Raw genomic sequence first — 56,442 nt, 5'->3', positions numbered from 1 at the left:
TCATCATGTTGACCGCCACCCAGGCTTCCAGCGCGCCGCAAGCGCCCAGGGTGTGGCCGGTAAAGCTTTTCAGTGCGCTGATCGGCGTCTTACCGCCGAATACCGCCGATGTCGCATGGCTTTCGGCGACATCGCCGTGACTGGTCGCCGTGCCGTGCGCACTGATGTATCCGATTGAGGATGCTTCAAGCTGCGCATCCTGCAAAGCCAGACGCATCGCAACCTGCATGCTGCCGCTGTCAGGCTGGGTGACATGCAGGCCGTCCGCATTGCAGCCGAAACCCGCCACTTCGGCATGAATACGGGCGCCGCGCGCCAAGGCATGTTCCAGCTCTTCCAGTATCAAAGTGCCTGCACCCTCGCCGATGACCAGACCGTCCCGGTCGCGATCGAAAGGCCGGGGACTCTTGTCAGGCGTGTCGTTGCGAAGACTGGTTGCAAACAAGGTATCGAATACGGCGGCCTGAATCGGCGAAAGCTCTTCCGCTCCTCCGGCCACCATCAGTTTTTGCCGGCCGAATTTTATCGCCTCATAGGCGTAGCCGATACCCTGGCTGCCCGAGGTGCAGGCGCTTGAGGTTGTATAAATCCTGCCGTTGATGCCGAAAAAAAGACTGATGTTAACCGGTGCGGTATGGCTCATCATCCTGATATACGAGGTGGCATTCAAACCGCCGGTGGCGTGGTTGAGCAGCATATTGCCGAACTCGGCGATCGCATCCGGGCTGCCCGATGAACTGCCGTAGGCAATGCCCATCTGCCCGCTGCTAAGGCAGGCGTCATCCAACAAACCGGCATCGATCAGTGCCAATTCGGTTGCGCGGGTTGCCATTAAGGCTACGCGTCCCATGCTGCGAACCTGCTTGCGCGAATAATGCTCAGGTCTAGTGAATTCGGCGGGTCCGCCCAAGCGGGTATTCAAGCCTTGATACTTGTCCCAGTCCGGCATGGTTTGGATGCCGGTAGAGTTGTTTTTAAGGCGCTCGGCAACTTGATTCCAGTCGTTACCTATCGGCGAAATCCCTGCCATGCCGGTCACCACCACGCGTTTCAACATAAGCCACCGTTGACGGAAATAACCTGCCGGGTCACATAGGCCGCATCTTCGGACATTAAAAAAGCCACGACGGCGGCGACTTCTTTGGGTCTGCCCACCCTGCGCGCCGGAATCATTTTCTTGATTTCATCGCTAGGCAACTCGCTGACCATATCGGTCTCGATCAGGCCCGGCGCGACGCAATTGACGGTGATGTCGCGCTTTGCCAATTCCAGCGCCAGCGCCTTGGTCGCACCGATAATACCGGCTTTTGCCGCACTGTAATTGACCTGGCCGCGGTTACCCATTAAACCGGAAACCGAAGACAAGGTAACGATACGCCCCGGCCTGCGCCGCCTGACCATCGGCATCACCACCGGCTGCAAGACATTGTAGAAACCGTCCAGATTGCTGTGTATCACACTGTCCCACTGTTCGCCGGTCAGCGACGGGAAAGCGTTATCGGCGGTGATGCCCGCGTTGCAGACCACACCGTAATAAGCGCCGTGGTTTTCAATATCCTGATTGATCTGTTCGCTGCATTGCTCGCGGTCGGCAATGTCGAACTGCAAAATCCGGGCGTCCCGGCCCAATCGTTCGACTTCGGCTTTGACTTCCTCGGCCTGCGCACGCTGGCTGCGGCAATGGATGACCAAATCAAAGCCCTGTTTAGCCAGATATAACGCAATGGCTTTGCCGATACCCCGGCTGGAGCCGGTTACTAAAACAGTTTTGTTCATTTTGTACTCGTGTGTTGTTTCAATACTTCATTCTCGTTCCTACGCGCTGCGCTCATTTTTAATTCCGGCTGGCGTTAGGCGGAAAACAAGCCACTATCCAGACCTTCCAGGTTTTAAAAACCTGGAAGGTCTAACTCGCAACGTTTTCGACAGATGACACATACTGGCTCATGCGTTGTTCAACGGAGGCTGATAAACATTCAGGTTAGCCGTAACTTCCACACCCTTCCCCTGAATCCGGCAATTAAAAACCCCTAAATTATCATCCTGCATGATTTTTTCCACCTTTATCGTCAACGCTGAACCAACCTTAAATGCGGCAACGTTACTGTGATAACGCCGGGTTCCCAACAAAAATCCCAGCCGTATCGGCTCACCGGCCTGTGTCGCCATCATGCCGGCATAGGCGGCTATCGTCTGGGCCATGTATTCAATACCGGCCCAGGCAGGGACGGATTCATCATCGCCCAACAAACCATCGGCGCGCACGACAAGTTCGGCCGTCAGGCCCTGATCGTCATAGTCGATAATACGATCCAGCAACACCATGCTGCCACTATGCGGGATCAGGTCGGCTACATCGTTCATGCCCGCCCCAACACAATAGACACATTATTGCCGCCAAACGCAAACGAATTGCTTTGGCAGGTGTTGATCCTGCGTCCCAACGCCCCGCCTTTTTTAACCAGATTCAGCGCCGGTAACGCTGGATCCGTCTCGTCATCGTTAATATTCGGTATCAGCGCGCCTTGCTGATCGGCACTGGTCAGCAACAGCCAACAAAAGGCCAACTCCAATGCGGCGGCAGCGCCCAGCGTATGCCCGGTCATGCCCTTGCTGGAACTCGCCGCCACCTTTGATCCGAATAACGTATTAACGGCCTTGCCTTCCATCGCATCGTTCAATAATGTCGCCGTTCCGTGCAGATTCAGGTAATCGATCTCGGCCGGTGTTTTGCCCGCATCGTCCAGTGCAATCCGCATGGCCCCGATCACGTCGGTTGCGTCCGGGTCCGGTGCGGCAAAATGATAGGCGTCGCTGCTTGCGCCTATGCCTTGCAATATGACCGGGCCGGGTTCCGTACTCAACACAAACAGGCTGGCCGCTTCGCCGATATTGATGCCGTCTCGGTGCAGGCCGAACGGCTTGCACAAGCCGCCGCTGATCGATTCCAGCGCGGCAAAACCGTTAACGGTCAAACCGCACAAGCTGTCCGCCCCGCCCACGATGACCGCATCGCATAAGCCCTGCCGGATTAAGCGCCGCGCCGACGCAAACGCCTTGCCGCTGGAAGAACAGGCCGTGGAAATCGTGTAGGCAGGGCCTTGCACGCCCAGGAAATCGGCCAGAAAATCCGCCCCTGCGCCCATTTGCTGCTGCTTGTAATGATACTCTTTTGGCAATGAGCCGTGATCCGCCAAATAATCCAAAGCCAGCTCGGTGTTGCGCACCCCCGACGTACTGGTACCCAGTACAATGCCGATGCGATCGGCACCGAACCGGGCAATCATGTCGCCGACCGTCTGTTCGATCTGGCTTAATGCCGCCAGCAGCAGGCGATTGTTCCGGCAGTTGTACATGCGGTAACGCTCCGCAATCTCAGGCAGCTCGGAACTCACAGCGCCGACCACACAGCGGGTCCCGAACTCGTCGCTTGCTGATAATCCCGACCGGTCACCGGCCAGCAGGCGCTTTAATACCTCGGCCTTGCTATTGCCGACCGCGCATAACAGGCCTAGATCATTCAGGTATAAGGTCATAACTTAGCGTTTTAATGTTCAAGCGGTAATTGTACTGAAAATTGACCAGTTCGACGGTTTTGGGCCACACAGGATCCGGTGATAAATAATTAACTTCGACTTGTTTTTTATTCCCGACCGTTAAAATTCGTTTGTTCTGAGCAGCTTCCAATCGCCATCCGGCCGGAAGTTTTTTTTGCAGCTCGGCTATCGGCCAATAAACCAGTTGCAGATCGGAAATGATAAATTCCGGGGCGACCGAGTCCGGCAATAATGGGCTTTTATCGGAGACCACAGTGTTGCCGTCGTAGCTCAAATTGAACAGGCTCAAGCCGTCGTTACTGAGTCCGGCCATCGCGATATGTTTCGCGTCCAGCTCCAGAACCGCCAACAGGGACTCCTGCCGATCGGCCCACACCGCGTTGATTTGCTGCACTATCCGTCTGGCCGGGCCTAAAGGTTGCGCGATCGGCATCAGCTCAGGTTTAGCGGTAACTGGCTCCGGCGGTATCAGCGCACAGCCGGACAGCCATAGTAAAAAAATACATATTCCGCTGGTTCCCAAGGCCCAGCTTGGGAACCCAGGTAACGAAGATCTCGGCAACCGCTCCTGCGTTGCTCTACCTCCTGCATCCATGCAAGTCGCTGCTTCGCGAGACAGGAAGCTGGAGCTCCCCGCACTGAATTCCCAAGCTGGAGCTTGGGAACTAGCACTCAAAATCCTTACCTGCATAACTCAACCAACGTGTCCAACCTCGGACGTGCATTTTTGACGTAAGGATTGTTTTCATCCCAGGCATAACCGGCCAGTATTGAACTGATCATCGCCTTCACTTCGGGTTGTTGTCTCGGGTGGAAGATCACATCCTGAAAACGGCCGTCATACCAGGCATCGACATACACCCGGAAGGTATTGACGCCGCGCTGCAAGGGTTCGGCGTAGTCCCGCTGCCAGTCGACCGCTTCATTGTTAAATTGCCTGACCAACATATCCGCAGCCAGGCTGGACGATTTCATCGCTATCGTCACGCCGGATGAAAACACCGGGTCCAGGAACTCGCCGGCATTGCCGAGCAGCGCATAGCCTTTGCCGTACAGGCTTTTTACATTGGCGGAATAACCGACGATGGTGTTGATTTTCTCATCGAACACAGCGTTTTGAAGCAATGCGGCCAGGCTGGGGTCTTGATTGATGATGTCCTTCAAGGCTTGGTCGTTATTGTCCCAGCCCTGAAGAAATTCCGGTTCCGCGACCACGCCGACGCTGCTGCGCCCGTTGCTGAACGGGATCAGCCAATACCAGACATCCTGATGCCCGGGATGCACCGTGATCCGAATCTTGTTTCTGTCGAATTGCCCTTCCCCGATCCTATCTTCAATATGCCCGAACAAGGCTTGCCTGACCGGAAACCCGGACGGCGATTCCAAATCCAGCAGCCTTGGCAGGATACGCCCGAAACCGCTGGCGTCCAGCACGAAGTCGGCACTGTAGGTCATGACCTCACCCTGACTGTTGCGCACCGTCAGCTTGGGCCTGTCGGCGGCGAAATCGGCCGCCAGCACTTCCATTTGCCACTGTATGTCAACGCCCATGCGCACGGCTTCATCGGCAAGCAGCTTGTCGAACCGGCCGCGCTGCACCTGAAACGTGGTGCCCATGCCGGGACTGAATTTGTCCTCGAAAGAAAACTCGGTTTGCAGGTCCCGGCAGACGAAAGACGCGCCGTTTTTATACTGGAACCCGGCGTTGACTAGCGCGTCCAGCATCCCGGCCTGCTTGATGAATTCCATGCATTGCGGCAGCAGGCTTTCGCCGATGCTGAAGCGCGGAAACAGCTGCCGCTCCAGAATGGTCACTTTAAAGCCCTGGTTTTGCAGCAATGCCCCGGCGATGCTGCCGGAAGGCCCGGCACCGATGATGATAATTTCGCCTTTGTTAGTGTTTGTCATGTTATTTTTATATTCCTTAAGCGATGCCCAATAAAAAATTTATCCTGCATATCGGGTTCTGTTATTTACCACGAAGACACGAAGTTTATGTTTGGTCTTCGTGTTCTTCGTGTCTTCGTGGTGAGTAAATCTCCTTAAGCCCAATCAATGGCGCGCACAGCAGCGCCGTTACAATACCGGCAGTTACGGTAAACCCGAACGCATGCACGATTTCGGTAGAACTTATCGCCAACAAGCCGAACGCCAGCAAGGTCGTCAATGCCGAAAGTGTAACCCCCAGCGAGGTGCTGGCGCGCCTGTCGCCCGCCATGAAAAAGAACAGCCCGTAATCGACGCCGATGCCCAGCACCAGCAACAATGCAAACAGGTTGAACAGGCTGAACAACTGGCCGAACCAACCCAGCATGGCTAACGAAACCGCCAGCGAAACAACCGGCACCGACATGATGATCGCCCCGTTGCGCCAACCGAACTTGAAGCCCAAGCCCAACGACGCCAGGCAGAAAGCAGCCAGCAGCAAGCCGCTGGCCCTGACCCGGTAACGCGCAAACAATGACGATACCGACTCGACCTGATCCACCCAGACAACACCCGGCAAATCCTGTAACTCCGTTAATGCGCCAGCATCGCTGATGCCGGTTAACGCAACCGTGCTTTGACAGCGAACGGAATCACAACCCAGCCACAACTGCTGCTTGGCTTCATCGGCAGCCGCCAGCCATTCCGGCAAGGCCAGCGTATTAGACTCCGCCGAGGCAAACTGCTTCAGTTCGGCCTTCACCGCCGTCTGTTCAAAACCGAGATCGGTCATGTAATGTTCAAGCAAGCCCGAGTCGTACAGCTTCTGCTTTAACAGCCGGTAATTTTGTTGCTGCCGGTTTGCATCAGGCCAATAGCCGCTCAAGCCTTCATAAGCGGTCAGCGCTTTTTGCTGTTTTAACATGTCCAGGCGCTGAAGCAGTCTTTGTTCATTTTGGTGCCAGTCCGCTTGATCTTGCCCCGACACCAGAAAAAACCGGTTGTCGGGACTCATCGGAAATAAAGACCGGATTTTATCGGCGGTGCGGAGTAACTCGGCCGGCGGCGATTGCAGCAAGCGCACATCATCCTGCGGTGTCAGCATCCACAGACCGCCCGCTATAAAAATCGCCAACAGCAAGCTTAAGCCGCGCCGATGCTTGCTTACCCAAAGCGGCCAGTGCTGCTCCCAATAGCTTGTCAGTTTAAGTATGCCCGGCTGATGATCAAACTTGAACCCGGTTAGCAGCAACGGAAACAGCAGTACCACCGTCAGCCACGCAACCAGCAAACCCATCGCGGAAAATAACGCCACTTCCTGCAAGCCTGGAAACGGCGAAAAACCCAAGCCTGCGTAACTCAGCAGGTTGCTTATGAGCCCCAACGTAAGCCCCGGCAGAATAAACTTTAAGCCTTTCCGGGGATTCCAGTCCTTCTCGCCGAAACTGTCGCACAAGAAATGTTGCGCATAGTCATCGGCGACGCCGATCAAGCTGGCGCCGAAAACCAAAGTCAGAATATGTATTTTGCCGAAAAACAGCACGCAGATAACCCACGCGGCAAGCAGGCCGCTGCCGATTGCGAGGCTCGATAACAGCAATGGCCTGACGCTGCGGAAAGTCGCCCACAGCAATACGATAATGCCGAGACTCGAACCTATGCCGACCGTGGAAATTTCCTGTTTGGCCGCCTTGGCGCCATGCGCGGTAAACAAAGGCATGCCGGAAACCAGCAGCTCGCCGCCATCTGCTTTGACTTGTTCGGTTGCGCCGTCAACCAGATTCGACAAGATTTCCAGCTTGTCCAGCTGCAACCTTTCATCCTGCAACTCGGTCAATAGCAACGCCCAAAACTGCTGCCGGTCGGACAACACGACGATGCCCTGCTCCAGATTCAGCTTGACCGGATTTTGTGCGTTGAAATAACGGCTGAATATCAGCGACGGATCGCGCTCCAGATCGGCCGCCTGCATCTGCCCGATCGGGCTGTTAAGCATTTCCAGATTTTGCCTGATCAACTGCTCGGGATTAGTCGCCAAGATTGCCTGGGTTTGCGCATCCAGCAGCTGATAACGGTAAGGGAATAGTTGCCGGTATTGCCTGATGTATTGCTGCTGGGGAAACTCCAGCACCACCTTGTTGAACAGCCGGCTTTGTTCCAGTTGCTGTTTGAGTTTTTGTGCATGACTGATAGCCTCGTGGGAAGTCGCCGCCCCCGCCACCAGCCAGACCACTTTCCGGTTCAGCAGCTGATTATGTTGCCGGGTGGCTTTGGCGATTTCCGGCTGCTGTTCGTTGCTTGGCAATAACGCCAAAAAGCTCGTTTCCAGCCAGTCTTTAGTCAAGGCCTGACCGCCGAGAATACAGATGACCAGCATTCCGGCCAGCCAAAGCCCCGCAGTTAACTTAGGGTGATAAACGTTCAAAATCGGCTTCCTGTTCCTCGGTCAACTGTAACGGGTGCGTGACGTTATCGAAACTAATGCGGGTGACATTGCCGGCGGCTTCGCGTATTTCCAACCAACGCAGCTCGGTGTCGCCGGACAGCAGCATCGTACTGATGATCTTTTTCAGCATCTCGTCCTTGGGGCTTAGCTCCAGCTGCCAGGACGTTTTTTGATCGGTTCCGGCGATGTTAAAACCATCGGTCAACGCCGCCAAGTCGCCGCCCAGCATGGCCTTGAAAACCTTGCCGAAAGCCGCAGGCACCGCTTGCTCGCCCTGCCCGGTCAGCAGCTTCGACTCGTTGACCAGCAACAACGAAACCACCGGCGTCAGGGTTTTCCAGATAACGCCCTTGCTTTGGTCGTAAGTGAACGTGCCCTTGGAAACTAAAGGCTTATGTAAAATTTTAAGCTGTTTGTGCTGGTGAAAGTCGCCCTGAGCAATCGGTGTTTTTGCCAAGCGTGCGGCGATCTCCGTCAACACCGCTTCATCTGCAACACCTAGTCCGCATGCCAATAAATACAGCAGCAGCGCTTTTATTAAAATCAAGAAGCCTCCAGCCCGAGTTTTTCAAGCAACACGACAGGCGATGCAAAGCACATTTCCCGCGTCGCCATGTTTACAGCCACCTGGATGCTATGGCCTTTGGTCAGCCTTAGGCCTGTGTGTTTATCGGTGATCAGGTAGTTTATTTTCAAGCGGTTTTCCCATTCGACGATTTTGGCTGTTACGGTAATAATCTGCCCGAAAACGGCAGGCCTCGCATAGCGGATGCCAAAATCGATGACCGGCCACGCGTAGCCGGAGTCGCGCATTTGCGGGTAGTTGTAACCGATTTTGTCCAGCAGCGCGCAGCGTGCGATTTCAAAATATTTGGCGTAATGCCCGTGCCAGACCACCTCCATCATGTCGACATCATGGAAAGGGATTTGCAGATCGATTGAAGTTTGATGAATCATTATTATCTCGTTCCCACGCTCCAGCGTGGGAATGTAGTTCCAGACGCTCTGCGTCATCTTACAAAACAAGGTGTCGTTAGCGCGATAGTTGATTTAATCGAGTGCTCGCACCCGAAGGCGAGATACTTTTCACCCAATCTCGGGGCGCAGCGCGCCCTGACTGCGTTCCCACGGGCGCGTGGGAACGAGAAGAAAAAGTTGCGCCACCCCAGTCAAAACCGCGGATAAATCATTCTTATCCCGTTCAGTACTATATATTATCTCATACCTTACAATCAGCCTATTCCGCTCAATGTCACCACAGGCAAAAGCAACGCCGCCCAGCTTCCGGCCGCCTTCAAAAACTGAAAACCGCGCTGCGTGAAGTATAATATCCGCCACATTCTTAACTTATAGAGGCGCAGCTATGCACGTTACCTTGGTTCATGTCCACGTAAAACCCGCCCACATCGATGACTTCATTGCCGCGACACGGCTCAACCATGAAGCTTCGATCCAGGAGCCCGGCAACCGCCGATTCGACATACTGCAATCTCCCGAAAATCCCGGCCAATTTATCCTTTATGAAGCCTATGCTTCTGCCGAGGCTGCGGCGGCCCACAAGCAAACCCCCCATTATTTAACTTGGCGCGATACCGTGGCGGACTGGATGGCCCAGCCGCGCCAAGGCGTCCGTTACGACGGCCTGTTTCCGCAAGGATAAAACCCATGCAATTTGAATCTTTCTCACTCTCGCGTTTGCCGCGCATTATTTACGGCAGCGGCCGTATCGACGAAGTCCCGGCGCTGGCGGCGAACTATGGTCGCACCGCCTTGTTGGTGACCGGTAAACACTCTTTCTGCTCGACGCCGCGCTGGCAAGCTTTTACCCAGACACTGGAAAGCAGAGGAATCAACTGGTTGCACTTTACCGTTTCCGGCGAACCGTCGCCGACGCTGGTGGATCAGGCGGTCAGCCGGTTTCGCGGCGAATCGATTGACGTGGTTATCGCGATCGGCGGCGGCAGCGTGCTCGATGCCGCCAAAGCGATAGCAGGCCTCCTGCCGCACGGCAATTCAGTCATGGACCACCTCGAAGGCGTCGGCAAAAACGTCCCGTACCACGGCCCCAGCACCCCGTTTATCGCCGTCCCCACCACCGCAGGAACCGGCAGCGAGGCGACCAAAAACTCAGTGCTGAGCGTACAAGGCCCGGACGGCTTCAAGAAATCCTTCCGCGATGAATGTTTAATTCCCGAATACGCAGTGATCGATCCCGATTTGCTGGCGAGCTGCTCCCGCGAACTGGTCGCAGCCGACGGTATGGATGCGTTCACCCAACTGCTGGAATCCTACGTTTCGCTGAAAGCCAACCCGTTTATCGACGCGCTGGCCTGGAGCGGCATGAACGCCGTCAAGGAAGGTTTTTTTGCCGCCTGGGAAGGGAGCGAACCGGCTGCCGCTCAGGGGCGCGGCGCGATGGCTTACGCGGCCTTGCTGTCCGGCATCACCCTGGCCCAAGTGGGCCTGGGCTCGGTACACGGCTTGGCCTCGCCGCTGGGCGCTTACTTTCCTATCCCGCACGGCGTGGTCTGCGGCACGTTGGTATCCGCCGCGACCGAGGTCAATATCAAGGCCATGCGACAGCGCGAACCGGAAAATCCGGCTTTGGCTAAATATGCGCAAGTCGGGCGGTTATTGACCGGCCGGGATGAGCTTGACGATGCTACGGCGCGATCGGCGTTAATTGCTTTATTGGCCGAGTGGAGTGAACGGCTGCAACTGCCGAGACTTAATGGCTATGGCATTAGCGCGGATGATTTTCCGATGATTGTTGCTAATAGTCGCGGTAGCAGTATGCAGACTAATCCGATTGTGCTGACGGATGAGGAGATTTGTTTGATTTTGGTGAAGCGGCTTTAATAAGGTGTCGCTAACGCGACGGTTGATTGGATCGGGGTCTCGCCCCCGAGGGCGAGATACTTTTCTTTGCTCCGCCAAAGAAAAGTATCCAAAAGAAAGGCGGCCCGGTTGCCGCTTGCTTCCTGCGTTCCTCGCTTTCGACGGGGGTTGACGAAAGGGGCTCCTGCCCCTTCGTCAACGTGCGGCCTCCCTGCCGCACCCCTACGGGCTGCTCACTCGGCACATCCCTGTGCCTCGCCCTTCGGGTGCTACGCATGCAAATCGGCTATCCTGCCGATTTGTCCCGGCGAAAGCTCCGGTACTCGGCGCGGCAAACGGGATTGAATCCGTACCACCGGCCGGTTTTCTTCGTTGCCGCACGGTACTCATTAGTTTACAGCAGCATTTAAAAGCACGTCATTCCGGCAGGGATTGCTGGAGTCCAGAGCACAGGGATGTGAATCTGTCGGTTGGTACTTCACCGACATCCTACTCACTTAACCGGAGCGCAGTTATAATGCTGTTTTCTTTTTCAACTTTAAACGAACTAGCCCGATTGTCTTTACATTAGGCATTGTATTTTATGACACCTCAATATTGCACTCTTGATTCCTTAGAAAAGATTCACCAATTTCTACGAGGATTCAGACCTCACAGTGGCGTTGGATGGTGGTATAGAGGACAAGCTGATTATTCATGGCTACTCCTCCCTAAAGCAGCAAGACAGGAGTATGTTTTACCAGACAATAGATGTCTTCTAAGGTTTCGGTATTGGTGCGAACAAGCAGCGGCCTACTTACCAAACCTTCCTGAAAATGAGTGGGAACGCTTGGCTCTTGCACAACATTATGGTCTAGCCACTTGGCTTCTGGACTGGACTTCGAACCCTTTAGTTGCGTTATATTTCGCATGTAGCGAGTACCCACACAAGGACGCCGCACTTTATTTTCATATGCCCTTACTTCACATCAAACCGTTAAAAATTCAAATTGATAGTGGCGAATTTAATGGCTCTGGATTCACTTCAAGGAGCATTTCTACTCGTATCTTAAATCAGCGAGGTTGTTTTACAGTGCATTTGCCAGTTGAGCGTGAAATCGTTTGCGAAGAAGTTCCCGGCACGAAAGACTTTCCGAATTTATTAAAAGCTAAAATTCCCGCAGGACTTAAAAAAGACATCCTCGTAATGCTCGATGATTATGGTGTGAATCGTGTTACATTGTTTCCTGATCTCGATGGGCTTTCAAGCCATATTAACTGGGAAACTTATCTAATGACTAACCGAACCAAAAAAACTGGTGCCTAACAAATCAATAAAAGGGACGCACCCCGCCGTTGGCGGTTCTCAGCGTAGTGAAACGATATTAATAAAACCGAAATACTTATGGATAAATTACTAAATCCGTTAATAGATGGTGTTACGAGTGGGAACATTCTAGTTGTTGCCATAATTTTTGCGGTGGCGTTCATCTTCAATGTCGAGAAGATATTTAGCTTTTTGGATGGGAGAAAAAAGGTAAAAATACAACTCATTGAGGAATCACCACAAGCGGGGCGGGGTTTGCAACCCCGCTCCTAACGTTTATACAATGCCTAACTACCGTCAAACGTTTCGGGCGGGGCAACATGCCCCGCCCGGCGGAGGTAAAGTACCAACCAATAGATTCACATCCCTGTGTTCTGGATTCCGGCAATCCCTGCCGGAATGACGTGCTTTTAAATGCTTGTGTATAACAATGAGTACCGTGCAGTAGCGAAGAAAACCGGCCGATGGTACGGACTGAATCCCGTTTGCCGCGCCGAGTACCGGAGCTTTCGCCGGGAATAGCCCGTAGGGGTGCGGCAGGGAGGCCGCACGTTGACGAAGGGGCAGGAGCCCCTTTCGTCAACCCCCGGCGAAAGCGAGGAACGCAGGATCAAAGCGGCAACCGGGCCGCCTTTTCTTTGGTTACTTTCTTTTGGCGGAGCAAAAGAAAGTAACTCGCCCTCGGGTGCGAGAACCCGATTCAATCAACCGTCGCGCTAGCGACACATTTTCTCGTTCCCACGCGCTGCGTGGGAATGCGGTTTAAGGCGCGCCGCGCCGCGAGTCACCGTCAAGCCTTAAAAACACGAACCAACCCGGCAACGCCCCCTTTATCTCCGGCGCTGGAATACTTCCAATGCCTGTCATCCACATACCCTCGTTTACTTGGCGCAGCGCGCCCTGGATTGCATTCCCACGCGGCGCGTGGGAACGAGGATGTGGTGTGAGTGAAGAGACAGTACTTGCAGTCCAAGGCGCGCTGCGCCGCGAATCACAGCCAATCCTTAAAAACAGGAATCAACCCGGCAACACCCGCATAATCCCTGGCACTGGAATACCGCCAATGCATAGGCTCATCGACATAGCCCCGTTTCACCGGGTTTTGATGGATATACTCCAGCTTCTGCCGAAGCACCTGCTCGTTCTCGATTAGCTGCGGATGCGATCCCTCTTCCCAGCATTGATAATCCCGATCCTCGCGTTTGTATTCCTTGCGGAAAAACGCCAGTTGCTGCAACAAGCGCTCGGCGCGGCATTCTTTCAGGTGGTCGATCAGTTGGCGGGCCGTGTAGGATTTGAAGCGCGGCAATTCCACAGACAGATTCTCGGCTTGTACGATCATATGGAGGTGATTTTCCAGGATGACGTAGCCGTATATTTTCCAGCCGTGTTCTTCTTGCCGGTATCGTAGTGCGTCCAAAATGATGCCTGCGGTTTGCGGTCTGGTGAATAGCGGCATCCAGTTCAGCACGGTGCAGGTCAAAAAATGCGGGGCTTGTTCGTGGCAGATTCGGTAGCGGCTACGGCCCATAGTGTTTAATCCTCGGGGCGCAGCGCGCCCTGAACTGCATTCCCACGCGGCGCGTGGGAACGAGGAGTAGTTTTAATCATATAACTCCCAATGCTGATTGCGTATTAACATCAGACACTGTCGTAGCTCTTGTTCCAACGCCCGGTCGACATTTAAAAACGGGCTATATTCGCGTAGTTGCTTGACGGTATTTTGCAAAGCCGGGCTTAACGCCTCCACATTACCCCGCAACTCAACGCCCTGAACAACCGCAAGCAACACAGCCACCGCAACCTGCTCGGTCAACTCCAAAATGCGGATACAATCTCTCGCTGCTATCGTGCCCATGCTGACCTTGTCCTGGTTATGGCACTCGGTAGAGCGGGAAAACACGCTGGCGGGCATGGTCAATTTAAGCGCTTCGGCCGTCCAGGCGGACACCGCTATTTGCAAGGCCTTGAAGCCGTGGTTCAACACCGCTTGCTCGCCGGTAGCGCCGGAAAGATTGGCGGGCAGACCGTGGTTGAATTTGGGGTCCATCAACTGCGCCATTTGCCGGTCCATTAAATCGGCCAGATTGGCCACGGCGGTCTTCAGGCTGTCCATCGCAAAAGCGATATGGCCGCCGTAAAAATGGCCGCCATGCAGGACGTGTTCGCCTTCGGCATCGATGATCGGGTTGTCGTTGGCGCTGTTTAATTCATTCTCGATAAACTGCCGCAGCCAGGGCAACGAGTCTTCCAGCACGCCGATGATATGCGGCGCGCAGCGCAACGAATAGCGATCCTGCAAGCGGGTATCGTGGCGCGGCGCACTGCGCTGCAACTGCAAATCCGAACGTATCCGCTCGGCGACGCGGTTTTGGCCGGGGTGCGGCTTGACCGAAAACAGTTTCTCGTCAAAATGGTAGGCATTGCCGTTCAAGGCGATCGAAGCCAGGCTGGTGATCCGCGTGGCCAACCGGGATAAATATTCGGCGCGTTGATAGGCCAGGCAGGCAATGCCGGTCATGACCGCCGTGCCGTTCATGATCGCGAGGCCTTCTTTCGGTTTTAAGGTCAGCGCTTCGATATTGAGTTCCGCAAAAACCGTTTGCGTCGGCTGACGCCGGCCCTGATACAGCACATCCCGCTCCCCGGCCAGCACGGCGGCGACATAGGATAACGGCGTTAAATCGCCGCTGGCGCCGACCGAACCTTCCTGCGGGATCAACGGCAGGATGTCCTGCTTTAATAATTCAGCCAACTGTTTCAATAGTTTGTAGCGCACGCCCGAGTAACCGCGCGCCAGACTGGTCAGGCGCGCGGCCAGTATGGCCCGTGTCTGCTGGGCGTCAAAATGATCGCCCAGCCCGCAGCCGTGGAACGTGTACAGATGCTTGGGCAGTTGCTCGACCAGGTTCAGCGGAATGGAGACCGTGCAGGACTCGCCGTAGCCGGTGGTTACGCCGTAAACAAAGCCTTCTTCCTTTAACAAGGTATCGATAAACCGGGCGCCTTTGTTGATGCGCTCAATAAATTTCGGCTGCCTGCCTAACTCAACCTGCGCTTGTTGGTTGGCTATTTGGCAAATAGACTCAATCGTCAACGCCTGCCCATCAAAAACCACGGTATTCTTACTGTTCATCGCTTTCTTTATCAATCAATTGCCAAAAATCAAAAAAGTTAAACCACTGTAACGGTTCCATTAAGCAATAATGCTCCAGTCGCCGGGCATAGCTTTGTATGGTTTGCTGTATGGCATGCTCGCGGGTTTTTCTGGGGAACGTCAACAGTTCGCTGAAATGTTCAAAATAGATCGCCTGTCTGCCCTGCTGTTTCAGGCAAAACAAGGTGTAAACCGGACATTTAAGCAGCGAGGCCAGGATAAACGGGCCTTGCGGAAACAACGCATCAGCGCCCAGAAACTCGGCCCGGCTCACGCGCGGATGCGGGCTTACCGGCGTCCGGTCCGCGGCAATGATGACCAGTTCGCCGTTGTCGATTTTATCGCTCAGCAGCATTGACGTGGCGGCGCTGATGTCGGTCACCTGGATCAGGTTTAAGCCGCTATTCTCGTTGGTTTGCTTCAGCAGGCGATTGAATTTTTCGGCGTGCTTGGTGTGTACCAGCACGTTGATGCGGGGCGCGCCATCCATATCCGCAATCACGCGGCAGACTTCAAGATTGCCCAGGTGCGAGCCCAGCAGGACTGCGCCCCTGCCGGTCTTGATTTGAGCCAGCAATTCGCCGCGCCCTGCATAATCCACGTCCGCCAGCGTCAACGCGCCGGACCAGGCCGCCAATTTGTCGATAATGGCGTTGGCAAAGCAGATGAAGTGCCGGTAGCTGTCCAGGAGGCTTCCGCTCAAATCCGATGCGGGCGAAAGCTTCGCAACGCGCTTTAAATAGGCTTGGCTGGCCGCCCTGCCCGGCTTGTTCGCCAGCCAGTAATAACTGACGACCGGGTATAAAAACCACTGCAACGCGCTACGCCCCAGCAACAGGTAAACGCGCAGCAAGAAACGCATGCCCCGGATCATGCTCCATTCGCCCATCTCCGACCAATGCGAAGATTTACTCATCTATAGCGCCTGCCCAGCAGTTGCGGGATGCGCGGCAACATGCCGAAAAACAGCTTGGCGTGGGTTTTCGAGATCCTCAGGTTATCTTGCCATAATTTGAAATGCGACACGCCGTCATAAGGATACTGCACACGCGTCGGTATATTGATCACGTCTACGCCTTGCCAATACAGGCGCACCAGGATGTCGATGTCAAAATCCATGCGCTCGGCTATCTGAGTGGTGCGGGTTAGCTCTGCCACCGCAGCCAAGGGATACACACGGAAACCGCACATGCTGTCTTCAATCGCAAGCGACAAGGTGTTGATCCATACCCACAGGTTAGCGATAGTTCGGCCGTAAACCCGGCTCTTCGGCGCGGTTTGATCGAACACCGGCCGTCCTAAAATCAGCGCATCAGGATGCCGCTTTCCGGCCTCGACAAACGCCGGAATATCGTTCACGTCGTGCTGTCCGTCGGCATCGATCTGGATTGCATGGCTGAATCCCATAGCCTGCGCCGCCTTAAAGCCGTCCAGTACCGCAGCGCCTTTGCCGCCGTTTTCAGGACGGTTGATTAAGGTCAGCCAGTCCGGTTCCCGTTCGGCACAATCCGCCAGAATCCGGGAGCAAGATGCCGAGCTGCCGTCATTAACCAGTAAAGTCGGCATGCCGAAGCTTTTTAATTGGGCCAGCACCAGGGGAATCGCGGCTTCGTGATTGTAAACGGGAATGATGATGCAAGGTTTCATTGGCTATAAAACTCCGAAAGCATTATTCACCACGAAGAGCATGAAGGACACGAAGAAAAATAGTTTGAAAACTTCGTGGTTGTTCGTTTTTGTACTGAATACTTTCATCGTCCCTTACCCTCGTAAACCATGCGCCCCGAGCTATGCGCGCCGCGCTCCGAGCTGAAATTGAAATACAGTTTTCCCGTTGTCGGATTCCAGTCGAGCGTCAGCGTTAATTGATCGCCGGGCTGGATGACTTGGGTGAATTTAACCACTTCCATCTGCGAAAACGGTTTATCAATAACGAAAAACAGCTTGCCGAAATGCTCCACCCAAGCCAGTTGTACTACGCCCGGCAAAATCGGGTAACTCGCAAAATGATCGGGGAAATAAAGTAAATCTTCGGGAACTTTAAGCTCAAGCCGGACGCCTTCATGAGTCATATTAAAATTGAGCGTCTGGGGGAGTTTTCGGCCATCAAAATCCAGCAGGATTTTTAATAGATGATGCTCGATCTTACCTTGAGTGGTTAACGGCATCGTGTTTACAAACAACCATTTTCTGGGCAACACCACCGGCTCGAACCATTGCTCAAGCGTTCTGCGCAGTTGCCTGATTAGCCGGTTTCTGCCGTGGATTGCCAACTGCTCCAAGCCCTGTTGACTTAGCACTACGACCGCCGCGACAACATCCCGGCTTTTATTGATTACCAGCGCATGCGCATCCTCTATCCACGGCTCGGCCATCAAGCGTTGCTCCAGTTCGGCCAGGGACAGGCGTTTTTCTTCGACTTTGACGATGCGATCCGACCTGCCGTGCAACATGAACCGGCCATCATCGTGCAAGGTGATTTGATCGTCCAACTGGAAACCTTGCTCTGCTTGCAAGTAAGGCGAATGTAGCAACCAGTTGCCATCGATATGACTCAACGCCATGCCGTAGAATAACGTCCAAGCCTCATCCTGCCGCCGCCAGGCGATACCGCCGGTCTCGGAGCTGCCGTAGACTTCGATCACCGCCTGCCCGCTTTCGTTCAATATCCGCTCCGCCGCATTTCCCGGCAACGCGCCGCCGGAACTGAAAACCGCCTTTAACCCGGCAATGCCGTCCCAGGGCGATGCCTGATCCAAGCGCTTTAAATGCGCCGGGCTGGCAATCCAGTATACGGGGCCTTGTTGAACAGCGCTGACCAGGGCTTCGGGATTGATATAAGTCTGGCTATGAAAGCACCGCCCTGCCGACAACGGCCATAACACGCGGAACAGCAAGCCATAGATATGCTGATGGCTGACTGTCGCCAATGCCGCAGCATCGCCCAGTTGTTCGCCCCAGTTTTTTTCCAGCGTGTCGATTTCAAGCTGAAACTGGTGCAGGCATTTGGTTATCGGTTTGGCCTGCCCCGTAGAACCGGAGGTAAAAATAACCAGCTGACTGTCAAAAGGGTTTAACGGCGATAACGATTGAGTTGGACTGTCCGCCACGTCCAAACAGTAATCGAAGGGCTCGCCGATGTGCCAGTCGCCCAGCAATTGACAGTCTTTTTCTAATTGCTCCGCGGTGCCGGGACGGTTATTGCCGGGCATCCAGATTTGTTTACCGGCATGCAGCAACGCAAACAGCAGCACGGCGAAGGGATAAGCGTCTTCAGTGTACAAGGCATAATTCAAGAACGGCTGCGCTTGCAGTTTGCCGGCCCAGGATTTAACGGCGTCGGCAAACTGCCCTGACGAATAATACCGTCCGGCATGATAGGCGACAGGCGCGTCTACCGGCCTGTTGCCAATTAAGCAGTGGGACAACGGCAGCAGTTTATCTGACATGTTTCTGGGTTCTGATCCTGACCAGATATTCCGCGGCGAATAAAACGCCCATCAACACGTAAGCGATCAGGCCGTTGTATAAACTCCAGACTTCCAGGCTGGCCCAAAGAGCCGTCGCCAAGGCCAATGCGCCGTTAATGATGAAGAAGCCGCACCAGACTTGCGTCACGCGGCGGGTATAAATAACGCCTTCCGGCGGCAAGTCGGGGTGCTGAATGCGCGCCAGGCGCTCAATCAAACTGGGCGGATAAAACAAGCTCCAGCCGAAAATGAGCAGCATCAAGCCATTGACCAGCGTCGGATAAAACAGCAACGCGCCTAACTGGTTGCTCCACATCGCAAACACGCAATAGCCGATGCCCGCAATCGTTAAAGGAATACTCCAATGTTTGCTGGAATAACCCGCCGCCAGCCTGACCAGCAGCAACACGATCAATAGGGCGGCGATTTTCCAGGGCTCGAAATGACGTCCGCCGAAAAAGACTGCCGCCGGGTATAACAGGATTGACAGGCCAATCATGCTGTTTGCAAGCAAGCGCATATTTATCTCGTTCCCACGCGCTGCGTCACGGCCAAGTTAACCACAATGACACCGTAGGAGCGGGCCGTGCCCGCGACATTTGAGCAGCGATTGCAGAATTGTAGCTACTTCATCGCGGGCATGGCCCGCTCCTACAACGCTTAACTTCATAGCCGTGACTCGCGGCGCAGCGCGTAGGAACGAGAAAAAAGGACATAACCGGATCGATAAAACCAGCAACCGCATGTTAGTCATTAAGCATTTTGTAAACCGCCTCGACCACATCGCCAATGGTGCGGGCCGTTTTAAAATCTTCGGCTTTGATCGCTTTGCCGGTCATTTCTTTAAGCCTGACGATCATGTCCACCGCATCGATACTGTCGAAATCCAGGTCTTCATACAGCCGCGCGTCCAGGGTGATGGCCTGTTCGTCCATCTCGAACAGCTCGGCCATTATCTCCCTGACCGCCGTTAAAATTTCTTCACGCTCTTTGATCATCATAACCTCAACCGCGCGCCGCTTGAATGTATTCAGCCAACGTTGAAACCGAAGAGAAAATCTTCACCGCGTCTTCTTTTTCGGCATCGATCTTTACATCGTATTTTTTGCGGATAGCCAAGCCCAATTCCAGCGCATCGATGGAATCAAGCCCCAAACCGTCGTTAAACAGCGGCGCATGACTGTCTATATCCGCCACGCTAATATCCTCCAGCTCCAGCGTATCGATAATCAGTTGTTTTAATTCATTTTCCATCGTGTTTATAAAGCTCTCTGTTGCGTAAAGTAATCTTGCAGGTACTGGGTAAAACGGCGTGTCCCGACCGATTTTGGACTGATGCCGACAAACTCATCCAGTGCAATGTCGTCTCCGACGTGCATGGTCAGATGAAAGCGGCGGTCGGGAATTTGATACCACTGCTCGGCCTTGGTTAAGGTGCTGGGATAACAGCTCAGCGTGACCGGCGTCACCACGGTATTGGCCTGCAACGCAATGGCCGCCGTTCCGCGTTGAAAACGATACGGCTTGCCGGGTATTGACCGGGTTCCCTCAGGAAAAATAACCATCGACCCACCCGAGCGCAACCAGGCGACGCATTCGTCTATCATTTGCCCGGGATCGCCGTTGCTGATGTATCCCGCATTGACGATCGGGCCGCGCATGAACGGATTATGCCACAGCCCGGCTTTGACAATACAGCTGGCCTGTTTGATACGGCTGATCAAAAACACAATATCGACCAGCGTCGGGTGATTGGCGATGATCAACTGGCCGGGCCGGTTAAGCTTGTCCAGGCCCACGACTTCGTAAGTCATTACGCCCAGTCTGTGCATCAAACCGATGAAGACATAAAAACTGTAAGACACTATTTTTTGGCCCCGGCTGACCTTTTGCCGCGGATTGCCGGGCAAAAAAGACAACACCGGAAACACGAATATCCACAGCAATAGGCCGCCCGCGCCAAAACAAAAAAAACTCAGTCCCGTTGCCAAAAGACGCCAGCCGTAGCCGAGTTTTGCGGTTATTTTTTGTACCATTCCCAACTGTGTCTATGATTGCCCAGCGCCAACGCTTTATCGTCGGAAACAAGAAACTTTAAAAAAGAGAATATCTGCGAAGCGTGCTCGCCATCGTCGCGCCGAGCGGGCGACCTGCTAAACCGCATCGGTAAGCCGTTCCCGGTCAAAGCGATCCTTAACGCCAGCGCACAAACCGCAGGCCCATTGAGCGCAAACGGCTGCGACGGATAAAAACCCGATAGCGGTTCATCATACAGCACGATCAGTACCTCGTTATGGCGTTCATGCAGCAGCCCCAGCGCTTCAATAAATGCCGGAGCGATGCCGTCCTGGCCCGGCGCAATCACGGTGATTTCCTGATGATTGGCATAGGCTATCGAAAACAGTCCCGATATGGCGTTATGAACCGACAGGCTAAAAGCTGTCGGCGAAACTTCCTCGCCTTTCTGCATGCTTTGAAGCATCTCCAATGACTTGTTCACTTCGCCATGGGCGGAGCTGAACACAATCGGCAGTGCTTTATCGCCATCCCTGCAACCGTCCGCCGCATTAAAAACCGCTCTGGCTAATGGGCTTAATCTGCGTTGCAGTGTCTTTGGCGCCATAGCCGGTAGCGCCGCTTTTTCGGCTTGGACAAAGGCTTTGCCGCCAAGCCAATCCTCGCGGCTGCTGACGCCGGGAGCCCAGGCATTCCAGTTCAGCACGGCAAAATCGACCGCTTTTGATAGTACCATTATATCAACCCCGTTGACCGTTGACACTTGATGGATAGCACCGGGCGTTTATAGCCGCGTCCGGTTTGCTGTGACTGTATTAGCGCGATGGCATGACGCCCAGAACCGGCGTGTTGCTTTTAAACATCGCCCAGACGGATACGCCGGGCGTCAGCATCAGACTTTGTGCGCTCTGCTGCGTGATCATCGCGGCCAATGTCTCGCCGCCGGCCAGCAGCACAATCACCTCCGCATTGACTTCGTCCTGCTGGACGCGAATCACGCTGCCGGACAAACAATTTCGCGCCGCGTAGCGAGTGGACCCGGAATCGATGACCAGCGTGATGTCGGCGCTGTTGACCAGCAATACCGCATCGTCGCCGACCTTTAACCCGAGATCGTTCAGCGATGTCTGGGTGAGAGTGGTAATCACCTGTTCGCCGCCTTTCAAGGTCACGGCAACCTCGGCATTCACCGTGCCGGCCTGAACCGCGCTAATACTGCCGAAAAGCTGGTTGCTGGCGCTGGTTTTAACCACCAACCGCTGCAACAGCAGGACCGTATCGGGGTCGTCTGCGAGACTTCGGTTGAGCTGTTCCAGAAATTGCCGATGCTGTTGTTCCAGGCGGGTAAACAGCGCCAGCAAAGAGCGTCCCGACTCGGTCAAACAGGTGCCCCCGCCTTTACTGCCGCCGGTGGCGGTGCTGACCAATGTTTTCGGTGCGCCGTTGTTGGCTCTTTCGATGATTTGCCAGGCGCCTTTATAACTCAAGCCCACCTGCTTGGCGGCCTGATTGAGCGAGCCGCTTTGCTCTATCGCCCTTAGCAAACCGATCATGCGTCTGTCCAGACCGGCCAGCCGCAATTCGCCATCGACCCAGCAAGTCGGAATAGTGTTGTGATTTGAATTACCGATCATAGATGCTTGTATTGCGGTATAAAAATTGAGTTAAACATTATTTCCCAGTCAGGGCAACCCGTTTCCAATCAAATGACGTGAGGGCGGTGCTGAATATCCCACCATTGTCACCAAGTCTACAGAACATAACAAAATGTCCGAAACAAAACATTATCCACTTTTTCGACGACAAAAATAATCAATATAACTCAATAACTTAATATCGTTAACATTCATTGGCACACCGCTTGCTTAAGCATTACCATTAACTCGTTATGTACTTTTATACATAACGAGTTAAACTAGAGCGCCGTCTTATTTTAGTTTTCCACAATAAGACCTGTATGTATCGGCGAATCAACGTACAACTTGCATGGATGCAGGAGCAATTGCCGAGATGTAAACATCATAACTCATAATTATTAGGTCATTGACGATGAGAAGAATACCTCTTGCCGGTGTGGCGGGCCACACACTCAGTTTGATTGTCGCCGGCGGCTTTTGCATGGCCGGTAGCGGCACTGCTCAGGCTGCTGAGCAGAAAAAATACACCAAACCGCCATTTACTGCCTTTTCCAGCCAGATGCCCGATGCCTTGCTCGGTTCCGACAAATACGAAAAACCGGTCTGGAACCTGCACGACGCACTGAACTTGCCGAACTGGCTGTCGCTGTCGGTGGAACAGCGCACCCGCTACGAAACCCTGGACGGCAGTTTCAAAGCGGGCGGCAAAGGCGGCGATCAACAAATTCCGCTGCAACTCGATGTATTTCTGGAGGCCCGCTACAATCATTTTCGCGCCGGAGTCGAGTTTCTGGATGCCCGGCAGGTCGGCGCCGATAGCGGTTCCGGGATCAATAACACCCATGTCGACGAGGCCGATTTTATCCAGGGTTATCTGGCCTGGGCTGATCAGAACGTCGCCTACAGCGGTTTGGGCGCGGAAGTCATCGTCGGTCGTCAGTCGCTTAATTTCGGTAGTCGCCGATTGATTGCCAGAAACGCGATGCGCAACACCATCAATAGTTTCGATGGCGTGCGGCTGCGTTTGCTTGATTATAACAACTGGCAATTCAATGCTTTTGTGACCAAACCGGTCGGCCGCTATCCGAATAACTCGCAGCAACTGCTCGACGGCTTCCACAGTTTCGACGAACCCGAATACCAAACCTGGTTTTCCGGCGGATTTTTGGAAAAATATAACATAGCCTGGGGCATTAACGCCGAACTGTATTTGTACCATTTGGACGAAGGCGACCGTAAGCGCAGCCAGACCGCCAACCGCCGCTATTTTACGCCCGGCATGCGCTTTTACATGAAACCGGCCAAGGGCGCATTCGATTTTCAAACCGAAACCATCGGCCAATTCGGCACGGTGCGTTCATCGACCGCCGCCGGCAATGGTACCGATTTGGATCATTCCGCCTGGTATCAACACTTGGATGTCGGTTACACCTTTGATATTCCCTGGTCGCCGCGCTTGGCGCTGGAATATGATTACGCCAGCGGCGATCACGATCCCAACGATAAGAAAAACCAGCGTTTCGACACCCTGTACGGCGCGCGGCGCTTCGAGTTCGGTGCGACCGGCATATACGGCGCTTTTGCCCGCAGCAATATCAATACGCCGGGGTTACGGGTTACCGCCGCGCCGCGAAGAGATGTGCAACTTGGCCTAAGCCATCGCTTCTATTGGCTCGCGGAAGACAAGGATAGTTGGACCACGGCCAATCTGCGCGATGCCACGGGCAGAACCGATAACTTTGTCGGCCAGCAGATCGAACTGACGGCGCGCTACGATTTCAACAGCAGCCTGAATTTCGAAACCGGCTATGCGCATCTGTTCAAGGGCACTTTCGCCAAGGAGACCGCCAATGCGCCGGATAAGCAAGACACCAATTTCTTCTATGTGCAAAGCATGTTGCGCTTTTGACGGATTGATGAGCCGATGAAAACAGATAAGCTGAGCGTATTCGGCAGCGGAGCCCTTATCGGCACATTGGGCGGCCTGATTGGACTGGGCGGCGCGGAATTTCGCCTGCCCTTATTGATCGGGCCGTTCGGCTTCGCCGTCCTGGAAGCCGTTATTGTCAATAAGGCGATAAGTCTTATTGTCGTGGCCTCGGCGCTGCCGTTCAGGATGGGAACAGTCCCGCTCAATGAGCTGGCGGCGCATTGGAGCATAATCGTGAACCTGCTGGCGGGAAGCCTGTTAGGCGCGTGGTTCGGGGCCGGCTGGGCGATAAAGCTAAAAACCGAAAGCTTTTACAAAGTCATCGCCGTGTTATTGGCGGCAATAGCCTTGTTGCTTGTATTCGGCCATAACCCGGCAAATGCAAGCCTGCCACCGCTTTCGGGCGCGCTCCAGGTCGCCGCCGGCGTGTTCGCGGGGTTTGGCATAGGCGTGGTCGCTTCGTTATTGGGCGTCGCGGGCGGAGAGCTGCTGATACCCACGCTGGTATTGCTGTTCGGCGCGGACATCAAGCTTGCCGGGAGCTTGTCGTTAGCGGTCAGCCTGCCCACCATGCTGACCGGCTTTACCCGCTACAGCACCGACCGAAGCTTTGCCGTATTGGGACAAAACCGAGACTTTCTGTTGATGATGGCAGCTGGGTCGCTGTTTGGCGCTTTCCTGGGCGGGCAGCTACTCGGAATGGTTCCGGAAACCATATTACTGCCGTTATTGGCGTTAATACTGCTGCTCTCGGCAATTAAGGTCTGGCGGCACGGATAGTCCGGTGTTTCCGGCTTTCGCATACGATTTTTACTACGCGGCATCGCTCCGCGCTTTTAACCAGCAACACTTCTTTAACTTTTGGAGAATACTATGTTACCTAACCGTTTTTTTCGTCTTCTTATCGTCGCATGGCTGATGTTGCTTACGCCTACTACCTGGGCTGCAACCACTCTGGTCGCCGTAGCCTCTGATTTCACTAAACCGATGACCGAAATTGCCGCTGAATTTGAAAAGGCTACCGGCCACACCGCCAAATTATCGTTCGGTTCCTCCGGCAAGGCTTTTGCGCAAATCCAGAGCGGTGCGCCGTTTGAGGTGTATTTATCGGCCAGCGAACAATACCCGCTGGAACTGGAAAAAACCGGTTTCGCGGTTGTCGATAGTCATTTTGTGTACGCCATCGGCAAACTGGTGTTGTGGTCTGCGAAACCCGGCTATGTCGACGGTCAGGGAAAAATCCTGGCAACCGGCGACTTTAAACATATTGCCCTTGCCGATCCTAGCCATGCGCCTTACGGCGTGGTGGCGGAAGAGGTGATGAAAAGCCTGGGCGTACTGGACAAGCTACGGCCCTTGTTCGTAATGGGCGAAAACATCTCGCAAACTTTTCAGTTCGTCAGCACCGGCAATGCCGAGCTGGGATTTGTGGGGCTGGCGCAAGTTATTAATGTGAATAGCGGAAAAATCGGCAGCGGTTCGGGCTGGCTCATACCGGATGATCTGCATAGTCCATTCCGTCAAATGGCCGTGTTACTGAAAACCGGCGCCGAAAATCCGGCCGCCCTTGCCTTGGTGGATTTCCTTAAATCTCCGGCGGCATTGGCGATTATAGAAAAATACGGTTTTGGTTTGCCTAAATAATCAAGGGGGCACTTATGCTGACCGCTGCCGATCTCGATGCATTGTTTTTAACCTTCAAAGTCGCCACCATCGCAACCGTGTTGATGCTGCTGCTCGGCACGCCGCTGGCCTGGTGGCTGGCCCGGACGCGTTCTTCGTGGAAAGGCATTATCAACGCCGTCGTCGCGCTGCCGCTGGTGCTGCCGCCGACGGTGTTGGGCTTTTATTTGCTGGTGCTGATGGGACCGGCCGGAGCTGTCGGCAAGTTCACTACTTGGCTGGGTCTGGGCACATTGCCGTTTACTTTTTCCGGCCTGGTCATCGCGTCGGTGCTGTATTCGTTGCCGTTTGTCGTGCAACCGTTGCAAGCCTCATTCACGTCTATCGGCGAACAACCTTTGGAAGCCGCCGCGACTTTGCGCGCCAGTCCGCTGGATACTTTTTTTAGCGTGGTTATGCCGCTCGCTAAACCCGGCTTTTTGACCGCATCCATTTTAGGTTTTGCGCACACGGTCGGGGAATTCGGCGTGGTGCTGATGGTCGGCGGCAATATTCCGGACAAGACCCGCGTGGTGTCGGTGCAAATCTACAACCATGTCGAAGCGCTGGAATACAGCGAAGCGCACTGGCTGGCGGGCGGCTTGCTGTTGTTCTCGTTCAGCGTACTGCTGGTGCTGTACACCGCGCTGAAAACTCAGCCCGTCGCTCATCCGCTTAAATGATTTTTTTGTAAATTTATAGCCACAGATCAATACGGACAAGACGAAAGGCGAAAAAAGAGCGTCGGACACACTACCGCCCTTTGCCTTGCGCCAATCTGTAGCTGAATAATTAATATGTAAAAACTCAAAATGACAACAATACTAGCCCGCTTCCAGCTCGACTACGGCGACTTTAAACTGGACGTCGATTTAACACTGCCCGGCACCGGCATTACGGTGTTGTTCGGCCATTCCGGCTCCGGCAAAACCACCCTGCTTCGCTGTATCGCCGGACTGCAACGCGCGCCGCTGGGTAAGCTTGAAATCAACGGCCATGTTTGGCAGGACAGCGAACGCAACCTGTTCCTGCCTACTTATAAACGGCCGCTGGGCTACGTGTTTCAGGAAGCCAACCTGTTTCCGCATTTGACGGTGCGGGATAACCTGCACTACGGTTTGAAGCGGATCAAACAAAATTCGGGCACGGTCAAACTGGAACAGGCCGTTGAACTGCTGGGCATCGGCCATCTGATGGAGCGCATGCCCGGACACTTGTCCGGCGGCGAGCGCCAGCGGGTCGCAATCGCCCGCGCCCTGGCGCTCAATCCTGAAGTCCTGCTGATGGACGAACCGCTGGCGTCGCTGGATTTCAAACGCAAGCAGGAAATTCTGCCGTTTTTAAGCCGACTGCATCAGCAACTGGATATTCCGGTGCTGTACGTCACCCATTCGCAGCAGGAAGTCGCGCAACTGGCCGACACGCTGGTGATCCTAGAAGACGGCCGGGCACTGGCTTCCGGGCCGCTGCCGGAAACGCAAAGCCGTCTCGACGTGCCGCTGGCGCAAGACCGGGAAGCCGCCACGGTTTGGCAGGCGACCGTCGCCGAACACGAAGCCGACTATCATCTGACCCGCGTCGCCTTTGCCGGAGGTTCACTCAGCCTACCGGCGGTCGATGCAGAGATCGGCACACCGTTACGGGTACAGATTTACGCCCGCGACGTCAGCATCGCCCTTGAAGCGCCGACCGCCACCAGCATCCTGAATGTGCTGCCAGCAACGATTACCGGCATCGCCGACGGTCGCGACGGCCAAACTGTGGTGCAAATGCGGATTGGCAATCAGGCGCTGCTGGCGCACATCACCCGCAAATCGGCGCTAATGCTGGGTTTGCAGATCGGCATGGCGGTTTACGTGCAGATCAAGGGTACCTCGATATTAAATTAATCAACATCTGGAGATTCATCATGAAAGCAAGCGCACGCAATCAGTTTACCGGTACCGTCAGCCAAGTCATTATCGGCGCAGTCAATGCCGAAGTTCATATCGGCTTGAAAGGCGGAGAGACCATCGTCGCCTCGATTACCAAGGAATCCGTCGAAACGCTGGGGATCAAGACCGGCATGGAAGTGGTCGCGCTGGTCAAAGCCCCGCAAATCATCATCGTCACCGATTTCGGCGGCTACCGGCTTTCGGCCCGCAACCAGCTGCAAGGCACGGTAACCCAGGTTAAACCGGGGGCGGTCAACGCCGAAGTCGATATAGAGCTGAAAGGCGGCGAGCAGGTTGCCGCCACCGTGACCAACGACAGCGTCGAAGCCTTGGGTTTGAGCAAAGGCCAAGCCGCCACGGCGGTGTTCAAGGCCGGCGCGGTGATCCTGGCTGTCGCCGGCTGATAATCTTCCGCTTCCTCGTTCCCACGCCTGTCCTGAGCTTTATCGAAGGGCAGCGCGTGGGAACGAGGGAAACATCTCTTAATTAACGGAGGTAACCATGCTGCTGGAAATGAATGTAAAACTGCGCAGGGGACATTTCGACCTGACTACGCGCTTGTCGATCAGCGACTCAAGCGTCGGCCTGTTCGGCAAATCCGGCGCAGGCAAAAGCACGGTGCTCGGCTTAATCGCCGGTACTATTCAGCCGCAAAACGGACATATCGTGCTGGACGGCAAAATCCTGTTCGACAGCCGCAAAGGCATCATGATGCCGCGCGAACAGCGGCCTGTGGGCGCTGTATTGCAAATCGACTGCGCCGATTCGACTGAAACCGTTCGCGACAACCTGACCTCCGCCTATAACCGGACGCTGAAACACCGCCGCATTTTTAAGCTGGATTTTCTAATCGAGCTGTTGGAATTGGGGCCTATCCTGAACCATGTCATCGAACTGCTTTCCGCCGGTGAACGCCAACGGGTGGCGCTGGCCCGCTCGCTACTGAAATCGCCGCGACTATTGCTACTGGACGAGACCTTTGCCGCGATCGGCAACGGTTACCGAATACAATTGCTGCCGATTCTAAAACGCTTACAGGATGAACTGAGCTTGCCGGTGCTGTATGCCAGCCAATCCCTGGGAGAGATTCTGGAGCTGACCGACCGGCTGATTGTGCTGGAACAAGGCAAAGTGCTGCACAACGGCTCGCTGCTCGATGTCGCCAAGCAGCAAGGCATGTTGCGCTATCTGGGCATCCGCCAGATCGACAACATCTTGCCGGTGACCGTCAGCCGTCACGACTATGTGTCCGGTTGCAGCCTGGCCCACAGCTTCGGCCTGCCGCTGACCTTGCCGCTACGGCCGCATTTAGCTGTCGGCAGTGAGGCGCAAGTGTCGATACGCGCCAAAGACATAGCCCTATCGCGCCGCTATATCGACGGCATATCGATACAAAATCAAATCAAGGGCCGCATCTGCGCACTGATTCCCAGCGGAGAAAGCCTGATCGTGCAGGTCGATTGCGGCAGTACGCTGCTGGCTGAAATTACGCCGGGCGCTTGCCGGGACATGGCCTTGCAGGAAGGTGAAGTCATCTATTGCCTGATCAAAACCCACTCCATTGCTTACCTGACCGAGCTTGACGCCCTGCCCTACCAACGGGTAGTCAGTCACGGCGACGGCCGATATTATCTCGATACAGCCGGCTCGAACGACGGCTTCTTGCCTGAATAACCCGACACCATTAGCCGGTCTCAGCAAACCAGCGCCTGCAACCGCTGGTGGCTCCCCAACTATCCCACTATGTTTATCCGTCAAATCCATTACCTGCTGGCGCTGTCGAAAACCGAACATTTCGGCCGTGCGGCTGAAATATGCTGCGTTTCCCAACCGGCCTTATCCACCGCCATCCAGCATCTTGAAGAAGAACTGGGCGTTACCCTCATCCGCCGCGGCCAACGCTTTCAGGGCTTTACGACGGAAGGCGAACGCCTGTTGCAATGGGCCCGGATTCTGGCGCAAGACTGGGAATGCATGAGGCAGGAAGCGGCGCAATGCAACCGGCAACTCACCGGCACGCTCCGCATCGGCGCCATTCCCACTACGCTGGCCGTGGCTCCATTGTTAACCGAACCTTACCAGAGCGATTATCCGGGCGTCGGCGTCAAACTGGTTTCGCTGTGCGCCGACGACCTGATCCGTCAACTCGACAACTTCGAGCTTGATTTGGGGCTGACCTATCTTGAAGATCCCGGACTGAAAGGTTTCCGAAAACTGCCATTGTACCGGGAACGTCATGTGCTGTTGGCCCGCAATCCCGACCCCAGGCTTTTTAAAGACAATTTAGGCTGGGCCGATGTCGCAAAATTGCCGCTGTGCCTGCTAACGCCGAACATGCAAAACCGCCGCCTGATCGACGCCGCCTTCCGAGAAGCGGGCATAAGCCCCAACATCATGCTGGAAACCGACTCGGTGTTCGCCCTGTACGCCTACGTTCGCAGCGCAGGCCTGTACAGCGTGGTGCCGCACAGCCTGTTAAGCCTGTTTGAAATGAGCCGGGACGTCACCGCCATTCCATTGAACCCTGAACTATCGAGGGAAATCGGCCTGATCGCCCGCCGCCAGGATTTGCCGCCGCCGTTGCAGGACGCCGCCTGGAACATCGCCCAAAGCCTCAATCTGCAACACCGTTTCGACGGTTTGATAACCGCAATCTATTAACCGATACGGCGAAACGATTAGACGCTGACGCCGCAAGCACCGGACAATACTGCCACCCGGCCGGGATAAATCAGGGCCGTCCGCATCGCGGACGCGCCCTCCCCCAACTATCATTAAGGCAAAGCAAAATGGCAAAAATTATTCTGGTTCTTTACGACGATCCTATCGACGGTTATCCAACATCCTATGCCCGTGACGACCTGCCTCAGCCGGAGCGTTACCCTGACGGACAAACACTGCCTACGCCTAAGGCCATCGACTTCAAACCCGGTGCATTGCTCGGCAGTGTTTCAGGCGAGTTGGGTTTGCGTAAATATCTGGAATCGAACGGTCATCAACTGGTCGTGACGTCCAGCAAGGACGGCGCCGACAGCGTTCTGGACCGCGAGCTGCACGACGCCGAAATCGTCATTTCCCAGCCGTTCTGGCCGGCCTATATGACCGCCGAACGCATCGCCAAGGCGAAAAACCTGAAGATGATCGTGACCGCCGGTATCGGCTCCGATCACACCGATCTGCAAGCCGCGATGGAACGCAACATTACCGTTGCCGAAGTGACTTATTGCAACAGCAACAGCGTTGCCGAACATGTGGTCATGATGACGCTCGCGCTGGTACGCAACTACATTCCGTCCTACAACTGGGTGATCAAAGGCGGCTGGAATATCGCCGACTGCGTGGCGCGTTCCTACGACCTGGAAGCAATGAACATCGGCACCGTCGCGGCAGGCCGTATCGGTCTGCGCGTACTGCGCCTGCTCAAACCGTTCGACGTGAAATTGCACTACCTGGATCGTCATAGACTGCCGGAAGCGGTCGAACAGGAACTTAACCTGACCTATCACTCCAGCCTGGAAAGTCTGACCGAGGTGTGCGACGTCGTGACCTTAAACTGTCCGCTGCATCCTGAAACCGAGCACATGATCAACGAGCAGACGCTGAAGCACTTCAAACGCGGCGCCTATCTGATCAATACGGCGCGCGGCAAGTTGTGCGACCGCGATGCAATTGTCAATGCGCTGGAAAGCGGTCAACTGGCGGGTTATGCCGGCGATGTCTGGTTCCCGCAACCGGCGCCCAACGACCATCCTTGGCGCACGATGCCGAATCATGGCATGACGCCGCACATTTCAGGCACCAGCCTGTCGGCGCAGACACGTTACGCTGCCGGTACCCGCGAAATTCTTGAGTGCTACTTTGAAAATCGGCCCATTCGCGACGAATACCTGATTGTCCAGGGCGGCAAGCTGGCCGGCGTCGGTGCGCATTCCTATAGTAAAGGCAATGCCACCGGTGGATCGGAAGAAGCGGCCAAGTTCAAGAAGGATTGATAGTAATCGTTTGAACTGAAGCCGGGGATGCGCGGGTCAATACCGCATCCCCTTTACCGACTTGGAAGGAGAGGCTTAACTAATGCCGCTTAAGAATAAAAATAGAAATGGCGGCAAAGTCCTTCCGCCAAGACCTTCGCTATTACATATAGCTTTGGCCGGACTGGGGTCAAGTTTGGCTATCGCTTCCATTGCCGCCTTAAGTCAACTTTCCGGCCACCCCTGGATATTGGGTTCTTTCGGCGCATCCTGTGTTTTATTGTTCGGATTCCCGGATGCGGTATTTGCACAACCGCGCAATCTGATCGTCGGTCACTTACTTTGCTCTTTGATTGGCTTGGGTTTTCTCAAATTCGTCGGCCCCGACTGGTGGAGCATGGCTTTGGCTGTCGGCACCGCCCTGGCTGCGATGCTGGTCACACGTACCGTTCACCCGCCCGCAGGTTCCAATCCTGTGATTATTTTTTTAACCCGGCCGGACTGGTCGTTTTTATTGTTTCCAACCTTGGCGGGCGCAATAGTTTTGTTTTTCCTGGCGCGTCTTATCTTCAAGCTGACGCGTACCGTTCGGCAAGCAGCCGCTATAAATTCTTAACCGCGCAAATGCGTTGCATCACAGCAGGCCGTGGCGTTTTCTGTTCACCCTGCTCAAATGCGACTATAGTCAGTACAGGGGAATAAACTTCCAGCAGCTCATCCGGCTGCAACAAGAAATCGGGATTGCTGGGCTTGCCGTAATGTTCGTTGCCCATCATGAAGGTTTCATAAATCAACACGCCGCCCGGATTAAGCATTTCGGCAAGAGTGAGAAGCAACGGCCGATACAGATAGCGGCTGACTATTAAGCCGTCATACCGCCGGTCTGAGTCAGGCCAACCGCCCGCTTCAAAGTCGGCAATAGACGCGTTGATATTGTCCACCCCCAGCATGCTCGATAAGGCCTGAGCATCGCGGTCAATCGCATCGACCCGATAGCCTTGCTTGGCAAGCCGGATTGCATGGCGTCCATTGCCACAGGCAAGGTCGAGTACCCGGCCTTCTTTAGCTATCAACGGAGCGTGTTTAACAATCCAGGGCGACGGCTTTTCCAGCAAATAGTGTTTCATCATCAGTGAGCCTTGACTATAAGTTGTTGTCGTTATTCCGTAAATACGGGGTTATTGAATAAATGGAATTCAACCAAAGCTACTGATTTATTTTACTGGGTTTTGATAAAAGCCGACATGCCTGCATTTGTCATCCTAAAGCGATTGTCTTGATAATTTATTAACAAATAGAATGCAAGGCTGCGCCAGGGTGAATGCATCCCACCAAAAACAGCCTAGCACATTGGACGGCAAATCAGCCTCCATTCTTCGCCGATCTCAATTTCCAGGCCGCCCTGACGACCAGCGCGACGGCGGTCAGAAAACCGACCGTTGTCAATGTGAAGCTCAATCCCGCCTGAAACGGAAAATGCGCTTCAACAGGAATCGTAGCGACAACGGATGGCTTCGGCGTCAGGCCCCTGACCAGGAATGACAGTGGATTGAAAAAAGCACCGAAACAACAAGCGGCAACAACCCAGACGGGCGGATCGATGGCATACTGCCGAAACAGCAGGAAAAAGATGAACAGGAATTGGGCCATCATCAGATAGTCGATATGAGCCCTGATAATGTCGGCCCGTTCGACCAGCAATCCGGCCAAGCCGCCATCCGGGAAAAACAGTGTGAAGCCGAGCACCCAGGCGATCGCAAGCGCTATCGCCAGACACAGTCCGGCAAACGCCAAAAGAAAAAGGTTGGTCATCGGTTCGTGTGAAACTTTCTGGTTTGTCATGGTTACCCTCATCGTTATACGGGGAGCTTTCGCCCCACCTTGTTGGACGCCAATAGCGGCGAATTGCCCAAACCACCGCCACTGGGAGGGAGTTGTCAACAGCCTGCTATTTGACTAGACTGCACTGCCAACGCCTGCGTTAAAGACGGGGATCAAAACAATGTATCGGAGTATAAACAATGACAGACAGCCCCCGCTTGTATGAACGTGCTGCGACAGACGCCGTCCAGTTCGACGCGCTCTGGGACATCAGCGACGGGCGCACGTTTTTTACCGGGCCGCTGTACTACAACGCGAGCCATCAACACGGCGCGCCTGTTTTTCTCGCCGGAATTTACGGCCGTTTTCGCCTGCGGCTGCATGGCGGCGATTGGCTGTCCTGCCGCACCGCGGTTATTCCCGCCGGCGTCCTGCATGAGCTGGATGTTGGCGGCGATCCGCTGACGGTGTTTTATATCGAACCGAATATCGCCGCGGCCGAGGCGCTGAAACCGCTGATACGCAATACACGCGAGGTAAGCGGCGCCTTGATCGGTACTACCGGCGAAGTTTCGTTCATGCGCGACCTTTACGAAGACCGCTACAATCCCCAGTGGACTGCGGAGCCATTGGCCGATCTGATGGATTTTTCCAAACGGCGGTCAAGAGCAGAGCCGATCGATCCGCGCATAGCCCAGGTGGTGGAATTTTTATTCGAACATGGCGACGATCTGACCTCAGTGGCGACGCTGTCGGAAGCGGTCGGGCTGTCCGCCTCGCGATTCCAGCACCTGTTCACAAAACAGATCGGCGTCCCTTTCCGCCGTTACCGGGGGTGGAACAGGATGCGGAAAGCGATACGCGAGATCATAAAAGGCAACAACTTCACGACTGCGGCGCACGCTACCGGGTTTTCGGACTCGGCCCATTTTAGCCATGAATTCCGCAAGACTTTCGGTGCGCCGCCCACGGTAGGCCTGCAAAAGCTGGCCCGATTGCAGCGCTGAACAGTGGGTGCACCTGTGAACCTGATAGCAAAACCTGAACATAGTCTTGCTTCGATGGAGGCCGGCGGATTGGGCGTGCTCCACTTGCGGCGCTATTGGTCTAAACGGATGCTGGAAATCGAGGGCCGGCTTGATCCGAGCAGTGTGCATGGCGAATACGGACTTGATTTCACGCTGATGCAGGGCCTGGGTCTGGGCATTGTCGAACCGGCGGAATATCTGTTTCATCAACGCCCTAGCTATGCCGAATTCGAACAGTGGATTGTGCAAAAGCTCGGCGGTGCTCCCGATGCCGCCTTGGTGGAGCGCCTTAATGCAATGGTTAGGCGTTATCTGGAACATCCGAGGCGTATCTACCCCATCAATGGGGAAGACATTCAAGACCCCGTGTTGTCGGCAGAGGACTTGGCGTTCTGGCGGGAAAACGGCTACGTGGTGCTGCGCAACGCGGTTTCCGCTGAGGATTGCCGGGAAGCGGAATCGGCGATATGGGACTTTCTCGGCATGGATCCGCTAAACTCAGAGAGTTGGTACAACGGAACGCATCTGTTTTGGGTGCCGCTGTTCCTGCATCCGGCCCTGAATAAAAACCGCGCAGCACCGCGCATCCGCAAAGCGTTCGAGCAACTTTGGGGAACAGGCGACTTATGGGCTAGCGTAGACCGTTCCAGCCTGAACCGGCCTGAGCGCGGCGGTATCAATATATCCGGCCCCAGCCGCATACACTGGGATGTCAGCCTTGCCTTGCCGATTCCGTTCGGCGTCCAGGGCCTGTTATACCTGAGCGATACCAGCGCCGAACAAGGCGCTTTCCGTTGTGTGCCGGGATTCCACCGCCGTATAGATCAATGGCTGGAGGAACTTCCGCCGGAGCAAAACCCGCGCGAACAGGATTTGGAAAGCCTGGATCCGGTGCCGGTCACCGGCTCGGCCGGGGATTTCATCCTCTGGCACCACGCCTTGCCGCACGCCAGCGGCCGCAACTTGGCGCATTACCCGCGGTTGGTGCAATACATTAAATTGTTTCCTCACGACCACGGCATCCATTCCGTCTGGAAATAAGAAGAACCCTTTCAACATTGCCTCAAGAATACAGGAGCAATGTCGTGGCAGCCCCCGGCTAATCTTCAAACTGATTGCTGATGCGCATGGCTTCCGCAACGGTGGTGCGTTTAGCCACAGCCATTGCCACCGCGCTGCTGCGCAAGGTGTTTCCCGCTATTTTTTTTCGCGCCAGTTTAATAAAAACACTGGTGTCTGGATCATTGGCGGCATCGGTCAGTTCGGTATTCATTTCCAGCAATTCGTAAACGCCCACCCGGCCTTGATAGCCGGTGCCGTTGCAATGGATGCAGCCCCTGCCGCGGACAAAGCCTTGCGGATCCAAAGTATCGCCCAATTCAAGTTTAAGCCAAGTCTGTTCGAAGGGTTCCGGTATGGAAGGCTGGGCGCAACTTTCGCAGACGACCCGCACCAGCCGTTGGGCAATGACGCCCAACAAGGACATGGCGACCATAAAGCGCGGCACGCCCATGTCCATCAGCCGAATGGGCGAGCTGACGGCATCGTTGGTATGCAAGGTTGACAACACTAAATGGCCTGTCATCGCGGCGCGCAGGCCGATCTGCGCGGTTTCATGATCGCGCATTTCGCCGACCAGAACGATGTCCGGGTCTTGCCGCAAGGCGGAACGCAGTACCCGGGCAAAGTCGAGATCGATCTTTTCGTTTATCTGCACCTGGTTAATGCCGGGCAAACGGTATTCGACCGGGTCTTCCACGGTAATAATTTTGTTGGCGGAGGAGTTGAGTTCGCTGAGGGCGGCATAAAGAGTAGTGGTTTTACCGCTACCGGTTGGCCCGGTAACCAGTATCATGCCGTCAGGACGATGCAGCAGCTTGCGAAAACGGGCCAACAGTTCGGGCGGCATGCCCAGTTTTTCCAGCGAAAATCCTTCGGCATTCTGGATCAATAAACGCATGACCACGGATTCGCCGTAGATGGTCGGCATGGTCGATATACGCACGTCGACTGACTGTAGCCGCACTTTGACCTGGAAGCGGCCATCCTGCGGCAAACGTTTCTCGGAGATGTCGAGCCCTGACATGAGCTTGAGCCGCAATACCAGCGCTGTGGTAATTTTCAGGTCGGCTTCGGTTTGTTGGTGCAGTACGCCGTCAATGCGAAAACGGATATACAGTTTATGTTCTTGCGGTTCTATATGGATGTCGGAGGCCCGTACTTGTACGGCATCTTCAAATACTGATTTCAACAATCTGACCACAGGCGCATCGGCCGCTTCAGCCGATGTCAGCATTGAATTGAGATCGATATTGTCATCATCCGCCATATCGCTGCGCAATTGTTCGGCCAGTTTATCGATTTCATCGGTGCGCCGATAGGACTGGTCTATCGCCATCAACAAGTCAGCTTCCCTGACTACGGCGGGCTGAATATTCTTTTTCAGGATACGGCTTAATTCATCCAGCCCCATTAAGTCGGTAGGATCGGCCATAGCCAACAGGACGTCGTATTCGTTATTTTCCAGCAACAAGACCCGGAAACGCCGGGCAGCCGTCTCGGGCAACAACTTGATCGTTTCAGGCCTGCGCGGATATTGCAAAATATCCAAAAACGGGATTTTTAATTGCTGCGACAGAAAACTAAGCAGTTCCGTTTCACTGATAAAGTTTAAATTGATCAGGGTGCGGCCCAGCTGTCTTCCGGTTTTCTTTTGTTCGGCCAGCGCCGTCGTGAGTTGTTCTTCGGTAATAATCCGGTTTTGAACCAGCAGGTCGCCGAGACGAATTTTTTTGGTAATGTCCATGGGGTCGTCAATTGCAGTCAGTTATGTATCGGTTGTTTAAATTTAGCACAGCTAAAATAAATACTGATAACTTTCCATAATGATGCGTTTCACTGCGTTCGACACATCCTACAATAAAAAAAACCCCGGCTGTTCCTGGAACAGCCGGGGCTTTTATTTCACTTAAAGCGTCTGAGCTTTAAGACGACAAGATTACATCATGCCGCCCATACCACCCATGCCGCCCATACCGCCCATGCCGCCCATGTCGCCGTGCGCATGTTTGTCATCGCTAGGTGCGTCGGCAATCATCACTTCGGTAGTCAGCATCAAACCGGCAACAGAAGCCGCGTTTTGCAGCGCGGTACGGGTTACTTTCGCAGGGTCTAAGATACCCATTTCGATCATGTCGCCATACTGGCCGGTTGCCGCGTTGTAACCGAAGTTACCTGTGCCTTTTTGCACTTCGTTGAATACCACTGAAGGCTCGTCGCCTGCGTTGGAAACGATTTGACGCAGAGGCTCTTCCATTGCACGACGCAGGATGTTGATACCGACTGTTTGGTCGTGGTTAACGCCTTCCAGTTTATCCAGAGCGGAAATAGCGCGGACCAGCGCAGAACCGCCGCCGGCAACAACGCCTTCTTCAACCGCTGCGCGTGTTGAATGCAGCGCGTCTTCAACGCGGGCTTTCTTTTCTTTCATTTCGATTTCAGTTGCAGCGCCTACTTTAATCACAGCAACGCCGCCCGCTAATTTAGCCAGACGCTCTTGCAGTTTTTCTTTGTCATAGTCGGAAGTTGCTTCGTCCGCTTGTGCGCGAATTTGTGCGACACGGGCTTTGATTTGCTCTTCAGAACCTGCACCATCAATGATGGTAGTGTTTTCTTTAGTGATTTGTACTTTTTTAGCTGTACCCAATTGCGATAATTCAGCTTTTTCCAGGCTTAAACCGACTTCTTCGGAAATAACCACGCCGCCAGTCAGTACCGCGATGTCTTCCAGCATGGCTTTACGACGGTCGCCGAAACCTGGAGCCTTAACGGCTGCAACTTTAACGATGCCGCGAATGGTGTTGACAACCAAAGTAGCCAACGCTTCGCCTTCAACATCTTCGGCAACGATCAATAAAGGACGGCCGGCTTTGGCAACGCCTTCCAGAACCGGCAGCATGTCGCGGATATTGGAGATTTTCTTGTCGTAGATAAGAATCATTGGATCGTCTAATTCGACGCTCATGTTTTCTTGTTTGTTGATGAAATAAGGCGACAAATAACCGCGGTCGAACTGCATACCTTCAACAACGTCTAACTGGTTGTCCAGGCCTGAACCTTCTTCAACAGTGATGACGCCTTCTTTACCGACTTTTTCCATCGCTTCCGCAATGATTTTGCCGACAGACTCGTCAGAATTTGCAGAAATAGTACCTACTTGGGCAATCGCTTTGTTATCGACACAAGGCGTAGCGGAAGCCACAATCGCATCAACGGCTTTAGACACAGCCAAATCGATGCCGCGTTTTAAATCCATCGGGTTCATGCCCGCTGCAACGGCTTTCAAGCCTTCGTTGACGATAGATTGCGCCAATACGGTTGCAGTCGTAGTACCGTCACCGGCTACGTCGGACGTGTGCGAAGCCACTTCTTTAACCATTTGCGCGCCCATGTTTTCGAATTTGTCTTTCAATTCGATTTCTTTTGCAACCGATACACCGTCTTTAGTGATGGTTGGAGCGCCGAAGCTTTTATCCAGAATCGCATTGCGGCCTTTAGGACCTAAAGTCACTTTTACCGCATTTGCTAAAATATTGACACCACGCGCCATACGGACACGAGCATCATCACCAAATAATACGTCTTTTGCTGCCATTTTTATTCCTTAAATATTTTGTATGTAAATTTGATTAACGCGTTTAGGCTTAACCTAAAACGCCCATGATGTCTTCTTCGCGCATAACGATCAGTTCTTCGCCGTCAACTTTAACTTCGTTGCCGGCGTATTTGCCAAACAGCACTTTGTCGCCGACTTTAACGTCCAGGGCGCGTACTGTGCCGTTGTCCAGTGGTTTACCGTTACCTACCGCCAAGATCACGCCTTGGCTTGGTTTTTCGGCTGCTGAACCAGGCAACACGATACCGCCGGGAGTTGTAGTTTCTTCTTCAACGCGTTTGACTATCACTCTGTCGTGTAACGGACGTATTTTCATCAATATCTCCTAACATTAAAATTAAAGGGTAAACTTGTTATTAGCACTCGCTAGTAATGAGTGCTAATGATAATGAGCTTTTGCAGTGTGTCAAGTTCTTTGGCATCATTCTCTATCACAATACAGCGACAACATGACCTATGAATGACAACCAACTACTACGCTATAGCCGTCAAATCATGCTTCCTCAAGTCGATATTGAAGGGCAACAAAAACTTCTAGCCGCCAGTGTGTTGATTGTCGGCGCCGGGGGGCTTGGCTCCCCTGCCGCTATGTATCTTGCCGCGGCCGGTGTCGGCAATATCGCGATTTATGATGACGACATCGTGGACTTATCCAATCTGCAAAGGCAAATTACTCATCACACACCGGATATTGGGACTGATAAGGTAATTTCAACCCGCAAGACACTTAATGAATTAAATCCTGATGTCAAAGTAAGGGCGGTTAAACAAAGATTGGATGGCGAACAACTTGATTCCGAAGTGATGCTGGCCGACGTGGTGTTGGACTGTAGCGATAATTTCTCAACGCGCTTTGCGATCAATCGCGCCTGCGTCAAACAGCAAACGCCGCTGGTATCAGGAGCGGCGATTCGCTTTGAAGGCCAGGTGACTGTGTTTACGCCGGGTACAAATGACAGCCCTTGCTACAATTGCCTCTACAACAGTGACGGCGAAGAATTGCAAAATTGCGCCACAAATGGCGTCATAGCCCCTGTCACCGGCATAGTCGGCAGTATTCAGGCCCTGGAAGCGATGAAGCTAATAATGAATATCGGAGACACGTTAACCGGGCGCTTGCTGCTGTTGGACGGATTAACAATGGAGTGGGATACGATGAAATTGCGGAAAAACCCAAGCTGCCCGACATGCAGCGGTTTACCGGTTTGATGGCCGATGAGCTTCCAGGCGATGCAATTCGCCTGGAAGCTCATCAACAACACAGCTTTACTTTTTGGCTAGCAATCCCTGGAAATATTTAATGGCCTTTTCTGCAAAATCGTTCACCATCGACGGACTATCGCCATGCGGTTCAATTTCACCGAACGGCTTGTCGCTGGCTTTGGTGAACCGGTAAATAAAATAGCCTAGCGGTGCAAACGCAAACGCCGCGATCAGTATCATAACCACGAACAACTCAGTAACTCCACCCATGATTCCTCCTCATATTTTTATATGTGTATTATTATTTTCAAGGTGAACTTAAATAATACTCTCTTCCTGCTTCCGGTCAAAAAAAACGTCTTTCCCTAGCTATCTAAATATCTTGAAATTTTAACCAGTTATCATTGATTCTCTACCCCCCCTGCCTTGCGGTCAAATAAAGCAATAACCGTATAGAACAATAGCATTGGCCTGTTTTGGGCGCCGTCAAAAGTTGCGTAAAAAAATAGTTCATCGTATACTTCAGGTCAGCTTACTTGATCGAGCTAGCATAATAATTTAAACACTACTGGAGATTCACAATGAAATGGGAAACACCAAGCTACACAGACCTGCGTTTCGGTTTTGAAGTAACAATGTACATCTACAATCGTTAATTCGATTTGGATCAAAAAAGGGGCTCTGGATGAGCCCCTTTTTTTTGCCTGAAACCCTTTATTACCGTATCATCTAGCCCTTATTCCCAATTTAAATTACCTCCCAAACTATGAAGATCAGAGTTCTCGGTTCAGGTGCAGGCGGCGGTTTTCCTCAATGGAACTGCAACTGCCATAATTGCCGCCGCTTGCGGCACAAGGAAATGAACGGCAAAGCCCGTACCCAGTCATCGATTGCGGTCAGTACCGACAACCTTAACTGGCTGCTGTTCAACACCTCCCCCGACATTCGCGCGCAACTGGAAGCCTTTCCAGCCATCCAGCCTAAAGAAGGCGTTCGCGATACCGGCATTAAAGCGATCATGTTGATCGACAGCCAGATTGACCATACCACCGGACTGCTGATGCTCCGGGAAGGCAAGCCGCTGGACGTTTACTGCACGGAAATGGTCAAGCAAGACCTGACCACCGGCTTTCCGTTATTCAACATGCTGGCCGATTACTGCACCGTCAACCATCACCCGATTCCTTATGACGGCAGCAGTTTTACGATACCCGGCATTGACGACTTACGCTTTTACACCCAAGCCCTAAAAAGCAAGGCGCCGCCTTATTCTCCGCATCGGCATGATCCGCATGACGGCGACAATATCGGCGTCATCATCGAGCAAATTTCCACCGGCAAAAAAGTATTTTATTCGCCCGGCTTAGGCGAGATAGAAGCGCACGTCATGGCTGCGATGCAAACCGTCGATTGTTTACTGGTGGACGGCACCTTCTGGACCGATGACGAAATGTGTACTCAGAACATCAGCCATAAAAAAGCCCGCGAGATAGGCCACTTGCCTCAATCCGGCGAAGGCGGCATGATAGAAGTCCTAAACGGCGTTGCCAAAGCCCGCAAGATATTAATCCATATCAACAACACCAACCCGATCTTAGACGACGATTCCGAACAGCGTAAAATACTCGATGCCTCCGGCATTGAAGTCGCCTACGACGGTCTGGAAATCGATTTATAAAGGATGCACCATGAGCAGTGATAATACACCCTGGACCAAAGAACAATTTGAAGCCGAACTCCGCGGCATGGAAAGCCATTACCATATTCATCATCCTTACCATACCCTGATGAACGAAGGTAAGCTCACCAAAGCGCAATTACAGGGCTGGGTCGCCAACCGCTTTTATTATCAGGTCTGCATTCCGATTAAAGACGCCAACATCCTGGCCAACTGCCCGGACCGGGAAACCCGCGCAAAATGGATACAGCGGATTATGGATCATGACGGACATCCCGGCGATCCGGGCGGCATCGAAGCCTGGATACAACTGGGCATAGCCGTCGGCCTGACGCGTGAAGACATCACCTCGTTGAAATTCGTATTGCCGGGCGTGCGCTTTGCCGTCGATGCCTATGTTAACTTCGCCCGCAGAGCGGAATGGCACGAAGCGGCAAGCTCCTCGCTAACCGAACTGTTCGCTCCCAAGATTCACCAGCAACGCCTGGACAACTGGCCGGAACATTACCCTTGGGTGGATCAGGAAGGCTATATCTATTTCCGCAAACGCCTGACCGAAGCACGCCGCGATGTCGAACACGGCTTAGCGATTACATTGGATTGGTATAAAACCCGCGAACAACAAGAGCGCATGATTCAAATCCTGAAATTCAAGCTGGATGTGCTTTGGACAATGGCGGATGCGATGTACATGGCTTATATTCACGAAATGCCGCCGTATTTTAATATTAAAGCGTAAGGCAACCCACTGGAGGTCAGGCGATGCAATGGGCAGAAGTTATCGATAACCCGTATTTTGAAAATCTACCTTTTAAAATCGAATTGAATCGCTATGGAAAAATTGAAATGGCTCCCGCCTCCAATAAACACGGTCGATTGCGATTACATATCGGTGCTTTGCTCGAACGCAAGCTAAAAAAAGGTGAAGCATTGCTCGAATGCTCAATTCAAACTACCGAAGGCGTGAAAGTTGCCGATGTCGCTTGGTGTTCCAAAGCATTTATCAAGCAACACGGCTATGAAACGCCTTATACACATGCCCCTGAAATTTGCATTGAAGTTGTCTCGCCGTCCAATTCGAAAGAAGAAATGACCAATAAGGTTCAGCTGTATTTGCAGGCAGGTGCTGAAGAAGTTTGGATTGCGTGGGAAAACGGCATTGTTGATTATTACGACAAGACCGGGAAAATTGAGCAATCGGCATACAGCATTAACGTTACGATTCCAATAAATTAGCGAGTTAAATGCCTACAGTTAAAGAGAAAGTGTCTGAAATAGTTCAAGCTCAACCCGCTGACAGCAGCTTTGATGAGATTTTGCATGAGTTGGCTTTTACGCGGATGATAGAATGGGGCTTAGAGGATACCCGACAAGGCCGGGCAATCCCTAATGAAGAAATGCAACAACGCATGGACTCATGGCGTAAATAAATTGGACAACTCAAACGGAGTGCTGGCTTCGGGATATTTTCGACTATACCGCCGAAGATAACCCTGCCGCAGCTGAGAAAGTTGTTTCCGGCCTTTATGCAAAAGCCCAGTTATTACACGAATTTCCAGAAATTGGCTACTCGTACCGAAAAGAACCCGATGGCGATATTCGCATTTTGTTGTACGGTCATTACCGAATCGCGTATTTGATAAAAACCTCGGAGAGTATCGATATTTTGGGTGTATTTCACGGTGCTCTCGATATAAATCGATTACTGACATCACTATAATGTTAATTTAAAGTGTCGCACACAAACTCAAAATGACTATAAACCCAGACCAAACCATCAAGTTTTCCCCCCTGCACCGTCTGCAATGGGAAGAAGCCCAGCAAAAAGACGTCATTCTCTACCCTGAAGGCATGGTGGAGCTTAACCAAAGTTCCGCAGAAATCCTGAAATGTTGCGACGGCACCCGCAACCTTGCCCAAATCGTCAGCGATCTGGAGCGGAAATTTGCAACGACAGGACTTACCAACGACATTACCGCTTTCCTAGAGGTCGCTTTAAAAAATGGCTGGATCCAACAAAACTAACCCTACGACCGCGCTCAGGACAGGCATCACCCCGCCGCGCTGGCTGCTGGCTGAACTGACTTATGCCTGCCCGCTGCAATGCCCTTACTGCGCCAACCCGATTGATTATACGAAATACCAATCCGAACTGGACACCGAGGACTGGAAACGCGTACTCACGCAAGCCCGAAAAATGGGCGCTGTGCAACTGGGTTTTTCCGGCGGCGAACCGTTAACCCGGAAAGACCTACCCGAGCTGGTCAAACACGCGAGAGACCTTGGCTATTATTCCAACCTGATTACCTCGGGCTACGGTCTGACCGAAGAAAAAATTGCCCAACTCAAGGACGCGGGTCTTGACCATATCCAGGTCAGCATCCAGGCCAGCACCCAGGAGCTGAACGACCATATCGCAGGCACCGAATCGTTCCAGCACAAAAAAGACGTCGCGCATCTGGTCAAAAAACACGGCTACCCGATGGTGCTGTGCGTGGTCATACACCGCGAAAATATCCACCAGATGCCCCAAATTCTGGAAATGGCCGAAGAGCTGGGCGCGGATTACCTGGAACTGGCGAACACCCAGTATTACGGCTGGGCGCACGCCAACCGCGACTTATTGCTGCCCACTAAAGAGCAATTCGAACAGGCCGAACAAATCGCCCAGGCTTTTAAAGAAAAAGTCGCCGGCAAGATGAAAATCTATTATGTGGTGCCGGATTTTTATGAAGACCGCCCCAAAGCCTGCATGAACGGCTGGGGCACAACCTTCTTGACTATCGCACCGGACGGCGTAGCCCTACCCTGTCATTCCGCCCGAGAACTGCCGGGGATGGACTGCCCCAATGTCAAAGACTACAGCATCGAACAGATCTGGTACGAATCAAAAACCTTCAATTTTTTCCGTGGTTTCGACTGGATGAAAGAGCCTTGCAGCAGCTGCGATGAAAAGGAAAAAGATTTCGGCGGCTGCCGTTGCCAGGCTTATTTATTAAGCGGCGACATGTACGCCGCCGACCCGGTGTGCAGCAAATCGCCAAATCACCATGTTATCCAAGAAGCGATAGATTCCGCCAAGGCGAGCGCACTGGCTGACAATGAAAAACCGCTGATTTTCCGTAACAGCAAAAACTCGCGGCTGTTATCTTAAGGCAATGTCCGGCAAAGAATATATGTCTTTTCTTTTTTACCACGAAGACACGAAGGACACGAAGAAAAAACATAAACTTCGTACCCTTCGAGTCTTCATGGTGAATACTTGTAAAACTCTGGACTTGATCAGGTAATTGCCAAAATCAGTCTCAACTGTATCAGGCATTGACTGTCTCAGTTCGACCCATAGCCGAATTTCATTCCCGTATCTTCATGACAAGCCCGGTAGCGACTAACGCAAAAAGACCGGAGGTCATAAAGACCAAGGTGTAATTCCCGAACAAGCCATGCAAATAGCCGGCTCCGTAACTGGCTAACGCTGCGCCGATCTGATGGGCAAAGCAAATCCAGCCAAATACAACCCCGACATTTTGTTTGCCGAATAAGTCGGCTGTGAGCGCCGAGGTTGCCGGAACCGTCGATAACCAATTCAGCCCGTAAACCACGGAAAAGGCCATCAGTTGCCCGGTTGATTCGACATACGGCAGCAATAATAATGAAATACCGCGAAGCGCATAATAAACCGCAAGCGGCCAGCGCTTGCCGAAGCGATCGCATAACCAGCCGGAAAAAATGGTGCCGGCAATATCGGTCGCGCCCATTACGCCTAATGACACGGCCATGGTCATTTCCGGGAAACCGTGTTCGATGCCGTGAGAAATCAAATGCGTCTGAAACAGGCCTGAGGTGGTAAAACCGCAGATGCCGAAGCTGAAAGCCAGCAACCAAAATTGAGAGCTGGCCATTGCCGAACGCATCGGGTTCGGGTCAGGTGGAATCTTAGCTTCAGCATACCCATTGTCGCCATAAGGCTGTAATCCTTTTAAACCGGGATTATCAGCCATCAATATCATGATCAGCGGCAATACGACCAAACCCAGCATTAACGCTATAAACAGCGTGACAGCCCGCCAACCCAACTGCATGTTCAGGTTCATGATAATCGGCGTGAAAATGAGTTGGCCCGACGAAAAAGCCGCCCCCAAAATACCTAAAGCCAGACCGCGCCGCTGCCGAAACCAGCGATTGACAACGGCGGACCCCATCACGATTGAGGTGCCTCCCGAACCTGCGCCGATAATCACACCCCAAAAAAGATACAGCTGCCAGGGTTCCTGCATCAAAACACTGCCGCCCGCACCTAACGTCACCAAAGTGAGCGTTATCAGCGTGATGGCTTTGGTGCCGTACAAATCCATCAGCCTGCCTAAAAAAGGGCCAGCCAGCCCAAATAACAGCAGGTTGACCGAAACGGCGCCGCTGATTGTTTCCCGACTCCAGTTAAATTCATGCTCCAGCGACAGCATAATGATGCCCGGAACAGATCGGAGCGTCGATGCAGCAAACAAACAAGTAAAAGTAACAGCGAGTACGACCCAGGCATAATGGATGCCTGTGCGTTTAATGGTTGTCATGATTAGCGACGTATTTGGAATGGTTAAAGTAATTACTGGTTATCTCGTTCCCACGCGCTGCGTGGGAATGCAGTCAAGGCGTGCTGCGCCGTGAGTCACGGTTAGCTTATAAAAAATGCAGACCGGACAAATCGGGACGCAGCGCGTCCTACAACGCATTCCCACGCAGCGCGTGGGAACGAGGGTGGTACCATCTATGCTCGGAGAAAAAGAGAATCCTGGCGCTCTGACAATCCCTTTATCCATAAATCACGGCGCATCTTCCAGCTCATCAAGCAACTCAATCAAGCGAGTCACGCCCTGAAGCAATATCCCGCCGACTCCCAACGCAAACCAGACGCCAATCACAAACCCCCAATGAATCGGCGCGGCGAAAAATTCCTCCCTGAACCAGAAGGTATGTCCCCACTCGTTAAAACCGACACTGACCAAAATCATGAACGGCCCGAATACGGCCAGCGTCAACGGTAGCGAAATACCTTTCGCATACAGCGGCAAGCGGGTCCGGGCATAAACCCAGGCGCTCCCGCCTAAAATCACATACAGCGGAAAATTGAAATAAAACTCGATAATATGATTGGCCGTAAACGGTGTGTCGCGAATCGCCACCTGATGCCAGGAATTATCCTGTTCGGCAAAATAACTGCCGGCCCAGTAGACGGCAAAGGTGTAGACGCTAATCCACATCGTCAACGTGAAATAACGGCGAATTTCTTCTTTAGGGCTGATCGAATCCAGGTTTCGATCCCGTGAAACCCATAAATATCCCCATAAACCCGTCGTAAATACTGCCAGAATCACCAGCTCGATATAAAACAAACGCATCCAGTATTGTTCGAAGGCGGGTTCATAGGAATCCAGTCCGGCGGAAACCGCAAATTCGCCTTGATACAAACGCAAGCCAATATAGATGACAGTCAGGATGCCAAAGGCCTTTAGATAAGTGGGCAAATCCTTTAAATACCAGGGCGCGTTACCCAGTTGTTCAAGCGGGACTTTTAATTGCTCAGGCAGCGCGGCCTTTAATTGCTCGGATGATAGTGCCATGATGTTCTCCTGATGAGGTTAATCGAATTTTGGAATGACAGCAGCGGTAATACTCGATATATAGCGTTTGCCTGTCAGGTCGTAAAGAAACAGCAGACCGCCGATTCGGCTATCCGCATCGCGAATCAAACCGTCCAGCTTTTCGGACTCCCATAAGCCGTCTTTGACGACCATCGTCAGGGTGCGCTGTTCGCCCGGCTTGATCGCGTCGTTATTATCCAAGCTCATGCCTTCCTCGGAAACAGTCGAACTACCGGAAAGATCTTGATGCGCTACAGGCAGATCCTTGTTTAAAAAATACACATTGGCTGTCGAAAATTCGCCGATATGAAGGGGAGCATCGCTTTGGTTATCGATTTTTAAGTCAAACTTCATCGCCCGTTCCGCTACACGGTATTCGGCTTTTAAAGTATCGACATTAACGATACCAGCATTCACCTTGGCAGGGAGCGGTAAAATCTGATCTAAAGACGCCTGTAGAGGAATTGTGTTGGGAAGGTCATTGTTCGCCATCGCATTAAAGGCCAATACCATGACCGGTACCGCGACCATGGCCGATTTGGCAATCAACCTATCTTGCGGCGTGATCAACTCATCTTCCATACCCGCTTCCAGCATTCGATAGCGGGCTATGAATAAGGGTCTCCGCACCCACCATAACAGCCAGGCTGTTGCCAATACTCCCCAGAACAGATGCCACCAAACCCCATTGGCAAAGCCATAGCTCTCCATATCGATGACTTCGCCGTTTATGATCTTGGCCGAGTTGCTAAAGTCCGACGCAACGCCGGCTATATCCAGCCACACGCCCGGCCCCATCACTTGTCCGGCATCTTTTAAGTTAAAGAACGGATGGATGTGATAGCGTCCCGGCAAACGTCCCTTCAGCACGACCTTGAAGTCGTAATCGCCGCCCGGTTCCAAAGCCACTGAATTAGTCCACGGCTTGCCGTTCAGATAACGCTCGGTTCTGATCAACACCGGCCCCGGCGTCGATATGTTTAAAAATGAGGCTTCCGGTTTGGGTACGCCGATAGGCCAATCCTCGGCGACATGAAATTTACCGCTGACGCTGATTTCCTCATTGACGTTGAAAGCCTGTTTCGACCAATGCACGTCATACCATTGGATGGTGCGCATTCTGATGAACGGCTCCAGTGCTTTCTCACCGTGAGCCATGACTGTCTGGACATCCATCAAGTACACGGAAAAGATAAGGCAGAATGCCGTTAAGGTTTTGACTAAAATCGTTTTCATAAACCCTCCCTTTAGATTTTGTTAAGGTAACGAACTGTCGAGAACCACTTGCCGATATACCACCATAAGGTGTACATCAGGGAGCATAAAAGCGCCGAGGCAAATGCCGACAGCGGTGTCGCATATTGGCCGTAGGTCCGCAAAGTGCCGCGTTCAATGATGCGTAAATATTCGGGCATCCCGGTGCGGATGTACTGGAAGCCGAATAAATCGGCGACGGTCACTTGCCCGTTACCTTGCTCAACCGGCACATGAAACATACCGAAGATCGGCCAATTGCTGGGGTAAAACAGCAACGCAAACGCGGCACCGCCGAAAATGGCCGTTATCGTCAGGCTGTTGCTCAGCATCAGGATAAAGTCCAGAACCAATGCGCCCGGCAACATCGTGGCCGGTAGCACCATGTTGATCGGAAAAAAGTTCCAATAATGATAAGCAAAGACCCTTGTAATCCAAGTGCCTATCAGCAGCGCGGCAACGCACAGCGTGGCGCCCATCGGCAGGCGGAATTTATTCCACATGACATACTGAACCGCAGCCGGAAAGGTAATGCCCATCAGCGGCGTCACCAGCGGCCAGTATTGACGGTCTTTCCAGTCCACCCAGAAATCCCAGTCGCCGACGGTCAGCGCAAAATGAAGATGAAAGGCTCCGATAAACAGGAAAAGAGCCAATACCAGGATCAGGTAATCGTAAGCGCGGCTAATCCGCGCCTTTTCTCCGGTGTACGGTCGAAAAGACCGGTTTGAAATATTTGCTGACATCATTGCGTCTCCTATCAATAGCAATAGATAAGGCGGACTCGCCTATCCAAAAAGTCAGCGTGTTGTAAATTTTGTCGGTTAGCCATTGAGGGGGAACTGGACCGACTCAAGCTAAACAACACGCTTGAGTGATACAGTAAGTTGAAAAGACGGCGTTGTTAAATGTATAAATTTCATCCCATCATTGACGTAATTCATAGCCGGCGCGTGCTGTGTTTTTGTTATGCTAATCGCTGTCAAACCAACGCTGAAAGAGTCCCCGAATGTCTAATTTAAGAACCTTTGACCTGAACTTATTGGTGGCCTTCGATGTGCTGATGCAGGAGTTGAACGTGACCCGTGCTGCGGAACAGATGTTCATTACGCAATCGGCGATGAGCCATATTTTGCAAAGACTGCGGCAACAGTTGGATGATCCTCTGCTGGTTAAAACGCCGACAGGAATGAAACCGACCGAAAGAGCGCTGGCCTTGATCGAACCGGTCAGAAATTTATTGAATGAGATGGAGCAACTGATTCAACCGCCATTGGAATTTGAAGCAGGAACCAGTCAACGGCGATTCGTACTTGCGGCCACGGATTATATGGAATTGCTGTTAATACCGGCGTTATCGGGATTGATCGATCAAACTGCCCCCGGCATTGATCTTCACATTAAGCGCACTGAATCATCGTTCCCGGCCGCACAGTTGGAAAACGGCAGTCTTGATGTCGTACTCGGGTTCGAGTCGGTGTTAAAGCCGCCTGCTCATTTACACTGCGAACATTTATTCAGTGACCAAATGGCCTGCGTGGTCAGGCAGGATCATCCGCTGATAACAAAACCGCCGTCGTTAGAAGAGTATCTGGCCGCCTCCCATATGTTGATTTCCCGAACCGGCAGCAATGTCGGCTTAATCGATCAAAAACTGGCGGAACAGAGCTTGGAGCGGCGCATCAAGCTGATCGTCCCACACTTTCTTTCCGCGCCACTGATCGTTGCCGAAACCGATATGATATTGTCGCTGCCTTATCGAATTGCCGAGCAGTTTAAAAAATTTGCCCCGCTGGAAATATTTCCGGTGCCTGTCGAACTTCCTTGTTACCAGTTAGTGATGATTTGGCATCCGTTACAGGATAAAGATCCGGCCCATCTTTGGCTGCGGGACAAAATAACAGCAATAGGCCGGAACATGAATGGCTTATGAATTTGGTTATCTTCCAGGCAACCCGCCAGCCAAAGCTTTTACCTGTAACAGGTAATACGGCGGTTTTGAGGCCGATACGCCGCCGTTAAGCGTTGCCGACTGATGCAATCGATTGACTACCGCAAACAATTGCCCATTAGGCCCAAAGCTGAACGAATCCACCCATGACAAGCGCGAGCACTGCGCAAGCCGCCGGTATTTTTTATCGGCCGAGATAACGCCAATTGCGTTGGCCGCCAGCTCGCCTAGATAGATATTGTTATCCTTATCGATGGTGATGCCGTCCGAAATCGGTTTATCGCTGTAGCGTTCAACGCGGTTTGCCAGCATTTTGGCATCCAGTTTTTCATTGACCAGATCGTCCACTTTTATCCGGTATAAACTCAGTCCATGCATCGGACCGAAATAAACCCATTCGTTGTTCAAATCTTCCGTAATCGGATTGACTCCGATATGAGGCCGAAGCAATTTTCCGGCTTTATCTTTAACTTGAATCGGGACATTGTCGATAACCAGATCGACCTGTTCAGGAATAACGCTGCGATGACCTTCAAGTACGCGTCTTGCCGTTCCTGTGCTCAGGTTGACGACAATCAGCCCCGCATTGGCGCCTCCGGCCGGGTCGCTGATAAAAATATGATTGTGTTTGCTATCGACGGCAAAGTCGTTAACAAAAGCATCTTTCGGCGCTACCGGAGTCGGCAAATGGATGACCTGGTGCAGCTTATTGCTACGGGTATCCCACCCGACCAATTTAGGTGTGACACCGCTACGCATGCCGTTATCCAACATCCACACGATGCCATTGGCATCACCACGAATGCCCAGCACGGAATCCAGTTTCAGATTCGATATTGAATCCGCGTCCGACAGTTCTTTATTAGGAAACGGCAGCAGGGCATTATCTTTATATTCAACCACCGTGTATTTAGGCTGATAAAACTGATGCATACTCATGATGGTGCGGCCATTATCGGTAACGGTGACATTACCCGGACCAGTATCGAGATGGGCGATGATGTCGAATTTTGAATCGGGACTTGCTGCCGCGTCAAAGGTGAACATCATTAAAAGAACGGTGACTTTAACGAGGGTATTCATAAATAACTCCAATTGAACAAGATTCATTGAAAACATTACTCTGTCGAGTTAAGTCTGTTAAATGATCTTTATTCATGGCGGTATTTATAAATTTTGTGAGGTTGGGGGCGAGAGCAGATATTTAAATAAAATCATGCCAGTCCGGTCTTGACGTATTGCCGAATTTCATTCTGCAATACGCATCGCCATAAAGCGGCCAGTCGCGACCGCCAGCAATTGGCCGAACTGCGACCGTCAGTGTCAGGTTCAATCCAAGCCAATATTTTGAAACTGTCAGATCAAATTCAGAATCTTACAAATAACTTATCCCCTAGCTTCTACAATCCCTCCCAAGGCGTGTACAAACCGTCCACATTAACCCCGAACATATCCAGAACCCGGCCAACGGTTTCATCGACCATGGCCGCGAGCGAATCCGATTTGCTGTAAAAAGCGGGCATCGGCGGAAAAATGATGCCGCCCATTTCGGTGACGCTCCCCATGTTGCGGATATGCACCAGGTTTAACGGCGTCTCACGGGGCATGATCACCAAGCGCCGACGCTCTTTTAACACGACATCAGCCGAGCGTGAAATCAGGTTGTCGCCAAAACCGTGCGCCACCGCCGACAGGGTTTTCATCGAACACGGCGCGATAATCATCCCTTCTGTTTTAAAGCCGCCGCTGGAAATAGTGGCGGCAATATCATCGATGCCGTGAGTCACATCAGCCAACTCGACCAGCTCGGCGCGCTTCATATCCATTTCATGCTTTAAATTCACCACACCGGCTGACGATATGACCAAATGCGTTTCCCATTGATCCTGCGTCTGCAAGACTTGCAGCATCCTGACCCCATAAACCGCGCCGGTGGCACCGGTCATGGCGATGATTAATCGTTTTTTTTGCTTCATTTTTTATGGTTCAAGATGTGATTTTATATTGCACCACGAAGACACGAAGGACGCGAAGTTTTTACCTTGCCTTTCTTCGTGCTCTTCGTGCCTTCGTGGTGATATTTTTAAATTGATCCCGGTGGATGGGACTACTCCCCTGCCCTGACATCAAACTCAATCTTCCAGCGACCTTGGTCTTTCTGGGATACGGCTTGCAGTTCGAGTGTGCCAACTTCGGTTACCGCCGCACACAGATGCACCGGTACGACTTCGCCCGGCCTGCGACTGTCTTCCGGCAAGGTGATTTCAATCTCATCCAGCTCATCAAGCTCTTCGTCGGTCCAGTAATCCAAACGGGTTCCGACTTTATCCTCTCGCCGGATATGGGAGGAAAAAAAACGGAACCGAACCGGCTCACCAATCACCAGACCAAATTCATCATCCGGCAATTCTTGTTGAGTCCCTTCTTCCATGCCGAATGGGGCAATGCACAAAGCCTGAATTTCAGGTACCAGTCCGGGCACTGCGGGCATCGCGCTTTCTATGCCAACATAATAAGAAGCCGCCGTGCCGCCTTTAATGCGCACGCCCTTGCCTTTGCGAACGTAGCCATAGTAAGCAGCACCGCGGGCGACCGCCAGATCAAGATCGGCACCGGCCAATAATCGGGCTGCGGGCGCTTGCTCAACGCTCAACCATGAATTCAAAACCTCCATTAAGCGTTCAGCCAGGGTGTCGGCTTTTAACACGCCGCCGTTAAACAACACGGCAGTGGGGTGCAGGAAACTTGCGTGATCAGGCAGATTGATGTCTTTGAGTTCGTCAGTAGCGCCTTGCTGTTTGGCCAGGAACGCTGCCAAATGTCGGGTAATACCTGCATCCTGGGCATAAGGTAAACCGGCGGTTCTTAAGCCGGTACGGGGACGGCTTACCGGCCTGTCACTGACAGCCACCTTAGGCAGGAAGCCTTCAACCAGTACACGATTGACTTCCTCACGGGTTAATTCGGTGCGCAATGTGCCGCCGATTAAAGATGAGCCCCTGCTTGCAACCACCAGCGGGATATTATCAAGCTCGGAATGAGTGAAAAGCTTTTCCTTGGCATCGCGGCAGCTGTGGGTCAACGCCTGAAGCTGCCAAGGTTCTAAACGTTTCCCATCTTTTTCCAGCTTGGCTTTAACGGTATAGGCCAAGGCCAAATCCATGTTATCGCCGCCCAGCAGGATATGATCGCCGACAGCAACGCGGGTCAGTTCCAGATTGCCGTCTTTTTCAGTGACAGCTATCAATGATAAGTCTGTGGTGCCGCCGCCAATATCTATTACCAGGATAATGTCGCCGACCTCTGCGTGCTTGCGCCAGTCGCCGTGGCTTTTCTCTATCCAGCTGTACAACGCCGCCTGAGGCTCCTCCAGAAGAATAGCCTGCCCAAGCCCCACGGCACGAGCCGCTTCAACCGTCAACTCCCGTGCCGCAGGATCGAACGAAGCCGGCACGGTAATCACGACATCTTGTTGATCCAGCGGGGCATTCGGATGCTGGCTTTGCCAGGCATCGCGCAGATGTTGCAGATAAGCCGTGGTTGCCTGGAACGGCGAGACGCGCTCGACTTCGTCAGGTGCATCAGTGGGCAAAATTGGCGCTTTACAGTCGACTCCCGTATGACATAACCAGCTTTTAGCGCTGGATACCAAACGTATAGAGGTTTTGCTGCCCAAATTACGGGCAATCTCGCCGACCAGATAATCCGGTTTTGAGGTCCAGGGCAACGAAGTTGAATCTTGAGCAAGTTCAGCTTCATGCGCCTGATACATAAACGACGGCAACTGTTGTTTTTCTTCAACCAAACCGGGAGATGTCAGTTGCGGTATTGCCATCACTTGTGGAGAAAACTCTTCGTCGTCGATATTTCCAAGATCGGCATAAGACAACACGCAATGAGTCGTGCCCAAATCGATACCGACAGAATACTGTGCTCCGAAAACTGCGTTTTGCGCCTGCTGAACAACTACGCTTTCAGCTGTCGCGTTCGCTTGTTCATGACCGGGCCAATCGCTCATAACTCGACCTCTGCCGGTGCAACTATAGCGGCATTATATCCTGACGTCAGCTTGGGCAACCTGACATCAGTGACTTGCCAGCCTTTATGAACCAGCGTACCGGTAAAAGGCGCCGTACCGACGATGTTGCCTGTTAAACGCACGGTAGCGGCGTCAAAACCGTCAGGCAGCGTAATTTTGCTGCCTTCCTGTTCGCTACGGACGGCGGCTAAAGTAAAGTGCTCGTTAATCGCTTTATTGCAACCTTCATGCACGACGCGGGCGGCAACGCCAATATCGGCGTCGCTGAAAACGGTAATATCTTCTTTAATGAAATCGATGAAACGAGCTTCTTTTTGCAGCAACCCCAGTAATTGCAAGGCCGCATCCGGGGTTGCCTCTTTCAACACAACAGGTTCCGGTGTGGGCGCATGAACCAATTTTTCAACTTCGACGATTTTCTCGACAATTTTTACTACCGGTTCAGCAGCTTGAATAGCTGCTTTTTTCTTGCATCGAGCCCGACTGATCAGTATCGACAGCAATAACACCACTAGAAGCAACGACAACAGAGCGACAGTACCTGCCAAACAAACATGCCATAAATCAAAGGTGGTGGGCTTTAAGGATAAATCAATTCCATAAGTATTCATTACACGAGGCTCTTTTAGTTGTTATTGTTGACCTGATTTGCGGGCGGCTTCGCTGAACATCATACCTTGCAGCACATTACGAGTGGTTTGCATGCGCATCTGTTTCAAATGACGATCCGCAATGGTTCCCGGCACTTTTTCAGCCAGATAAACTTCTCGCATCTGGGATAACACCGGCTCGCATTGTTTCATGATCGCTTCTGTCGCCTTACGGCTTTCCAACTCCTGCTGAGCAGGCTTTTGCATTTCAGCTGAAACACACTTTTTATATTGGTATTGAGCATCCTGAATTTTCTTAATTGTGGCATCGGAAAGAGTCGTGTCATGCCAATCATTTTTGGCGTCCTCAGCAAAAGCCGTTGAAGCCGATAACAAGACAGTTAAGAAAAGAATCTTTTTCATGGTATTTTCCGCTAGTGTTAATGGAACTTTGAATGCTTGATTTTACGCTAACTGGTCAAAAATAAATAACATTTGTCCAAAGGACTCTGCATTACAGACAATGCATCCGTTCTTCTTTATTTTCAATGAAATAGCAACCTCAACATTCCAAAAAAAATGCTTTACCCTAAATTGCGGTCAAAAAAAAACCCAAGCGTTTCGGCTTGGGTTTTTGATTTAAGAGCTTGGCAATTCCCTACTTTCGCATGGCAAACTGCCACACTATCATCGGCGCTAAACGGTTTCACTTCC

The 56,442-nt window shown here is 52.8% G+C and carries 61 protein-coding genes (1 of these 61 only partly in view); 26 read left to right on the top strand and 35 right to left on the bottom strand.

What is annotated here, in order from left to right:
* The 9 genes from V3O24_RS15995 to V3O24_RS15955 form a co-directional block, all read right to left on the bottom strand.
* Nucleotides 1–1,057, bottom strand: the 5' portion of a protein-coding gene (locus V3O24_RS15995) for a beta-ketoacyl-ACP synthase (protein WP_331307986.1). It extends 173 nt beyond the left edge of the window; 1,057 of the gene's 1,230 nt are visible here — the first part of the coding sequence; the start codon lies at nt 1,055–1,057; its stop codon lies off the left edge, out of view.
* Nucleotides 1,051–1,776 carry a 3-oxoacyl-ACP reductase FabG gene (gene fabG, locus V3O24_RS15990; RefSeq protein WP_331307985.1) on the bottom strand — a complete coding sequence of 242 codons (726 nt, stop codon included), beginning with the start codon at nt 1,774–1,776 and terminating at the stop codon, nt 1,051–1,053. The genes V3O24_RS15995 and fabG overlap by 7 nt, the downstream gene beginning before the upstream one ends.
* Nucleotides 1,777–1,944: 168 nt before the next feature.
* Complete coding sequence (locus V3O24_RS15985) at nt 1,945–2,364, bottom strand: hotdog family protein (protein WP_331307984.1); 420 nt, start codon at nt 2,362–2,364, stop codon at nt 1,945–1,947.
* Nucleotides 2,361–3,536, bottom strand: a complete 1,176-nt coding sequence (locus V3O24_RS15980) for a beta-ketoacyl-ACP synthase (RefSeq protein ID WP_331307983.1) — start codon at nt 3,534–3,536, stop codon at nt 2,361–2,363. The genes V3O24_RS15985 and V3O24_RS15980 overlap by 4 nt, the downstream gene beginning before the upstream one ends.
* Nucleotides 3,517–3,990: a DUF3261 domain-containing protein gene (locus tag V3O24_RS15975; RefSeq protein ID WP_331307982.1), complete on the bottom strand. Its 474-nt coding sequence runs from the start codon at nt 3,988–3,990 to the stop codon at nt 3,517–3,519. Before V3O24_RS15975 ends, V3O24_RS15980 begins: the two co-directional genes overlap by 20 nt.
* A 248-nt stretch (nt 3,991–4,238) precedes the next feature.
* The gene (locus V3O24_RS15970) at nt 4,239–5,465 is read right to left on the bottom strand and encodes an NAD(P)/FAD-dependent oxidoreductase (RefSeq protein ID WP_331307981.1); all 1,227 of its coding nucleotides are present in this window, start codon (nt 5,463–5,465) and stop codon (nt 4,239–4,241) included.
* Nucleotides 5,466–5,550: 85 nt separating this feature from the next.
* Nucleotides 5,551–7,908, bottom strand: a complete 2,358-nt coding sequence (locus tag V3O24_RS15965; protein ID WP_331307980.1) for an MMPL family transporter — start codon at nt 7,906–7,908, stop codon at nt 5,551–5,553.
* Nucleotides 7,889–8,476, bottom strand: coding sequence for an outer membrane lipoprotein carrier protein LolA (locus V3O24_RS15960; protein WP_331307979.1), 588 nt, complete (start codon nt 8,474–8,476; stop codon nt 7,889–7,891). Before V3O24_RS15960 ends, V3O24_RS15965 begins: the two co-directional genes overlap by 20 nt.
* Entirely contained in the window at nt 8,473–8,886 is a 414-nt protein-coding gene (locus V3O24_RS15955) for an acyl-CoA thioesterase (protein ID WP_331307978.1), read from the bottom strand. The genes V3O24_RS15960 and V3O24_RS15955 overlap by 4 nt, the downstream gene beginning before the upstream one ends.
* 406 nt (nt 8,887–9,292) lie before the next feature.
* Between V3O24_RS15955 and V3O24_RS15950 the strand changes: the two genes are divergently transcribed.
* The 4 genes from V3O24_RS15950 (at nt 9,293) to V3O24_RS15935 (ending at nt 12,346) form a co-directional block, all read left to right on the top strand.
* Entirely contained in the window at nt 9,293–9,589 is a 297-nt protein-coding gene (locus V3O24_RS15950; protein WP_331307976.1) for an antibiotic biosynthesis monooxygenase, read from the top strand.
* A gap of 5 nt (nt 9,590–9,594) precedes the next feature.
* Complete coding sequence (locus tag V3O24_RS15945) at nt 9,595–10,788, top strand: iron-containing alcohol dehydrogenase (protein ID WP_331307975.1); 1,194 nt, start codon at nt 9,595–9,597, stop codon at nt 10,786–10,788.
* A 562-nt stretch (nt 10,789–11,350) separates the two neighbouring features.
* On the top strand, nt 11,351–12,073 hold the full coding sequence (locus tag V3O24_RS15940; protein WP_331307974.1) for an FRG domain-containing protein: 723 nt from the start codon (nt 11,351–11,353) through the stop codon (nt 12,071–12,073).
* 78 nt (nt 12,074–12,151) lie between these two features.
* Nucleotides 12,152–12,346 carry a hypothetical protein gene (locus V3O24_RS15935; protein WP_331307973.1) on the top strand — a complete coding sequence of 65 codons (195 nt, stop codon included), beginning with the start codon at nt 12,152–12,154 and terminating at the stop codon, nt 12,344–12,346.
* A gap of 718 nt (nt 12,347–13,064) precedes the next feature.
* Here V3O24_RS15935 and V3O24_RS15930 read toward each other — a convergent pair.
* The 11 genes from V3O24_RS15930 to V3O24_RS15880 all read right to left on the bottom strand — a co-directional run bounded on the left by V3O24_RS15930 (nt 13,065) and on the right by V3O24_RS15880 (nt 22,350).
* Complete coding sequence (locus V3O24_RS15930; RefSeq protein WP_331307972.1) at nt 13,065–13,604, bottom strand: transposase; 540 nt, start codon at nt 13,602–13,604, stop codon at nt 13,065–13,067.
* A gap of 72 nt (nt 13,605–13,676) precedes the next feature.
* A complete protein-coding gene (locus V3O24_RS15925; RefSeq protein WP_331307971.1) occupies nt 13,677–15,209 on the bottom strand; it encodes an aromatic amino acid ammonia-lyase in 1,533 nt (510 codons plus the stop codon).
* Nucleotides 15,199–16,146 carry a hypothetical protein gene (locus V3O24_RS15920; RefSeq protein ID WP_104422339.1) on the bottom strand — a complete coding sequence of 316 codons (948 nt, stop codon included), beginning with the start codon at nt 16,144–16,146 and terminating at the stop codon, nt 15,199–15,201. Before V3O24_RS15920 ends, V3O24_RS15925 begins: the two co-directional genes overlap by 11 nt.
* Nucleotides 16,143–16,877, bottom strand: a complete 735-nt coding sequence (locus V3O24_RS15915; RefSeq protein ID WP_104422338.1) for a glycosyltransferase family 2 protein — start codon at nt 16,875–16,877, stop codon at nt 16,143–16,145. The genes V3O24_RS15920 and V3O24_RS15915 overlap by 4 nt, the downstream gene beginning before the upstream one ends.
* A 104-nt stretch (nt 16,878–16,981) precedes the next feature.
* Nucleotides 16,982–18,679, bottom strand: coding sequence for an AMP-binding protein (locus V3O24_RS15910; RefSeq protein WP_331307970.1), 1,698 nt, complete (start codon nt 18,677–18,679; stop codon nt 16,982–16,984).
* Nucleotides 18,669–19,220: a hypothetical protein gene (locus V3O24_RS15905; RefSeq protein ID WP_331307969.1), complete on the bottom strand. Its 552-nt coding sequence runs from the start codon at nt 19,218–19,220 to the stop codon at nt 18,669–18,671. The genes V3O24_RS15910 and V3O24_RS15905 overlap by 11 nt, the downstream gene beginning before the upstream one ends.
* Before the next feature lie 226 nt (nt 19,221–19,446).
* On the bottom strand, nt 19,447–19,695 hold the full coding sequence (locus V3O24_RS15900; protein WP_331308067.1) for an acyl carrier protein: 249 nt from the start codon (nt 19,693–19,695) through the stop codon (nt 19,447–19,449).
* 10 nt (nt 19,696–19,705) lie between these two features.
* The gene (locus V3O24_RS15895) at nt 19,706–19,954 is read right to left on the bottom strand and encodes a phosphopantetheine-binding protein (RefSeq protein WP_348529994.1); all 249 of its coding nucleotides are present in this window, start codon (nt 19,952–19,954) and stop codon (nt 19,706–19,708) included.
* Between the two features lie 5 nt (nt 19,955–19,959).
* Nucleotides 19,960–20,736, bottom strand: a complete 777-nt coding sequence (locus tag V3O24_RS15890; RefSeq protein ID WP_331307968.1) for a lysophospholipid acyltransferase family protein — start codon at nt 20,734–20,736, stop codon at nt 19,960–19,962.
* Nucleotides 20,721–21,452 (bottom strand): beta-ketoacyl synthase chain length factor, encoded by a 732-nt coding sequence (locus tag V3O24_RS15885; RefSeq protein ID WP_331307967.1) that lies wholly within the window; start codon nt 21,450–21,452, stop codon nt 20,721–20,723. Before V3O24_RS15885 ends, V3O24_RS15890 begins: the two co-directional genes overlap by 16 nt.
* Nucleotides 21,453–21,531: 79 nt before the next feature.
* Nucleotides 21,532–22,350, bottom strand: a complete 819-nt coding sequence (locus tag V3O24_RS15880) for a TOBE domain-containing protein (RefSeq protein WP_331307966.1) — start codon at nt 22,348–22,350, stop codon at nt 21,532–21,534.
* A 415-nt stretch (nt 22,351–22,765) separates the two neighbouring features.
* Here V3O24_RS15880 and V3O24_RS15875 point away from each other — a divergent pair, with 415 nt between their 5' ends.
* The 10 genes from V3O24_RS15875 to V3O24_RS15830 all read left to right on the top strand — a co-directional run bounded on the left by V3O24_RS15875 (nt 22,766) and on the right by V3O24_RS15830 (nt 32,466).
* A complete protein-coding gene (locus tag V3O24_RS15875) occupies nt 22,766–24,262 on the top strand; it encodes an alginate export family protein (protein ID WP_331307965.1) in 1,497 nt (498 codons plus the stop codon).
* Nucleotides 24,263–24,277: 15 nt separating this feature from the next.
* Entirely contained in the window at nt 24,278–25,063 is a 786-nt protein-coding gene (locus V3O24_RS15870; protein WP_331307964.1) for a sulfite exporter TauE/SafE family protein, read from the top strand.
* Nucleotides 25,064–25,156: 93 nt separating this feature from the next.
* Nucleotides 25,157–25,927, top strand: coding sequence for a molybdate ABC transporter substrate-binding protein (gene modA / locus V3O24_RS15865; protein ID WP_331307962.1), 771 nt, complete (start codon nt 25,157–25,159; stop codon nt 25,925–25,927).
* Between the two features lie 14 nt (nt 25,928–25,941).
* Nucleotides 25,942–26,628 (top strand): molybdate ABC transporter permease subunit, encoded by a 687-nt coding sequence (gene modB, locus V3O24_RS15860; protein ID WP_331307961.1) that lies wholly within the window; start codon nt 25,942–25,944, stop codon nt 26,626–26,628.
* A gap of 129 nt (nt 26,629–26,757) precedes the next feature.
* On the top strand, nt 26,758–27,834 hold the full coding sequence (modC, locus tag V3O24_RS15855; protein WP_104422327.1) for a molybdenum ABC transporter ATP-binding protein: 1,077 nt from the start codon (nt 26,758–26,760) through the stop codon (nt 27,832–27,834).
* A 20-nt stretch (nt 27,835–27,854) separates the two neighbouring features.
* Nucleotides 27,855–28,283 (top strand): TOBE domain-containing protein, encoded by a 429-nt coding sequence (locus V3O24_RS15850; protein WP_331307960.1) that lies wholly within the window; start codon nt 27,855–27,857, stop codon nt 28,281–28,283.
* A gap of 97 nt (nt 28,284–28,380) precedes the next feature.
* A complete protein-coding gene (locus V3O24_RS15845; RefSeq protein WP_331307959.1) occupies nt 28,381–29,553 on the top strand; it encodes an ATP-binding cassette domain-containing protein in 1,173 nt (390 codons plus the stop codon).
* Between the two features lie 69 nt (nt 29,554–29,622).
* Nucleotides 29,623–30,540, top strand: coding sequence for a LysR family transcriptional regulator (locus V3O24_RS15840; RefSeq protein WP_331307958.1), 918 nt, complete (start codon nt 29,623–29,625; stop codon nt 30,538–30,540).
* 128 nt (nt 30,541–30,668) lie between these two features.
* On the top strand, nt 30,669–31,871 hold the full coding sequence (locus V3O24_RS15835; protein ID WP_331307957.1) for an NAD-dependent formate dehydrogenase: 1,203 nt from the start codon (nt 30,669–30,671) through the stop codon (nt 31,869–31,871).
* Nucleotides 31,872–31,953: 82 nt separating this feature from the next.
* On the top strand, nt 31,954–32,466 hold the full coding sequence (locus V3O24_RS15830; RefSeq protein ID WP_331307956.1) for an HPP family protein: 513 nt from the start codon (nt 31,954–31,956) through the stop codon (nt 32,464–32,466).
* Here V3O24_RS15830 and V3O24_RS15825 read toward each other — a convergent pair.
* Both V3O24_RS15825 and V3O24_RS15820 read right to left on the bottom strand, forming a co-directional pair.
* Entirely contained in the window at nt 32,453–32,980 is a 528-nt protein-coding gene (locus tag V3O24_RS15825) for a class I SAM-dependent methyltransferase (protein ID WP_331307955.1), read from the bottom strand. The two genes, V3O24_RS15830 and V3O24_RS15825, sit on opposite strands and share 14 nt — an antisense overlap.
* Nucleotides 32,981–33,212: 232 nt before the next feature.
* Nucleotides 33,213–33,692 carry a hypothetical protein gene (locus V3O24_RS15820; RefSeq protein WP_331307954.1) on the bottom strand — a complete coding sequence of 160 codons (480 nt, stop codon included), beginning with the start codon at nt 33,690–33,692 and terminating at the stop codon, nt 33,213–33,215.
* 179 nt (nt 33,693–33,871) lie between these two features.
* Here V3O24_RS15820 and V3O24_RS15815 point away from each other — a divergent pair, with 179 nt between their 5' ends.
* Together V3O24_RS15815 and V3O24_RS15810 are read left to right on the top strand one after the other, a co-directional pair.
* Entirely contained in the window at nt 33,872–34,678 is an 807-nt protein-coding gene (locus V3O24_RS15815) for an AraC family transcriptional regulator (RefSeq protein WP_331307953.1), read from the top strand.
* A 15-nt stretch (nt 34,679–34,693) separates the two neighbouring features.
* Nucleotides 34,694–35,740 (top strand): phytanoyl-CoA dioxygenase family protein, encoded by a 1,047-nt coding sequence (locus V3O24_RS15810; protein ID WP_331307952.1) that lies wholly within the window; start codon nt 34,694–34,696, stop codon nt 35,738–35,740.
* A 58-nt stretch (nt 35,741–35,798) separates the two neighbouring features.
* Here V3O24_RS15810 and V3O24_RS15805 read toward each other — a convergent pair whose 3' ends face one another.
* The 3 genes from V3O24_RS15805 to V3O24_RS15795 form a co-directional block, all read right to left on the bottom strand.
* Nucleotides 35,799–37,505: a GspE/PulE family protein gene (locus tag V3O24_RS15805; protein WP_104422318.1), complete on the bottom strand. Its 1,707-nt coding sequence runs from the start codon at nt 37,503–37,505 to the stop codon at nt 35,799–35,801.
* Between the two features lie 192 nt (nt 37,506–37,697).
* Complete coding sequence (groL, locus tag V3O24_RS15800) at nt 37,698–39,353, bottom strand: chaperonin GroEL (RefSeq protein WP_104422317.1); 1,656 nt, start codon at nt 39,351–39,353, stop codon at nt 37,698–37,700.
* A gap of 49 nt (nt 39,354–39,402) precedes the next feature.
* Nucleotides 39,403–39,690 (bottom strand): co-chaperone GroES, encoded by a 288-nt coding sequence (locus V3O24_RS15795; protein WP_104422316.1) that lies wholly within the window; start codon nt 39,688–39,690, stop codon nt 39,403–39,405.
* A gap of 140 nt (nt 39,691–39,830) precedes the next feature.
* Between V3O24_RS15795 and V3O24_RS15790 the strand changes: the two genes are divergently transcribed.
* Nucleotides 39,831–40,583, top strand: a complete 753-nt coding sequence (locus V3O24_RS15790) for a molybdopterin-synthase adenylyltransferase MoeB (protein WP_331307951.1) — start codon at nt 39,831–39,833, stop codon at nt 40,581–40,583.
* Nucleotides 40,584–40,640: 57 nt separating this feature from the next.
* On the opposite strand, the gene V3O24_RS15785 is transcribed toward V3O24_RS15790, so the two are convergent.
* Nucleotides 40,641–40,847: a hypothetical protein gene (locus V3O24_RS15785; protein ID WP_104422314.1), complete on the bottom strand. Its 207-nt coding sequence runs from the start codon at nt 40,845–40,847 to the stop codon at nt 40,641–40,643.
* Between the two features lie 311 nt (nt 40,848–41,158).
* Here V3O24_RS15785 and pqqA point away from each other — a divergent pair, with 311 nt between their 5' ends.
* The 8 genes from pqqA to pqqE all read left to right on the top strand — a co-directional run bounded on the left by pqqA (nt 41,159) and on the right by pqqE (nt 45,409).
* Nucleotides 41,159–41,233 (top strand): pyrroloquinoline quinone precursor peptide PqqA, encoded by a 75-nt coding sequence (gene pqqA, locus V3O24_RS15780; protein WP_006892363.1) that lies wholly within the window; start codon nt 41,159–41,161, stop codon nt 41,231–41,233.
* Nucleotides 41,234–41,343: 110 nt separating this feature from the next.
* Nucleotides 41,344–42,255, top strand: a complete 912-nt coding sequence (gene pqqB, locus V3O24_RS15775) for a pyrroloquinoline quinone biosynthesis protein PqqB (protein WP_331307950.1) — start codon at nt 41,344–41,346, stop codon at nt 42,253–42,255.
* Between the two features lie 10 nt (nt 42,256–42,265).
* Nucleotides 42,266–42,994 carry a pyrroloquinoline-quinone synthase PqqC gene (gene pqqC / locus V3O24_RS15770; RefSeq protein WP_331307949.1) on the top strand — a complete coding sequence of 243 codons (729 nt, stop codon included), beginning with the start codon at nt 42,266–42,268 and terminating at the stop codon, nt 42,992–42,994.
* Nucleotides 42,995–43,017: 23 nt separating this feature from the next.
* Nucleotides 43,018–43,491: a Uma2 family endonuclease gene (locus tag V3O24_RS15765; RefSeq protein ID WP_331307948.1), complete on the top strand. Its 474-nt coding sequence runs from the start codon at nt 43,018–43,020 to the stop codon at nt 43,489–43,491.
* An 8-nt stretch (nt 43,492–43,499) separates the two neighbouring features.
* Nucleotides 43,500–43,685, top strand: a complete 186-nt coding sequence (locus tag V3O24_RS15760) for a hypothetical protein (protein WP_331307947.1) — start codon at nt 43,500–43,502, stop codon at nt 43,683–43,685.
* Entirely contained in the window at nt 43,682–43,975 is a 294-nt protein-coding gene (locus V3O24_RS15755) for a type II toxin-antitoxin system RelE/ParE family toxin (RefSeq protein WP_331308066.1), read from the top strand. The genes V3O24_RS15760 and V3O24_RS15755 overlap by 4 nt, the downstream gene beginning before the upstream one ends.
* A gap of 32 nt (nt 43,976–44,007) precedes the next feature.
* Nucleotides 44,008–44,280, top strand: a complete 273-nt coding sequence (gene pqqD, locus V3O24_RS15750) for a pyrroloquinoline quinone biosynthesis peptide chaperone PqqD (RefSeq protein ID WP_104422309.1) — start codon at nt 44,008–44,010, stop codon at nt 44,278–44,280.
* On the top strand, nt 44,258–45,409 hold the full coding sequence (pqqE, locus tag V3O24_RS15745; protein ID WP_331307946.1) for a pyrroloquinoline quinone biosynthesis protein PqqE: 1,152 nt from the start codon (nt 44,258–44,260) through the stop codon (nt 45,407–45,409). Before pqqD ends, pqqE begins: the two co-directional genes overlap by 23 nt.
* 199 nt (nt 45,410–45,608) lie before the next feature.
* Here pqqE and V3O24_RS15740 read toward each other — a convergent pair whose 3' ends face one another.
* From V3O24_RS15740 to amoA, 4 genes are all read right to left on the bottom strand, one after another.
* On the bottom strand, nt 45,609–46,826 hold the full coding sequence (locus V3O24_RS15740) for an MFS transporter (RefSeq protein ID WP_331307945.1): 1,218 nt from the start codon (nt 46,824–46,826) through the stop codon (nt 45,609–45,611).
* 249 nt (nt 46,827–47,075) lie between these two features.
* A complete protein-coding gene (amoC, locus tag V3O24_RS15735; RefSeq protein ID WP_331307944.1) occupies nt 47,076–47,873 on the bottom strand; it encodes a bacterial ammonia monooxygenase, subunit AmoC in 798 nt (265 codons plus the stop codon).
* An 18-nt stretch (nt 47,874–47,891) separates the two neighbouring features.
* Nucleotides 47,892–49,130, bottom strand: coding sequence for a bacterial ammonia monooxygenase, subunit AmoB (gene amoB, locus V3O24_RS15730; RefSeq protein WP_331307943.1), 1,239 nt, complete (start codon nt 49,128–49,130; stop codon nt 47,892–47,894).
* An 11-nt stretch (nt 49,131–49,141) separates the two neighbouring features.
* Entirely contained in the window at nt 49,142–49,894 is a 753-nt protein-coding gene (gene amoA / locus V3O24_RS15725) for a bacterial ammonia monooxygenase, subunit AmoA (protein ID WP_331308065.1), read from the bottom strand.
* A gap of 263 nt (nt 49,895–50,157) precedes the next feature.
* Here amoA and V3O24_RS15720 point away from each other — a divergent pair, with 263 nt between their 5' ends.
* The gene (locus V3O24_RS15720; protein ID WP_331307942.1) at nt 50,158–51,081 is read left to right on the top strand and encodes a LysR family transcriptional regulator; all 924 of its coding nucleotides are present in this window, start codon (nt 50,158–50,160) and stop codon (nt 51,079–51,081) included.
* 6 nt (nt 51,082–51,087) lie between these two features.
* Here the strand turns inward: V3O24_RS15720 and V3O24_RS15715 are convergent, their stop codons facing one another.
* The 5 genes from V3O24_RS15715 to V3O24_RS15695 form a co-directional block, all read right to left on the bottom strand.
* Nucleotides 51,088–52,182, bottom strand: coding sequence for an L-dopachrome tautomerase-related protein (locus V3O24_RS15715; RefSeq protein WP_331307941.1), 1,095 nt, complete (start codon nt 52,180–52,182; stop codon nt 51,088–51,090).
* Between the two features lie 317 nt (nt 52,183–52,499).
* Nucleotides 52,500–53,075, bottom strand: a complete 576-nt coding sequence (locus V3O24_RS15710) for a UbiX family flavin prenyltransferase (RefSeq protein WP_331307940.1) — start codon at nt 53,073–53,075, stop codon at nt 52,500–52,502.
* A 131-nt stretch (nt 53,076–53,206) separates the two neighbouring features.
* Nucleotides 53,207–55,117: an Hsp70 family protein gene (locus tag V3O24_RS15705; RefSeq protein WP_331307939.1), complete on the bottom strand. Its 1,911-nt coding sequence runs from the start codon at nt 55,115–55,117 to the stop codon at nt 53,207–53,209.
* Nucleotides 55,114–55,749 (bottom strand): DUF2760 domain-containing protein, encoded by a 636-nt coding sequence (locus V3O24_RS15700; RefSeq protein WP_104422301.1) that lies wholly within the window; start codon nt 55,747–55,749, stop codon nt 55,114–55,116. Before V3O24_RS15700 ends, V3O24_RS15705 begins: the two co-directional genes overlap by 4 nt.
* A 21-nt stretch (nt 55,750–55,770) precedes the next feature.
* A complete protein-coding gene (locus V3O24_RS15695) occupies nt 55,771–56,151 on the bottom strand; it encodes a hypothetical protein (RefSeq protein WP_104422300.1) in 381 nt (126 codons plus the stop codon).
* Between the last annotated feature and the right edge of the window lie 291 nt (nt 56,152–56,442).

The organism is Methylobacter sp. Wu8, assembly GCF_036440755.1.
Lineage (GTDB): Bacteria > Pseudomonadota > Gammaproteobacteria > Methylococcales > Methylomonadaceae > Methylobacter_A > Methylobacter_A tundripaludum_A.
This window is presented reverse-complemented; position numbering and strand designations above follow the sequence as displayed.

Coding starts and splice junctions, on each gene's coding strand:
- fabG (WP_331307985.1), bottom strand. CDS start 1,776: ATGAACAAAACTGTTTTAGTAACCGGCTCCAGCCGGGGTATCGGCAAA.
- V3O24_RS15985 (WP_331307984.1), bottom strand. CDS start 2,364: ATGAACGATGTAGCCGACCTGATCCCGCATAGTGGCAGCATGGTGTTG.
- V3O24_RS15980 (WP_331307983.1), bottom strand. CDS start 3,536: ATGACCTTATACCTGAATGATCTAGGCCTGTTATGCGCGGTCGGCAAT.
- V3O24_RS15975 (WP_331307982.1), bottom strand. CDS start 3,990: ATGCCGATCGCGCAACCTTTAGGCCCGGCCAGACGGATAGTGCAGCAA.
- V3O24_RS15970 (WP_331307981.1), bottom strand. CDS start 5,465: ATGACAAACACTAACAAAGGCGAAATTATCATCATCGGTGCCGGGCCT.
- V3O24_RS15955 (WP_331307978.1), bottom strand. CDS start 8,886: ATGATTCATCAAACTTCAATCGATCTGCAAATCCCTTTCCATGATGTC.
- V3O24_RS15950 (WP_331307976.1), top strand. CDS start 9,293: ATGCACGTTACCTTGGTTCATGTCCACGTAAAACCCGCCCACATCGAT.
- V3O24_RS15945 (WP_331307975.1), top strand. CDS start 9,595: ATGCAATTTGAATCTTTCTCACTCTCGCGTTTGCCGCGCATTATTTAC.
- V3O24_RS15940 (WP_331307974.1), top strand. CDS start 11,351: ATGACACCTCAATATTGCACTCTTGATTCCTTAGAAAAGATTCACCAA.
- V3O24_RS15935 (WP_331307973.1), top strand. CDS start 12,152: ATGGATAAATTACTAAATCCGTTAATAGATGGTGTTACGAGTGGGAAC.
- V3O24_RS15930 (WP_331307972.1), bottom strand. CDS start 13,604: ATGGGCCGTAGCCGCTACCGAATCTGCCACGAACAAGCCCCGCATTTT.
- V3O24_RS15925 (WP_331307971.1), bottom strand. CDS start 15,209: ATGAACAGTAAGAATACCGTGGTTTTTGATGGGCAGGCGTTGACGATT.
- V3O24_RS15920 (WP_104422339.1), bottom strand. CDS start 16,146: ATGAGTAAATCTTCGCATTGGTCGGAGATGGGCGAATGGAGCATGATC.
- V3O24_RS15915 (WP_104422338.1), bottom strand. CDS start 16,877: ATGAAACCTTGCATCATCATTCCCGTTTACAATCACGAAGCCGCGATT.
- V3O24_RS15910 (WP_331307970.1), bottom strand. CDS start 18,679: ATGTCAGATAAACTGCTGCCGTTGTCCCACTGCTTAATTGGCAACAGG.
- V3O24_RS15905 (WP_331307969.1), bottom strand. CDS start 19,220: ATGCGCTTGCTTGCAAACAGCATGATTGGCCTGTCAATCCTGTTATAC.
- V3O24_RS15895 (WP_348529994.1), bottom strand. CDS start 19,954: ATGGAAAATGAATTAAAACAACTGATTATCGATACGCTGGAGCTGGAG.
- V3O24_RS15890 (WP_331307968.1), bottom strand. CDS start 20,736: ATGGTACAAAAAATAACCGCAAAACTCGGCTACGGCTGGCGTCTTTTG.
- V3O24_RS15885 (WP_331307967.1), bottom strand. CDS start 21,452: ATGGTACTATCAAAAGCGGTCGATTTTGCCGTGCTGAACTGGAATGCC.
- V3O24_RS15880 (WP_331307966.1), bottom strand. CDS start 22,350: ATGATCGGTAATTCAAATCACAACACTATTCCGACTTGCTGGGTCGAT.
- V3O24_RS15875 (WP_331307965.1), top strand. CDS start 22,766: ATGAGAAGAATACCTCTTGCCGGTGTGGCGGGCCACACACTCAGTTTG.
- V3O24_RS15870 (WP_331307964.1), top strand. CDS start 24,278: ATGAAAACAGATAAGCTGAGCGTATTCGGCAGCGGAGCCCTTATCGGC.
- modA (WP_331307962.1), top strand. CDS start 25,157: ATGTTACCTAACCGTTTTTTTCGTCTTCTTATCGTCGCATGGCTGATG.
- modB (WP_331307961.1), top strand. CDS start 25,942: ATGCTGACCGCTGCCGATCTCGATGCATTGTTTTTAACCTTCAAAGTC.
- modC (WP_104422327.1), top strand. CDS start 26,758: ATGACAACAATACTAGCCCGCTTCCAGCTCGACTACGGCGACTTTAAA.
- V3O24_RS15850 (WP_331307960.1), top strand. CDS start 27,855: ATGAAAGCAAGCGCACGCAATCAGTTTACCGGTACCGTCAGCCAAGTC.
- V3O24_RS15845 (WP_331307959.1), top strand. CDS start 28,381: ATGCTGCTGGAAATGAATGTAAAACTGCGCAGGGGACATTTCGACCTG.
- V3O24_RS15840 (WP_331307958.1), top strand. CDS start 29,623: ATGTTTATCCGTCAAATCCATTACCTGCTGGCGCTGTCGAAAACCGAA.
- V3O24_RS15835 (WP_331307957.1), top strand. CDS start 30,669: ATGGCAAAAATTATTCTGGTTCTTTACGACGATCCTATCGACGGTTAT.
- V3O24_RS15830 (WP_331307956.1), top strand. CDS start 31,954: ATGCCGCTTAAGAATAAAAATAGAAATGGCGGCAAAGTCCTTCCGCCA.
- V3O24_RS15825 (WP_331307955.1), bottom strand. CDS start 32,980: ATGATGAAACACTATTTGCTGGAAAAGCCGTCGCCCTGGATTGTTAAA.
- V3O24_RS15820 (WP_331307954.1), bottom strand. CDS start 33,692: ATGACAAACCAGAAAGTTTCACACGAACCGATGACCAACCTTTTTCTT.
- V3O24_RS15815 (WP_331307953.1), top strand. CDS start 33,872: ATGACAGACAGCCCCCGCTTGTATGAACGTGCTGCGACAGACGCCGTC.
- V3O24_RS15805 (WP_104422318.1), bottom strand. CDS start 37,505: ATGGACATTACCAAAAAAATTCGTCTCGGCGACCTGCTGGTTCAAAAC.
- groL (WP_104422317.1), bottom strand. CDS start 39,353: ATGGCAGCAAAAGACGTATTATTTGGTGATGATGCTCGTGTCCGTATG.
- V3O24_RS15795 (WP_104422316.1), bottom strand. CDS start 39,690: ATGAAAATACGTCCGTTACACGACAGAGTGATAGTCAAACGCGTTGAA.
- V3O24_RS15790 (WP_331307951.1), top strand. CDS start 39,831: ATGAATGACAACCAACTACTACGCTATAGCCGTCAAATCATGCTTCCT.
- V3O24_RS15785 (WP_104422314.1), bottom strand. CDS start 40,847: ATGGGTGGAGTTACTGAGTTGTTCGTGGTTATGATACTGATCGCGGCG.
- pqqB (WP_331307950.1), top strand. CDS start 41,344: ATGAAGATCAGAGTTCTCGGTTCAGGTGCAGGCGGCGGTTTTCCTCAA.
- pqqC (WP_331307949.1), top strand. CDS start 42,266: ATGAGCAGTGATAATACACCCTGGACCAAAGAACAATTTGAAGCCGAA.
- V3O24_RS15765 (WP_331307948.1), top strand. CDS start 43,018: ATGCAATGGGCAGAAGTTATCGATAACCCGTATTTTGAAAATCTACCT.
- V3O24_RS15760 (WP_331307947.1), top strand. CDS start 43,500: ATGCCTACAGTTAAAGAGAAAGTGTCTGAAATAGTTCAAGCTCAACCC.
- pqqD (WP_104422309.1), top strand. CDS start 44,008: ATGACTATAAACCCAGACCAAACCATCAAGTTTTCCCCCCTGCACCGT.
- pqqE (WP_331307946.1), top strand. CDS start 44,258: ATGGCTGGATCCAACAAAACTAACCCTACGACCGCGCTCAGGACAGGC.
- V3O24_RS15740 (WP_331307945.1), bottom strand. CDS start 46,826: ATGACAACCATTAAACGCACAGGCATCCATTATGCCTGGGTCGTACTC.
- amoC (WP_331307944.1), bottom strand. CDS start 47,873: ATGGCACTATCATCCGAGCAATTAAAGGCCGCGCTGCCTGAGCAATTA.
- amoB (WP_331307943.1), bottom strand. CDS start 49,130: ATGAAAACGATTTTAGTCAAAACCTTAACGGCATTCTGCCTTATCTTT.
- amoA (WP_331308065.1), bottom strand. CDS start 49,894: ATGTCAGCAAATATTTCAAACCGGTCTTTTCGACCGTACACCGGAGAA.
- V3O24_RS15720 (WP_331307942.1), top strand. CDS start 50,158: ATGTCTAATTTAAGAACCTTTGACCTGAACTTATTGGTGGCCTTCGAT.
- V3O24_RS15715 (WP_331307941.1), bottom strand. CDS start 52,182: ATGAATACCCTCGTTAAAGTCACCGTTCTTTTAATGATGTTCACCTTT.
- V3O24_RS15710 (WP_331307940.1), bottom strand. CDS start 53,075: ATGAAGCAAAAAAAACGATTAATCATCGCCATGACCGGTGCCACCGGC.
- V3O24_RS15705 (WP_331307939.1), bottom strand. CDS start 55,117: ATGAGCGATTGGCCCGGTCATGAACAAGCGAACGCGACAGCTGAAAGC.
- V3O24_RS15700 (WP_104422301.1), bottom strand. CDS start 55,749: ATGAATACTTATGGAATTGATTTATCCTTAAAGCCCACCACCTTTGAT.
- V3O24_RS15695 (WP_104422300.1), bottom strand. CDS start 56,151: ATGAAAAAGATTCTTTTCTTAACTGTCTTGTTATCGGCTTCAACGGCT.